Source organism: Halorubrum halodurans, assembly GCF_002252985.1.
Classification (GTDB): domain Archaea; phylum Halobacteriota; class Halobacteria; order Halobacteriales; family Haloferacaceae; genus Halorubrum; species Halorubrum halodurans.
On the sequence record NZ_NHPJ01000015.1, the window covers coordinates 1 to 45,801 of the forward strand.

28 protein-coding genes, 1 tRNA gene and 3 pseudogenes are annotated in these 45,801 nt (G+C 65.2%); 15 read left to right on the forward strand and 17 right to left on the reverse strand.

All coding sequences use genetic code 11. The features are described 5' to 3' along the window. Positions 1-409 precede the first annotated feature (409 nt). The 3 genes from DJ70_RS01545 to DJ70_RS01555 all read right to left on the reverse strand — a co-directional run bounded on the left by DJ70_RS01545 (position 410) and on the right by DJ70_RS01555 (position 5,094). Positions 410-2,023 (reverse strand): Na+/H+ antiporter NhaC family protein, encoded by a 1,614-nt coding sequence (locus DJ70_RS01545; RefSeq protein ID WP_094529543.1) that lies wholly within the window; start codon positions 2,021-2,023, stop codon positions 410-412. A gap of 358 nt (positions 2,024-2,381) precedes the next feature. Then, positions 2,382-3,608 carry an MFS transporter gene (locus tag DJ70_RS01550; RefSeq protein ID WP_094529545.1) on the reverse strand — a complete coding sequence of 409 codons (1,227 nt, stop codon included), beginning with the start codon at positions 3,606-3,608 and terminating at the stop codon, positions 2,382-2,384. Positions 3,609-3,696: 88 nt separating this feature from the next. Continuing rightward, positions 3,697-5,094, reverse strand: coding sequence for a signal recognition particle protein Srp54 (locus tag DJ70_RS01555; RefSeq protein ID WP_094529547.1), 1,398 nt, complete (start codon positions 5,092-5,094; stop codon positions 3,697-3,699). Between the two features lie 100 nt (positions 5,095-5,194). On the opposite strand from DJ70_RS01555, the gene DJ70_RS01560 reads away from it, so the two are divergent. Then, positions 5,195-6,793 carry an N-acyl-D-amino-acid deacylase family protein gene (locus tag DJ70_RS01560; RefSeq protein ID WP_179233919.1) on the forward strand — a complete coding sequence of 533 codons (1,599 nt, stop codon included), beginning with the start codon at positions 5,195-5,197 and terminating at the stop codon, positions 6,791-6,793. Between the two features lie 165 nt (positions 6,794-6,958). Further along, positions 6,959-8,590 carry a SufS family cysteine desulfurase gene (locus DJ70_RS01565; protein ID WP_094529549.1) on the forward strand — a complete coding sequence of 544 codons (1,632 nt, stop codon included), beginning with the start codon at positions 6,959-6,961 and terminating at the stop codon, positions 8,588-8,590. 34 nt (positions 8,591-8,624) lie between these two features. Here DJ70_RS01565 and DJ70_RS01570 read toward each other — a convergent pair whose 3' ends face one another. Continuing rightward, positions 8,625-9,590, reverse strand: a complete 966-nt coding sequence (locus DJ70_RS01570; RefSeq protein ID WP_094529550.1) for a pantoate kinase — start codon at positions 9,588-9,590, stop codon at positions 8,625-8,627. Between the two features lie 93 nt (positions 9,591-9,683). On the opposite strand from DJ70_RS01570, the gene DJ70_RS01575 reads away from it, so the two are divergent. The 4 genes from DJ70_RS01575 to DJ70_RS01590 all read left to right on the forward strand — a co-directional run bounded on the left by DJ70_RS01575 (position 9,684) and on the right by DJ70_RS01590 (position 12,755). Then, positions 9,684-10,223 (forward strand): zinc ribbon domain-containing protein, encoded by a 540-nt coding sequence (locus DJ70_RS01575; protein ID WP_094529552.1) that lies wholly within the window; start codon positions 9,684-9,686, stop codon positions 10,221-10,223. 103 nt (positions 10,224-10,326) lie between these two features. After that, positions 10,327-11,169 (forward strand): phosphatase PAP2 family protein, encoded by an 843-nt coding sequence (locus tag DJ70_RS01580; RefSeq protein ID WP_094529554.1) that lies wholly within the window; start codon positions 10,327-10,329, stop codon positions 11,167-11,169. Positions 11,170-11,253: 84 nt separating this feature from the next. After that, entirely contained in the window at positions 11,254-11,730 is a 477-nt protein-coding gene (locus DJ70_RS01585) for a FlaD/FlaE family flagellar protein (RefSeq protein ID WP_094529556.1), read from the forward strand. Then, complete coding sequence (locus DJ70_RS01590) at positions 11,727-12,755, forward strand: hypothetical protein (RefSeq protein ID WP_094529558.1); 1,029 nt, start codon at positions 11,727-11,729, stop codon at positions 12,753-12,755. Before DJ70_RS01585 ends, DJ70_RS01590 begins: the two co-directional genes overlap by 4 nt. 185 nt (positions 12,756-12,940) lie before the next feature. On the opposite strand, the gene DJ70_RS01595 is transcribed toward DJ70_RS01590, so the two are convergent. Further along, positions 12,941-13,091: transfer RNA gene (locus DJ70_RS01595), tRNA-Gln, on the reverse strand. A 299-nt stretch (positions 13,092-13,390) separates the two neighbouring features. Here DJ70_RS01595 and DJ70_RS01600 point away from each other — a divergent pair. Continuing rightward, complete coding sequence (locus tag DJ70_RS01600) at positions 13,391-13,741, forward strand: hypothetical protein (protein WP_218827777.1); 351 nt, start codon at positions 13,391-13,393, stop codon at positions 13,739-13,741. Between the two features lie 42 nt (positions 13,742-13,783). Here DJ70_RS01600 and DJ70_RS01605 read toward each other — a convergent pair whose 3' ends face one another. Then, the gene (locus tag DJ70_RS01605) at positions 13,784-14,953 is read right to left on the reverse strand and encodes a hypothetical protein (RefSeq protein WP_094529561.1); all 1,170 of its coding nucleotides are present in this window, start codon (positions 14,951-14,953) and stop codon (positions 13,784-13,786) included. Positions 14,954-15,323: 370 nt separating this feature from the next. Here DJ70_RS01605 and DJ70_RS01610 point away from each other — a divergent pair, with 370 nt between their 5' ends. Together DJ70_RS01610 and DJ70_RS01615 are read left to right on the forward strand one after the other, a co-directional pair. Beyond that, on the forward strand, positions 15,324-16,808 hold the full coding sequence (locus DJ70_RS01610; protein ID WP_094529563.1) for a DUF7504 family protein: 1,485 nt from the start codon (positions 15,324-15,326) through the stop codon (positions 16,806-16,808). 61 nt (positions 16,809-16,869) lie between these two features. After that, the gene (locus DJ70_RS01615) at positions 16,870-17,988 is read left to right on the forward strand and encodes a DUF5305 domain-containing protein (RefSeq protein WP_094529565.1); all 1,119 of its coding nucleotides are present in this window, start codon (positions 16,870-16,872) and stop codon (positions 17,986-17,988) included. 87 nt (positions 17,989-18,075) lie between these two features. Here the strand turns inward: DJ70_RS01615 and DJ70_RS01620 are convergent, their stop codons facing one another. Next, complete coding sequence (locus DJ70_RS01620) at positions 18,076-19,656, reverse strand: polymer-forming cytoskeletal protein (protein ID WP_143420891.1); 1,581 nt, start codon at positions 19,654-19,656, stop codon at positions 18,076-18,078. A 109-nt stretch (positions 19,657-19,765) separates the two neighbouring features. After that, on the reverse strand, positions 19,766-20,311 hold the full coding sequence (locus DJ70_RS01625) for a DUF7344 domain-containing protein (protein WP_094529569.1): 546 nt from the start codon (positions 20,309-20,311) through the stop codon (positions 19,766-19,768). A 915-nt stretch (positions 20,312-21,226) separates the two neighbouring features. Here DJ70_RS01625 and DJ70_RS17995 point away from each other — a divergent pair. Continuing rightward, positions 21,227-21,634: pseudogene (locus DJ70_RS17995) on the forward strand (transposase); the annotation flags it as partial. Between the two features lie 64 nt (positions 21,635-21,698). On the opposite strand, the pseudogene DJ70_RS01635 reads toward DJ70_RS17995, so the two are convergent. The 5 genes and pseudogenes from DJ70_RS01635 to DJ70_RS01650 form a co-directional block, all read right to left on the reverse strand. Then, positions 21,699-22,252, reverse strand: a pseudogene (locus tag DJ70_RS01635) (IS6 family transposase). Between the two features lie 112 nt (positions 22,253-22,364). Beyond that, positions 22,365-23,066: a hypothetical protein gene (locus tag DJ70_RS01640; protein WP_094529571.1), complete on the reverse strand. Its 702-nt coding sequence runs from the start codon at positions 23,064-23,066 to the stop codon at positions 22,365-22,367. A 569-nt stretch (positions 23,067-23,635) separates the two neighbouring features. Then, positions 23,636-24,427 carry a hypothetical protein gene (locus DJ70_RS16570; RefSeq protein ID WP_143420892.1) on the reverse strand — a complete coding sequence of 264 codons (792 nt, stop codon included), beginning with the start codon at positions 24,425-24,427 and terminating at the stop codon, positions 23,636-23,638. A 66-nt stretch (positions 24,428-24,493) separates the two neighbouring features. Continuing rightward, a complete protein-coding gene (locus DJ70_RS01645) occupies positions 24,494-25,276 on the reverse strand; it encodes a hypothetical protein (protein ID WP_143420893.1) in 783 nt (260 codons plus the stop codon). Between the two features lie 240 nt (positions 25,277-25,516). Next, entirely contained in the window at positions 25,517-26,083 is a 567-nt protein-coding gene (locus tag DJ70_RS01650) for a hypothetical protein (protein WP_094529574.1), read from the reverse strand. A gap of 216 nt (positions 26,084-26,299) precedes the next feature. On the opposite strand from DJ70_RS01650, the gene DJ70_RS16575 reads away from it, so the two are divergent. From DJ70_RS16575 to DJ70_RS01660, 3 genes are all read left to right on the forward strand, one after another. Beyond that, positions 26,300-26,965, forward strand: coding sequence for a hypothetical protein (locus DJ70_RS16575; RefSeq protein ID WP_143420894.1), 666 nt, complete (start codon positions 26,300-26,302; stop codon positions 26,963-26,965). Between the two features lie 194 nt (positions 26,966-27,159). After that, complete coding sequence (locus DJ70_RS01655; RefSeq protein ID WP_094529577.1) at positions 27,160-28,659, forward strand: hypothetical protein; 1,500 nt, start codon at positions 27,160-27,162, stop codon at positions 28,657-28,659. A 236-nt stretch (positions 28,660-28,895) separates the two neighbouring features. Continuing rightward, positions 28,896-29,843: a HalX domain-containing protein gene (locus DJ70_RS01660; RefSeq protein ID WP_094529579.1), complete on the forward strand. Its 948-nt coding sequence runs from the start codon at positions 28,896-28,898 to the stop codon at positions 29,841-29,843. A gap of 51 nt (positions 29,844-29,894) precedes the next feature. On the opposite strand, the gene DJ70_RS01665 is transcribed toward DJ70_RS01660, so the two are convergent. The 3 genes from DJ70_RS01665 to DJ70_RS01675 all read right to left on the reverse strand — a co-directional run bounded on the left by DJ70_RS01665 (position 29,895) and on the right by DJ70_RS01675 (position 43,523). Continuing rightward, the gene (locus DJ70_RS01665) at positions 29,895-31,076 is read right to left on the reverse strand and encodes a hypothetical protein (protein WP_094529581.1); all 1,182 of its coding nucleotides are present in this window, start codon (positions 31,074-31,076) and stop codon (positions 29,895-29,897) included. A 63-nt stretch (positions 31,077-31,139) separates the two neighbouring features. Next, positions 31,140-32,018: a hypothetical protein gene (locus DJ70_RS01670; protein WP_094529582.1), complete on the reverse strand. Its 879-nt coding sequence runs from the start codon at positions 32,016-32,018 to the stop codon at positions 31,140-31,142. Between the two features lie 249 nt (positions 32,019-32,267). Then, positions 32,268-43,523: a choice-of-anchor D domain-containing protein gene (locus DJ70_RS01675; protein WP_245810635.1), complete on the reverse strand. Its 11,256-nt coding sequence runs from the start codon at positions 43,521-43,523 to the stop codon at positions 32,268-32,270. An 18-nt stretch (positions 43,524-43,541) separates the two neighbouring features. Between DJ70_RS01675 and DJ70_RS17680 the strand changes: the two genes are divergently transcribed. After that, the gene (locus DJ70_RS17680; RefSeq protein WP_245810636.1) at positions 43,542-43,859 is read left to right on the forward strand and encodes a hypothetical protein; all 318 of its coding nucleotides are present in this window, start codon (positions 43,542-43,544) and stop codon (positions 43,857-43,859) included. A 39-nt stretch (positions 43,860-43,898) separates the two neighbouring features. On the opposite strand, the pseudogene DJ70_RS18000 reads toward DJ70_RS17680, so the two are convergent. Then, a pseudogene (locus DJ70_RS18000) lies at positions 43,899-44,303 on the reverse strand (CARDB domain-containing protein); the annotation flags it as partial. Here DJ70_RS18000 and DJ70_RS17130 point away from each other — a divergent pair. Continuing rightward, positions 44,214-44,762 carry a hypothetical protein gene (locus tag DJ70_RS17130; protein ID WP_179233921.1) on the forward strand — a complete coding sequence of 183 codons (549 nt, stop codon included), beginning with the start codon at positions 44,214-44,216 and terminating at the stop codon, positions 44,760-44,762. The pseudogene DJ70_RS18000 and the gene DJ70_RS17130 sit on opposite strands and share 90 nt — an antisense overlap. Positions 44,763-45,801 lie beyond the last annotated feature (1,039 nt).

The window sequence follows — 45,801 nt, forward strand, 5'->3', positions numbered from 1 at the left end:
CGGCGGCGGAGCCGCCGGCTTCAAGCGAGAGCTTCGCTCTCGTCCTGCGCCTCCGAGCGTCCCGAAGGGACGCGAGGAGCCCGCGAGGGACGCGGTGAGCGCTCGGAGAGCGCGAACCGCGAGGCTGGGGAGGCGTGAGGTGCGGGGTAGGACGCAAAGGAGCAGTCGCGAGGACGAAGCCCGACGATATAAGGACCGCAATGAAGGAGTGGAACGACTGACTGAGGACCGCAACGAGTCGCGCGAGTCGTCGCGACTGGGGCTTTGGACGTGTTTTCCGCAGTCTTGTTCATCGCGCCAGCAACCATGATCCATCCACTATCACGCGATTCGTTCTATTAGCGGACGAACGCTGACACTCACGTCACGTCTTCGAGTCCATCAAAAAACCGGCAATTCGCGAACGCCGTCAGTCGTCCGACGGCGAGGTCTGCTGTTGCGTCCGCGTCGCCTGCGGCGTGAGGTCCTTGCGGCTGGCGTCCCACTCCGAGAGCCCGTAGACGAGCCCGTAGAGCATGGCGACGCCGATCGGCAGCAGGACGAGCGGCGTGATCCGGGTCGCGCCCCAGACGAGCAGCATCGTCGAGGCGACGAGGATGACGGTCACCGCGTAGTACATCTGGGTCCGCACGTGGTCGATGTGGTCCGCCCCCGTGAACGTCGACGACAGGATCGTCGTGTCCGAGATGGGCGAACAGTGGTCGCCGAAGATGGCGCCGCTGAACACCGTTCCCACCGCGACCGGCAGGAGCGTCGGGGCGGAGCCGCCGATGCTCCACGCCAGCGGGATGGCGATCGGCGTGACGATGGCCATCGTCCCCCAGGACGTCCCGGTGGAGAAGGCGATCACCGCCGAGGCGAAGAGGATGACGACGGGCAGCAGCATCGGGGAGATGATCGACTCCGCGACGTTGGTCACGTAGACGCCGGTCCCGAGCTCGGTCGTGACCGTGCCGATGGTCCACGCCATGACGAGGATGGACGCGGCGGTCAGCATCATGCTGAAGCCGTCGATGATCGTCTCCATCGCCTCCTCGAGGTCCATCAGGCCGCCGGCGACGCCGGTGATGAGCCCCATCGACACCATCGAGAACGAGCCCCACAGCAGGGCGTCGACGAACGCGGCGTTGCCGACGATGTCGATGAGCTCCGCGCCCTCGCCGGCCCCCGCGACTCCCGTGTAGAAGGAGCCGGCGAAGACGACGGCGATGAGCGAGCCTACGGGGATGACGAAGTACCGGAGCTGCGGCGAGTCGGTCGCCATCTCGCCCAGGCTCTCCTCCGCGCTCTGCATCGGGACGGCGTTGTCACGGAGCACCTTCCCGTGTTTCCACGAGCGGTGCTCGGCGTCGAGCATCTCGCCGAAGTCCCGCTGCGTGATGATCACGATCCCCACCATCACGATGGCGAACAGACAGTACATGTTGAACGGGATGCTCTGGAGGAACAGGCTGAACGCCTCGGGCGCCTGTCCGGAGATCCCGGCCGCCTCGTACCCCTGTTCGATCATGCTCAGCTGGTAGACGACCCAACTGGAGATGCCGAACGTCGCCACCGGCGCGGCGGTGGAGTCGATGATGTACGAGAGCTTCTCCCTCGACATCCGCATCTCGTCGGCCATGTCCCGCATCGTCGTGCCGACGATGGCGGTGTTGGAGTAGTCCCCGAAGAACCAGAGCATGCCGAAGATCCAGGTCGCGAGCCCGACTTTCCGTTGGGAGTCCAATCGGGCGGTGGCGGCGTTGGCGATGGCTTTCGCCCCGCCGAGCCGCCATATCATGGCGACCCCGCCGCCGAGGAACATCACGATCGTGAGGATCTTGGCGTTGAACAGGCTCTCGCCGAGCGACGAGACCGTCCAGTTGAGCGTCTGAATGACCCCGATGCTCCCCGTGTAGATGATCCCCCCGGACCAGATCCCGAGGAACAGCGCGAGGACGGCCCGACGGGTGACGATCGCCAGGACGATCGCCAGGAGCGGCGGGACGACCGATATCGCCCCGAACGTCTCGGCACCCGTCATCGGTTCCCTCCTACGTCGCGGCGCGTTTCGAGACGACGACCCCCGTCCACCGGGTCATCTCTCGGCCCGTACTCCGCTTCCGGTCGGGTAGTTAGGCTGGTTACGTGTAACATGTGCTACTCCCTACCATGTCCGGTGTAGTGTCGCGACAAGATCCATATAAACCCACCGATGTTTGAGCAAAATGTGTTAATACGAACAGGATCGGGGTAAACGGTGCTCGACTCGACGAATTCCGTCCCGTGATCGACGAGGTACGTCACGGTCTGTTTCGATCTGCTGGCGGATCGTTCGCCGTCGAGACGGCGCGCGGTCGGTCTCGGCCTCCATGGAGGCGTCGGATCGCCGGCTCCGCGGGTCACTCCGTGATCCACAGCGCCGCCGCCACGAGCGCGGCCAGCGCGACGGCGCCCGCGAGCACCGCGAACGCGGAACGGAACCCGGCGACGTCGGCGGTCGCGCCGACGATCCCCGGCGCGAGCGCGCCGGCCCCCATGAGGAGCGTGCGGATCACGCCGAGTCCGCCGCCGGCGATCCGATCGGGAAGCACCTCGACGAGATAGGCACCCCGGACGGGACGATACCCGTGCGATCCGATCCCGAACGCCGCGACGAGCACGCCGAGAGCGAGCGGTCCGGCGTCGGCGAGAACGACGACGGCGACGAGCGAGACCGCCGCCAGCCCGAGCGCGATCGTCATCACCGGGAGCCGCCCGAGCCGGTCGGAGAGGTCGCCGGAGACGAGCTGGACGAACGTGACCGCGAACAGCACCGAGTACAGCAGGCTCGCCGTCGAGGCGGAGAGCCCGGCGGCGCGCGAGAGGTACAGCGGGAAGAAGGCGACGGCCCCGTTGTACGCGAACGAGGAGGCGATCGTCACGAGCACGAACGCCGTCATCCGCCGGTCGCGAAACAACGCGAGGTAGTCGCGCGCGCTCGGCTCGGGCCCGCCGCGACGCTCCCCGCGGTCGGCGTTCTCGGGGAGCCGGTCCGGAACCCGGAGGGCGAACGCGGCCGCCACCGCGAGGACGACGACCCCGGAGACGACGAACAGCCCGCGCCAGCGCGTGCCCGGAAGCCGGTCCAGCAGGCCCGCGAGGAACGGGGGCGCGGAGAGGAAGAGGACGACCGCCGCGGGCGCGGCGACCCCGCCGAGCGCGCCGATCGTGTCGTGCGCGCCGAGCGCGCGCCCCGTCCGCGCCGGGTAGACGCGCGCGAGCAGCCGCACGGCGACCGTCTTGTGCGCGCCCGTCCCGCCGCCGATGACGAGCATGACGGCCGCGAGCGCGACGAAGGGGGCGTCGACGGCGAGCGCGAGCGCGCCGAGGCCCGCCACCACCGCGCCGGCGGCCATCACCCGCACCGCGCCGACCCGGTCGGCGAGCGCGCCGCTCGGGAACTGCATCAGCGCGTACACGAGCATGAACCCGGTGTAGGCGGTCCCGACCGCGGCGTTGCTCACGCCGTAGCTCGCCCGGAGCGGCTCGAACAGCGGCGGGAAGGCGTACCGGAGGAACTTGCCGAGGAACCACAGAAGCGCCGTCAACAGGAGCACGTCGTACGCGGCGAGCCGCCGGAGGTCCATCGGCCGCCCTTGTCCGGTGGGACGGTTAAACCGGCGGAAGTCGGCAGCGTTGGCGACCAGGGGAACTCGGTCCGGAGCCGCGTCCGGCCTACCCGAACGGTCCCTTGCCGCCGCCCATCATGTCGCCGAGGCCGCCACCGCCGCCGCCGCCCATCTTCTTCATCATGCGTTGCATGTCGCCCTCGCCCATCCCCTGGAACTGCTCGATGGTCCGCTCCATCATCGAGTGCTGTTCGAGCAGCTGGCGGACCGTCTCCTCGTCGGTCCCCGAACCGCGGGCGATCCGGCGGGTCCGCTCCTGGCCGACGACGCGGGGGTTCTCCAGCTCCTCGTCGGTCATCGAGTCCATGATGCGCTCGAACTTGCGCATCCGGTCCTGGGTGACGTCCATCGCGTCGTCGGGCAGCTGGTCCATCATCCCGCCGCCGAGTCCGGGGATCATGTCCATCACCTGGTCCAAGGGCCCCATCCGGTTCATCGCGTCCATCTGTTTTTTCATGTCCTTCAGGGTGAAGTTCCCCTCCAGCATGTCCTCCGGGTCCCAGTCGTCGTCCTCCTCCTGGGTCTCCTGCATCGCGCGCTCGACGCGCTCGGAGAGCTGTTTCAGGTCGCCCATCCCGAGCAGCCGCGAGATGAACCCGGAGGGCTCGAACCGCTCGATGTCCTGAACCGTCTCGCCGGAGCCGAGGAAGGCGATGGACGAGCCCGTCTCGTTGACGGCGGTGAGCGCTCCCCCGCCCTTCGCGGTCCCGTCGAGCTTGGTGATCACGACGCCGTCGATCCCGATCGACTCCTCGAACTGGCGGGCCTGCTCTTTGGCTCCCTGGCCGATGGCGGCGTCGAGCACGAGCAGCGAGCGGTCGGGGTCGACCTCGCGTTCGATCTCCTCGATCTCGGCGATGAGGTCGTCCTCGAGGGCGTGTCGGCCCGCCGTGTCGACGATGCGCACGTCGGCGTCGGCGGTCGCCTCCATCCCCTCGCGGGCGATCTCGACCGGGTCGTCGGCGTCGGGGTCGCCGTAGAAGTCGACCTCCGCCCGATCGGCCATCTGTTCCGCCTGGTCGTACGCGCCGGGGCGGAAGGTGTCCGTCTGGATCACCGCCGGGCGGAGCCCCTTCGTCGAGAACCACCACGCCATCTTGGCGGCGGAGGTGGTCTTCCCGGAGCCCTGAAGCCCGGCGAGGAGGATCGTCTGCGGCTCCAGCGGCAGCGCCGTGGAGTCGCCGACCAGTTCGACCATCTCCTCGTAGACGATCTTGAGGACGTGGTCGCGGGCGGTCGTGCCGCCGGGCGGCTCCTCCTCCAGCGCGCGCGTCTCTATCGAGTCCGACAGGTCCATCACGAGGGAGACGTCGACGTCGGCGGAGAGCAGCGAGCGCTGGATCTCCTTGACGATCTCCTCGACGTCGTCCTCGTCGAGCCGCGTCTTCCCCTGGAGCGTGTCGAGGCTGCTCCGCAGGGACGTTCCGAGGTCGTCGAGCACCATTTGTCGAAGGTAGGCGGGCCACGCGGTAAAGGCTTTGTTCGTCGCCCGAGCGGCGGGGCCGGCGGCACGCTTTACCGGTCGTCGTCCGTGGTTCGGCTCGATGAACTACGACTGCGTGCTTCGGAACGGGCGGATCGTGGACGGGACCGGGTCGCCGTGGTACCGCGGTGACGTCGCCGTCGCCGACGGTCGGATCGCCGCGGTCGGGGCGGTCGCGGGCGAGGGGGACGCCGAGGTCGACCTCGACGGCGACGTGATCGCACCGGGGTTCATCGACGTCCACACCCACTCCGACTTCACGCTCCCGGCGAACCGCGAGGCACACAGCAAGGTCCGACAGGGCGTGACCCTCGAGGTCGTCGGGAACTGCGGGACGAGCGCCGCCCCGCGGTACGGGGCGGCTGCCCGCTCCGTCGACGACTGGTTCGAGAGCGGCGGGCTCGGGGACGAGGTGGATCCCGACGCGTGGGAGTCGATGGCCGACTACCTCGCGTTCCTCGACGCGGACGGCCTCTCGCTCAACGTCGGCTCGCTCGTCGGCCACGGAAACGTCCGCGCGGCGGTGTTGGGCCACGAGGACCGCGCTCCGTCGGCCGACGAGGTCGACGAGATGCGCGACCTCGTCGCCGAGGCGATGGCCGACGGGGCGGTCGGGCTCTCCACCGGCCTCTTCTACCCGCCGGGGTGTTACGCCGACGTCGACGAGGTCGTCGCGCTCGCCGAGGTCGCGGCCGACCACGGCGGCCTCTACGCCACCCACATGCGCTCCGAGAGCGACGGCCTCCTCGAGAGCGTCGAGGAGGCCATCGAGGTCGGCCGCCGGGCGGACGTGCCGGTACAGGTGTCCCACCACAAGGCCATCGGCCCCGACAACTGGGGCACGGTCAGGGCCACCCTCCGCCGGATGGAGCTCGTCCGCGAGCGGGAGGGAATCGACGTCCAGTGTGACCAGTACCCGTACGTCGCGTCCTCGACGAGCCTCGGGGCGTTCCTCCCCGACTGGGCCCACGACGGCGGCGACGACGCACTCCTCGAGCGGCTCCGCGACCCCGAGACGCGGGCGCGGATCCGCGCGGACCTGAAGACGGAGCGCACCGCCGACTGGGACGGCGTCCTCGTGACCGGGGTCCAGAACCCCGACCTGAAACACGTCGAGGGGAGGACGATCGCCGAGCTCGCGGCGCGGGACGGCGAGGAGCGAGAGCCGGCGGCGATCCTCCTCGACGTCGTCCTCGAGGACGAGAACCGGACGATGCACGTCAGCTTCGGCATGGACGAGGCGGACGTGCGGACCGTCCTGCGTCACGACCTCACGATGGTCGGCAGCGACGGCTCCGCGCTCCGCCGGTCCGGCCCGCTCGGCGAGGGCGTCCCGCACCCGCGCAGCTACGGGACGTTCCCCCGCGTGCTCGGCCGCTACGTCCGCGAGGAGGGCGTGATCTCCCTCGAGCGCGCCGTCCACAAGATGACGGGGATGCCCGCCGCCAGGCTGGGGCTCGACGACCGCGGCGTGGTGAAGCGGGACGCCCGCGCCGACCTGACGGCGTTCGACCCCGAGACCGTCGAACAGACCGGGGACTTCCTCGACCCCGCCGTCTACCCCGCCGGCGTGGAACACGTCCTCGTCAACGGGACGTTCGTCGTCCGCGACGGCGACCACACCGGCGCGCGCCCCGGCGACGTGATCGGCGCGGCGTAACGGTCGGCGTCGTGACCGACGGTGACGATCGGGGCCGCGACCGACCGGCGCGACGTCCCGATCGGTGGCGCGACCGACCGGCGTGTCGTGACCGGCCGGCGCGTCGCCGCGGCGGGAGCGATCCGTACCCCGAAACTTATTGTACGATTGGTATCTGTTGCCGGTATGGCCGACCCCGCACACATCCGAGACGACTTCCCGATACTGGACCGGGAGGTCGACGGTGAACCGCTCGTCTACCTCGACAACGCCGCGACGACGCAGACGCCGACGCAGGTGTACGACGTGTTCCGCGAGTACTACGAGGAGTACAACGCCAACATACACCGCGGGATCCACGGACTGAGCCACGAGGCGTCGGTCGCCTACGAGGAGGCACACGAGCGGATCGCGGAGTTCGTCGGCGCGAGCGGCGGGCTCGAGGAGATCGTGTTCACGAAGAACGCGACGGAGGCCGTGAACATCGTCGCCTACGGGATGGGGATGCAGGAGTTCGGCCCCGGCGACAACGTGGTGGTCACGGAGATGGAACACCACGCCTCGCTCGTCACCTGGCAGCAGGTCGCCCGCCGCACCGGCGCGGAGATCCGGTACGTCCGGGTCGACGAGGAGGGCCACCTCGACATGGAGCACGCGGCCGAGCTGATCGACGACGACACCCGAATGCTGTCGGTCGCACACGTCTCGAACGTCCTGGGGACCGTGAACCCCGTCGCCGAGCTCGCCGACCTCGCCCACGACCACGGCGCGCTCGTCTTCCTCGACGGGGCGCAGTCGGTGCCGAACAGGCCCGTCGACGTCGACGATCTGGACGTCGACTTCCTCGCCTTCTCGGGGCACAAGATGTGCGGGCCGACCGGGATCGGCGCGCTGTACGGGAAACGGCACCTCCTCGAGGAGATGGAGCCGTACCTCTACGGCGGCGAGATGATCCGGAAGGTGACCTTCGAGGAGTCGACCTGGGAGGACCTGCCGTGGAAGTTCGAGGCCGGGACGCCGCCGATAGCCGAGGGGATCGCGCTCGCGGCCGCCGCCGACTACCTCGACGGGATCGGGATGGAGGCCGTCGCGGCCCACGAGAACGAGCTCGCCCAGTACGCGATGGACCGGCTCGCGGAGCGCGACGACGTGGCGGTCTACGGCGTCCCGCGCGGCGAGGAGCGCTCCGGGCTCGTGGCCTTCAACGTCGACGGCGTCCACGGCCACGACCTCTCCTCCGTGTTGAACGACCACGGGATCGCCGTCCGCGCCGGCGACCACTGTACGCAGCCGCTCCACGACCGGCTCGACGTGCCGGGCTCCGTGCGGGCCTCCTTTTACGTCTACAACACCGAGCGGGAGGTCGACGCCCTGATCGATGCGCTGGAGGGCGCTCGGGAGCGTCGCGACGAACTCGTCGCCTCCGACCGCTTCCACGACCGCTTCGCCGACCACTACCACGCGCCGCGGAACGCGGGGGCGATCGCCGACCCGACGTTCACCAAGGACGCGGCGGAGACCTCCTGTGGCGACGACGGCGAGTTCTTCGTCGAGATCGACGACGGGCGGATCGCCGACGTCGGCTTCGAGAGCGAGAGCTGCGCCGTGAGCACCGCGGTCGCGAGCATGGTCTCCGAGGCGCTCCGCGGCGAGCCGGTCGAGCGTGCGCTCGAGGCCGAGGAGATCGTCGAGGGGCTCGTCGACGGCCACTACCCGGACCTGCGCCGGGACTGCGTGCGCGGTCCCGGCGAGGTGATAGCCGAGGCGGCCCGCGACCACCTCGACGCGCGGCACCCGGCGACCGCCCGGACGGACTGACGCCGGGAAGGGGCGTCGTCGGCGCCGGACGCGGTCAGTCGCGTCGGTTATCGCTATGGCGGTTATCGCTATTCTCGAGCAGCCGCGCGCCCGCGGGATGCGTGTGACAGACGGCGGGGTCGTAGCCGGCGTCGGAGAGCCCGGTCCCGAGCGCGAAGACGGTACGGCCGAGCATCGCCATCGCGGCGGAGCCGCCGTCCCCCTCGCTTCCGTCGCCGGCGGTCCCGTCGCCGTCCGGGTCGCTGGCGCGGTCCACCGCCTCGATCGCCTCCGCGACCTCGGGGACGAGCAGGTCCGCCCGCGCCGCGAACTCGCGGGAGGCGTCCATCAGCGTCGGGAGCCGCGGATCCGCCCGGAGTCGCGAGAGCGCCCGCTCGCCCGCGGCGGTGAGCGCGGCGGTGTCGCCGGCGAGCACCGCCTCGGTCGACAGCTCGCCGAAGGTGACGTACTCGATGCGGGCGTGTGCGGGGATCCCGTCGAGGGCCCCGTGGCCCGGTGCGCCGGGCTCCAGCCGGATCGGGACGCCGCCGCGGGCCTGTGCGACGACGTCGCCGAGGCCGGTCCCGCGTTCGACCTCGGCCTCGTGGGCGATGCGGACGAGCTCGTTCTCGGAGCGGCCCCGGTCGGCGACCGCGTTGGCGGCGAGGGCGGTCCCCAGCGCCGCCGCCCCCGAGACGCCGAAGCCGGCGCCGAGCGGGAGGTCGGTCTCGACGTCGACGCGCGCGCACACGTCGAGCGCGGCGAGCACGTCCGCGACCGCGCCGATCGAGGCCGGCTCGCCGTCGAGGGTGATCGGGGCGGAAGCGTCGGCGGTGGCGGACGCGTCGCCGGCGGCGAGCGCCTCGGGATCGTCGATCGTCTCGACCGTCACGTCGACCCCGTCGGAGAGAGTGAGTCCGGCACCGCGGGACCCCGCGACGGCCGGGTCCGCGGCCGGGTGCGCGCTGAAGAAGGCGGTGACGTGGCCGGGGACGAACGCGGTCGCCCGCTTCCCGTTCATGGATCGGCCCACGCGAAGCCGCCGATTAATCGTTGTCATCCGCGACCGTCCGACACCGCAGCCGGTAAGTAGCGGCCGAGAGAAGCGGTCGGCATGCGACGCCGCCTCCGCGCGCCGATCGCCGCCCTCCTGGCGACGTTCGTCCCCGGCCTCGGACACGCGTTTCTGGGGCGGTTCCGGCGGGCGATCGTGTGGCACGTGACGGTTCTCGGCGGCGCGGCGGCGCTGTACAGCCTTTCGGACGCGGGCCCGATCGACCCGAGCGGGTCGATCGGCGACGTCGCGGCCGCGGTGCCGCCGGGCGTCGCCCTCCCGATCTCGGTCCTGGTCGGACTCTCGGCGGTGGACGCGTACCTCGTCGCGCGGGCGGAGACCACGGAGGCGGATCGAGCCGGCGAGACGGCGGTCCGGCGGCAGGCGGCCGGCGGAAACGAGGGGGACGGCGACGGGAGCGTCGATCGCGGGGCCGGCGGCCCGCCGGACGGAGCCGGCGGGAGAGCGACGACCGCCGCGCCGGCCGGGAACGCCTCCGCGGCCGTCGAGTGTCCCCACTGCGGCCGGGAGACCGACGCCGACCTCGACTTCTGTCAGTGGTGTACGGAGCCGGTGCCGTGGGGCGACGGCGAGGAGTAGCCCGCCGTCGGCGCCTCGGCGGGGACTCCGACGTGGACCCGTCCCGGTCCGTCCCGCCGGAAGCGGAGCAGTGAAACGGTCGTGACCGTAATCCCGTCAGGACATGCGCTTCGGGACGCTCGCGGCGCTCGTCGCGGCGGTCACCCTCGCGTGTTTCGCCCTGTTGCTCCCGGCGTGCGTGGGGGCCGATCGGATCCGGTCGGTCGTCGGGGATCGCGACCGGCTCCGGCGACGGCTCCGGACCACCGCCCCCTACGCGGGCGGGCTGGCGGTCGTGCTCCTCCTCAACAAGGGGCTTCTCGACCGGATCGAGGCGTTCTCCCGACGGTACGGGCTCCGCCCGACGGAGCTGTTCTACGCCCTCGAGGGCGACTTCGTCGCGACCCTCCAGTCGGCGCTGCCGGACTGGGGACTCTACTACTTCGGACCGATGTACGTGGTCGGCTACGTCGTGGTGCTCGCCTTTCCGTTCGTCGCGTACCTGTTCGCGGCGAACGCCCGGCCGCTGAAGACGCTCGTGACCGCGTACGCGGTCAACTACGCCGCCGCGATCGTCTGTTACGGCGCGGTGTTGGCGTACGGCCCGCGCAACTACCACCGGCTCCCCGGCGCCGACCCGGACGCGGCGCGGGTCGAGGCGCCGCTGCTCGAGGCGTTCCCGGAGGTGACGCGGCTCACCGCGCGGGTGAACGTCGAGACGAACGTGTTCCCCTCGCTTCACACGGCGCTGTCGGTGACGGTCCTCCTCGTCGCGGTCTCGACGCACGAGGAGTTCCCGCGGTGGACGCCCGTCGCGGGCCTGCTCACGGGCAGCATCGTGGTCTCGACGATGTACCTCGGAACCCACTGGGCGATCGACGTGGTCGCCGGGGCCGCGCTCGCGGCCGGGAGCGTCGCCGTCGCCCGGCGGATCGTCTCCCGAACGGGGATCCGAGACGGCTGGTAGTTTCTCACGGCTGATAACTGCGCACGAACGCTCATATACGGTGACGAGAACCGTTCGGGTACGGACGCGAACGACGGACGGACAATGAGCCTGAATCCACGGAGATACGACGTACGGGAACTGCGCTGGCTCGCGGGAACGCGGGCGGGCGCGGACGAGGCGCCACGGGAGCGGCGGCTTCGTCGACCGAACCGGAACCACGCCGAGCAGGCGGCACGCTCGGCCGCGTTCCGGGAGGTCCTCGGGCGGCAACGCGGGCTGCGGCGGGTCGACGACGGGGAGCGCCCCTACCTGCGATCCGTACCGGGCGTGCCGGAGGCGGAGCGGGAGATCGCCGACTGGCTCGGCTATCTCGTCGACGTCGGCGGCCACCTGCGGAGCCGCGACGCGCTGGCGTACTACGCCGAGCTCGGGTGGGTCGCGCCGGCGGTCGCGGACGCGTTGGAACGCCGGCTCGCCGGCTTCGACGCCCCCCGACGCACCCGACCCTTCTCCCCCGCCGACCACCGGATCAGCCTCGTCTCCGTCGTCCGGATCGTTTCGTGTGCGAGTGAACAATGAGCGACGCAGAATCCACGGACACGACGGACTTCGACGACCAGGACGCCCCGACCCCGGTCGGGGTGAAACTCGGCAGCACCCGGACGGTGCTCGACCTCCCCGACGAGCGTGACGGACGCGAGCGACACTCGACGCTCACCTGTCTGGCGACCTACGAGGACGCCATCACGGGCGAGGAGAAGGCGTTGTACGGCCACGACGCCGCGGTGGAGTACCCCGACTCGGTGCGCTTCATGCTCCGGTCGGGACTCCCCGAGAACGACGACGGCGTCGCCGACGCCGAAGCGTTCTTCGAGGCCGTCGTGGACGCTCACGACGTCCCCGCGGACAGCGCGGTCGTCTACGCGGTACCGACCATCGACAACGAGGCCGGCGTCGAGAACCTCAAGGCGGTCATCGAGGGCTCGAGCGTCGGCGAGGCCGCGGTCCGGAGCTTCCCCGAGTCGCTCTGCGGGGCCATCCCCGCCTACGGCGACGGGCTCGACGCGATAGACGAGGTGTTCGTCTCGGTCAACATGGGCTCGACGACGCTCGAGGCCTGTGCGTACCGCCGCGGCGAGCAGCTCTCGCCGTTCTCGACCGGCTCGGTGACGGGCAACGAGGTCGACCGCTGGATCGTCGCCGCCGTCGAGGAGGAGAGCCAGGGCCGCGTCCACATCGACCGGACGACCGCCCGCGAGTACAAGGAGGAGCACGCCGACGTGTACGACTTCGAGCCGTTCACCGACGTGGTCCAACAGCCCGGCGGCGGCAGCCACGAGTTCACCGTCGACCGCGNNGCGGTCGACGTCGTCGCCAACGAGTTCCTGCCCGCGCTCGCGAACGACCACATGAAACCCTACCAGCTCGCGTTGGGTCGCCCGATCGCCGTCACCGGCGGGATGGCGTGTATCCCCGGACTCGCCGAGGAGTTCGAGAAGCGACTCTCGGCCGAACTCGACCGCGAGATCGAGGTCGTCACGCCCGACGACCCCGCGACCGCGGCCGCCGAGGGCGCGGCTCGCATCGCCGAGCGGCTGGTGTAGCGGCGGGACCCACACGCGACCGCTTTTTCGGCGCGACGCTCCCTCAGCGGAGCCGCCGCTCAGGGGGTTGCTCGCGGCGAACGTAGTTCCGGGCGGATTCGAACCGCGAAGGCTCGAATCCGCTCGCCTTCTGGGTTCGAACCGCTGGACGTATTTGCCGCTCACGGTGTTGCTCGCGGCGAAAGTAGTCCCGGGCGGATTCGAACCGCCGTCAATGGCTGACTTCGGGCATCCGGCGGGCGTCTCCGAAGAGACGACCCGTGATCGCGTCTCGGCCCCGAGCGCGGACGGATTCCCTCCAAAGGCCATTATGATTGGCCACTACACCACGGGACTGCGATCGAAGCTAACCGGGCCGGACTCAAGTAGGTTACCTTCCCGCGATCACGCGGGGGAGGTGATGCGTAGATTTATGTAGTTCGAAGAGACGTTCCGATCCAAACGACATGTCGAATCGATCAAACGACGGGCGGAGAGTCGGCGGCGGTTCGAGGCCCCGACGCTCGAAGGGCGAGAAGACGAGTCACGGTTCGCGTCACGGAACCGATCCGTCGGCTCGATCACGCGGCCCCTCGACGAGTGGGCGCTCCACGCGTTCGCCGGGAGTGGTTGGGTTCGGGCGGATCGCGATCTCCGTGTCGGGCATCGCGCTGTTGACCGCCACGAAGATGGCCGACGCGCTGACCACGGGCGTCGGCCTGCGGTTCGTCCCGAGCGTGTACGAAGCGAACCCCATGGTCGACGCGTTGTTTCGTCAAGTCGGGATCACGACCGGCCTGCTCGTGAGTTCGTGTGTCATCGTCGTCGCGATCACGCTCGTCACCGAGGTCGCCTCGATCGCCGTCTCGGTGCGGCGTCGAGACGGTCACCTGGCACCGATCGTCCGTCTCGTCGGATACGGACTCCCCTCGTCGCTTTTCGCGCTCGTCGCCGTGTACAACGCCACCGTTCTCGTCGCGGGGATCAGAGCCGTCGGGCTGTTTTGAATCCGGCTTCGAGTGGTGATACCGTCGAAAACCGGGACTCGATCACTCGAGGTCGAGTTCGTCCGGTGGCTTCATCGGGTTCGCCGAGTCGTCCGCGGTCCGAAGCGTCGGCTTCGCGAACGGGTTCCACGACTCGCTCGGGTCGATGCCGTCGAACGTCCGCTCACACGAGGGACAGACGGGCTCCGTCAGCATCGAGAGGTCGACCGTCGAATCGCAACTCTCACACCGACCCTCGTCGACGCCGAGCCGGAACGCCTCGCGTCGGAGATCGGCCAGGTCGCGTTGGCTCTCCTCAAAGGTCGAGACGTCCTCGATCGAGTGTGTGACGTCGTCGAGACGGGCCTCGAAGTCGTCGGTCGTCTCGAGCAGCCGCTCGAACAGCGCCTCGATCTCGTCGAACTCGCCGTCGACCCACCGCTCGAACTCCTCGAAGTTCGATTCGAGCTCGTGGAACTCCTCGTCTATCCAGCTCTGGAGTTCCCGGTGGTTCGACTCCAGCTCGTCGAGGCCCGCGTCGATCTCGTCGACACGTCGTTCGAGATCCGCGGCGTCGTCACCCGCGTCGGTCTTGAGCTCCTCGACCTGACGGTTGAGCCGGGTCAGGTCGTCGGTGATGCGGTCGGTGAACTGCTCCTGCCGTGAGCGCTGCTTTTCGACGTCCAGGGAGAGGTCGCCGACCTGTCGGCGGAGCTCCACGACCGACTGAGCCACGTCGAACTGGGCGTGAATCGAGCCGCGGAGGTCGTCGAACTCCCGTCGAAGCGACTCCCTCGATTCGATCTCGGGTCGAGCGTCACCCTCCCCCGAGTCGCCGGTCGTCGAATCGTCCGTCGTCGAATCGCCCGTCGCCGACGGGTCGTCGTCGTCACCCTCCGAGTCGTCCGCCGCCGATGGGTCCTCACCCTCCGCCGCGTCCCCGCCCGTCGACGACGTCGGCTCCGACGAGGCGGGATAAAGGGAGGGAGCCGCCGGGTCCCCGCTCACACGCTCCGGCGCGTCGTCGGGGGCGCTCGGGTCGGCCGGCCCGCCGACGGCGTCGGCGTCGGGGGCGAGTCCGTTGATCTCGTCGAGAACCCAGAACGCCGAGACGAGCTGGTTCAACAGCTCCCGTTCGTCGATGTCTCTGGCGTCCGCAGTGTGGGAAACCCACTCCTGAAACGCCTCGGAATCAACGGGCAGGTCTTCTCGCTGATCCCGAGGGTCAGACATAGCTATACGATCTAAGGTATCCGGGCTATTAATTATTTCGTCGTCGTGCGTCGAGCGCCACCGAGCGAGGGGTACACGCCGCCTCCCGGTTGCTCCCGTTTCGATATCGAGGCACGGCGGGACCGGTCGTCGCGGTGTGGGACGACCCCGTCCGGAGCCCGACGTCCTCGCCGGCGGGGACGTGGTCGACGGTGTCCTCGGATCGCCGGAGCGGGCGTCGTCGACCGATAGTGAATGTTCCCAGTAACTTTATTTGCCGCTGATCGTATTCCTCTATATACCAGAAACATGATCCGGCGTCGTCCCCTCGACCCGAGCGATACGTCGGTGACCACGGAGCGGAGCACGAGCGTGGACGACGTCAACATCCATGAGTGACGATGAGACGGCCGACGACGGATCTGCCGACGGGCGGTCCTCGAGGTTCGGAGAGATCTCTTCACGTCTCGACGAGGGGGAGGCGGACGAGAGCGACGAGCGCGATCTGACCGCGGAGGAGGCGGACGACGTCCTCGACTCGTGGGAGTGGATCGACGACCGCGACGACTCGGACGGACCGGCCGCGCCGGACGAGTCCGCCGGGATCGTCGATGCCGGGGACGGGACGGACGACGCGCCGGTCGAGCCCGATCCGCCCCGAGACACGCGGGACGAGTCGTCAGTTCATCCGGCGGACGGCGAGTCCGAAGGGGACGACGAGTCCAAGGGGGACGACGAGAGAGCGTCCCGAGTCTGGAACACGGGCCGGTCCGAGGGGGCCACCGGCGATGCGTCCGAGCCGGACGACGGGGGAGCCGACGCCGGTGTCGGCGGTACATCCGAGGTCGAAACGGACGAGGCGTCCCACGGGGACGACGAGTCACCGTTCGAGGTGGTCGAGTCACCCGCCGACGGACCCGAACCTCCCGCCGGAACGGACGACGATGGGTCCTCGACGTCGGGCGGCGATGGCGACCCGGCCTCGACCGCTCCGCGCGATCCCGACGGCGAGGGCGGGCCGAGCGACGACACCACGACCGATGACGACTCCGGGGAGACCGTGACCGACGACTCCGGAGAGACCGTGACCGACGACTCCGAGGGAACCTCGGCGGATGCCGCTCGTCCCGAGCCGACGTCGGCGGAGGCGGAGGAGCACGCGGGCAAGAAGAGACGGGTCTGGAGTTCCTCGGAGACGACGCGGGACGCGACCTCCTCGGACCGGGACGGCTCTCGGGAGGGATCCGAGCGCCCGACGCCGAGCGAGACGTTCGACGACGTCTCGGAGGACTCCGACGGGTACGAGCCGCCCAGGGGGCTGAACGCGACCCCCCAGACGAGCGTGCTCGTTCAGTGTGGTTCCCAGGACGACCGGAAGGACGCCGCCTGTGACGATCTGCTCGGCCTGTCGGCGGACGGGACGGAGCGGTCGGTGGTTCTCATCCAGTACCGGAAGGTCGACCCGGCGCGGCTGGAGCGGATCGCGGAGGAGTCCCGCCGGACGAAGCTCATCTCCGTCGGGTACTCCCAGACGATCCCCGGCTCGATCGAGGACGAGATCGAGACGGTGAAGATCAACAACCCGAACGACATCACGCGCCTGGGCATACTCGTCTCCGGAACCCTCGACGACTGGTCCTCGGTCGACGGGGAGACCGCGGTCTGTTACGACTCGTTGAACGTACTGCTCAAGTACAAGGACGTCCAGAGCACGTTCCGGTTCCTCCACGTGTTCCTCGGGACGCTCGACGGCGCGAACGCCGTCTCGCACTTCCACGTCGATCCGCTCGCGGGCGACCCACAGAACATCAACACGCTCAAACCGCTGTTCGACGAGGTCGTCTCCATCGACTCCATGGGAGTTCACCTAGAATGACCGGAGCCCCGTCATCGCTCCGGCGGGCCCGGCGCGATCGCCGGATCGAGGGAGGTAACCCGTGAGCGGCGTCGACCGCTCGATCCGCGTCCGGGCGTTCCTCGACCAGTGGTTCGCCGTGTTCCTCCTCGCGGCGATCCTCGTCGCGGCCGTCGGGGGGTGGTGGAGCGTCCAGGTCCACGCGACGCCCGAGGTCGAACGGGAGGAGGTGACCGTCAGCCAGTGGTCGGAGACGACCTCGTTCGAACACAGCTCGGTCATCGTCAACGAGTCGCTGGTGTTCAACGAGAGCGAACGGGTGGAGAACAGGCCGGTGTACTACGTGCGCCTGTCCGACGAGTTGGACGTGACCTACGTGTACGAACACACGGCGGAGGAGGGCTCCGTGAACGTGACGACCGACATGCGGCTGCTGTACCGGGGCGTCGAGGGGGAGGACGTCCTCTGGCAGTTCTCCGAGCCGCTCGCGAGCGAGCGCACGACGGGACTCACCGCCGACGGAAACCACACCGTGACCGCGACGGTGGTGATCGAGGACGTGTTCGAGAACATCAACACGGTCGAACAGCAGTTGGGGACCGCCGGGAGCATCGAGATACAGATCGTGTCGTCGTCGACCGTCGAGGGCACCCTCGGCGGGGAGTCGGTGAGCAGCACGTACGAGAGCACGATGCCGATCACGGTCAACCCACAGACGTTTCGCGTCCTCGAGACGAGCACGATCGACGAGTCCGGCCAGCGGACCGACACGATCGAGCGGCGGGTCGAGCCGAGTACCGCCGAGGCGTTCGGGTCGCTGCTTCTGGTCCTCGTCGGGATCGGCGGGGTCGGCGGGCTGCTCGCGGCGCGCGGAAGCGGGTACATCGACCTCTCGGCCGACGAGCGCGAACTCCTCGAGATCCACCAGCAGGAACAGGAGTTCTCGGAGTGGATCACCCGCGGGACGTTCCCGTCCGAGCGGGACTACGAGGCGACGATCCTCGTCGACGACCTCGAGGGGTTGGTCGACGTCGCGATAGACACGAACAAACGCGTGATCAAGGACGAACAGCTCGGCGTGAGCACCGTGCTCGACGGCGACTACATCTACGTCTTCGTCCGCCCCGACTCGCCCGCCGAGGACTGGCTCGTGAACTACGCGGACATGACGATGGACGAGTTCGACCAGTTCCAGGCCTGAGCGCGGTCGACGGGCGGCACGTGGGACCGCGGATCGGCCGGGCGGTCCGACGGTGAACGCCGGGGGACGGCCGCGACGACGCGGGCGTCAGTCGTCCTCCTCGTCGTCGTTGCCTCTTCCCCTTCCGTTCCCGTTGTTGCCCCTTCCGTTCCCGTTGTTGCCGTCCTCGTCGTCATCGTCGTCGTCGTCGTCATCGTCATCGTCGTCCTCGTCGTCGTCATCGTCATCGTCATCGTCGTCGTCGTCATCGTCCTCGTCGTCGTCGTCATCGTCCTCGTCGTCGCCGCTCTCGGAGTTCTTCCCGTCGATGTCGCCGCCGGCGGAGACGTCTCCCTCCACGGTCCCGTCCACCGTCACGTCGCCGTCGGCGGTCACGTCCCCGAGAACCGTGCCGCTGCTCTCGATCGTCACGTCGCCGGTGGCGGTCACGTCGCCCTCGACGGTTCCGCTTATCGTCACGTCGCCGTCGGCGTCGACGCTACCTCCGACGGTCGAGCCGTTGCTGACGGCGACGTCGCCGTCATCGTTCGTCGTCACGTCACCGGTCACCTTCGAGCCGTTTCCGACCGCGACGTCCCCGTTCGAGACGACGTCGCCGCCGACGTCGGTGTTTTTGAGCTCGCCGACCCCGCCGTCCGCCCGGATCGTACCGCACACCGTCGACGACTTGATCGAGACGTCACCGTCGCTGCCGGAGACCGTTATCACGTCGCCGCCGACCGCCGAGTTCTTCATCGATCCGCCGACGTCGCCGTTCGCGCGAACGGTCCCGCTGACCTCGGCATTGGTGAACGTCCCGATCCCGCCGTCCGACTCGATCCCGCCCGCGATCTTCGAGTTCTTGATCCCGACGTCGCCGTCGCTGCCGGAGACGGTAACCACGTCGCCGCCGACGACCGAGTTCTTCACCGTGGCGACGTCGCCGTTGGCCCGTGCCGTCTTCCCGACCTCGGCGTTCGTGAACGTCCCGATCCCGCCGCTGGCCTCGACCGCGCCCGTGATCGAGGTGTTCTTGATCCCGACGTCGCCGTCGCTTCCCTCGGTGGAGACGACGTCGCCGTCCACCTCCTCGTTGGTCAGACTGATGTCGCCGTCCCGGACGATCGAGTCACGCGCACGCTCCGAGACGGACACCGACACCTGCGGGAGCACCGGACAGCGGTCCGGTCCCGACCGGCGACAGGAGACGGTCGTCGACCGGACCAGTTCGACGGACTCGTTCGGGCTCGACGCGCGGATCCGAACCGACACCTCGTCGGTGACCGTCGATCCGCACGACAGCGTCGCCTGGATCTCGGCCTGCTCGCCCGGACCGAGCGTCCGGCTCGACACGCCGAGGTCGCCGTGGCCGATCCCGAGCGCGCCCGACGAGACCACGGACAGCCGATCGAGCGTGAGCGCCTGGTCGAACCGGTTCGTCAGGGTGAAGATCGGGACGGAGTCGCCGTGGCCGCCCGAGCCGGTCCGCGGCTCGACGCCGAGCAGCGCGTTCTCGTCGCCGGCCGTCTGGAGGTCGAGCCCCCGTCCGCCGGTCACCGACGAGAACGCGCCGGTGCTCTGGATCCCGGCCGCGCTGGCCCCGCCGGCGAGGAGCACGCCGAGGACGGTCCGGCGGCTCACGCCGCTGCCGCCCGACCGGCTCCTGTCTCGGCTACGTTTTCGTCCCATGAGTGGCTCTCGACCGGGGTGATCGAGCCGGTCGCGTTCGGCGAACGTAGCCGCTCCGGAGGTTTAGTATTTCGGTGCTTTCTCGCGGTATCGTCGTGCCTGACCGTCTTCAGGGCGGCTCGTCGATGTCGCCGAGGCGGTACCGACGGTTCTGTATCACCTGGGCGACGGAGGAGGCGAGAAAGACGGCGACGATGACCGCGGCCCAGCCGAGCGGAGGCACCGTCTCCGTCGGGATGAACCCGATCCAGACGCCCGCGAGGACGACGACGGAGAGAAGCGAGAGCCCGACGTAGTAGATCCCCCACGAGATCGACCCCTCGGGAACGACGTCGAGGTAGACGTCGAGCGTGGCCGCCTCGTCGGTGAGTTCGATCTCGTCGCCGTCGTACTCGATCATCCCCGCGTCGGCGAGCCGGTCGAGGTGCGTCTGCTGGAGCGAGGTGTACACGCGTTTGCGCTCGGCGGAGCTGAGCTCCGCGACCGACTTGTCCTGCTCGCGGGCGGCCACCCGCTCCGCGAGGTCCGAGAGCGTGAGCGGCTCCTCCGCCTGCTTACAGAAGTGGATGACGTACCGGCGGCGATGGTTGCTCAACAGGTCGTACAGTTCGTCCTTCTCGGGGCGCGTGTACTCGCGCTGGTCGGTGAGCGACACTCACGACACCTCCGAGGGGGATCGTGCCGGCTCGGACGCCCCGCCGGTCCCGGTCGGCGGAGGCGTTACCGACATTCTGGCACCCCCAGCGAGGCGGGACGAGAGATCGAGGGCCGTCCCGGAGAGAGGGCTCGTTCCAACGGCAGGCGGCGATACGCGCTCCCACACATACTGATACAGAGACTAACGTGACTCAGTATAATTATTCGGGTGTCGAGCCGGGATCACTCGAGTCCGAGCGCGCTCGCGACCGCGTCGGCGTCCGCGACGGTGATCGCGGCCGCGTCCTCGCGGAACGACCGGAACGTCTCGATGTGGTCGTTGATCGTCTCGGACGGCTCGTGTGGCCGAGGCGAAGACGGACGTAGAACATACGAACAGGAAAAACAACTCTGTCCTTCCTCGTGGAACCCGGTACCGAGCAGCGGTATCTCGTGCCAACTGCTCTGTTGACTCGATGGAAACGCTGCTATCCCTGGAGAACGTGAAACAAGATATGGGGCGCAAGAGACCGATAAGGATTCCGTGCCATCGAGCACGTTCTGTTGACTGGTCCATGCGCGAAAGAAGTCGAGCCATGGGCGCTACAGCCCGGATGCCGCGCTGCGCGGCATCCGGGAAAGCCCGAATAGGTGAATCTCTACTTCACGTGCTGGCGTCCCGAGTCACACGATCGCCTCTCCGAACGATGATGAACACTGGTCGGGCAGACAGACGAGGGAGCTGAGGGCCGCCAAACCGGCGGCCCTCAGCGGTCGGTCGGAGCCTTTCTTTAGCATCTGCCATCGCTAGACAGCGACCGCACCGCACACACGTTTCGACCGCCTACCGGCTGTGAAAAGAACAGATCCCCGGACAGTGTAATCATTTTGTCACTAGACGTGGTTTGGTCGGTTAGCAGCGTTTCCATAGGTGCTCATCGATTGTAAAACGAGTGCGATTCCAGACATACACTGTTCGATGAAACAACCGCACGATACACATCTCGGTTTGCAGGTTTTGGTGCGGAATCTCGACTATCTGACGGCTGTAGCGGCTGATAAAGGATACGACTGGGAAGCACTTCGGACGAGGTGCCGTGCTGAAAGTAGCACACCGCTGATTCCGAAACGCGGCCCCAGTTTCCGAGGATGGGCGAGAAACTTACTTATGCATGACCGGGCGTATAATCAGCGTTCGAACGCTGAATCGGTGTTTTTCGACTTACGACTGCGATACGACGAGACGCTGTGGTCGAGAACGAGGTTCGGTCAATTCCGCGAACTTGTCATGAAATCAGCGGTGCGAAATATTGAACGCGCGATCGAGGGAGCACACCGCTGAGCACTGGCGTCTAAACAAGGCCTAGAGAGTGGATGTAGCACAGGAGTTGGGCCATTCGGTCGCGTTAAGTTTGACGTGAATTGTGGTAGACGGCGATGCTTCGAGCCAATTTTGAACTGTCTCTAGCACGGCATTGCTGAAACTATTCGCAAACGATGATGTTCGTCGTTCTATTTCCCAAAAGACACGTTCGATGGCATTCCGATTTCCATGTCGAATGACTTGAAATCGATAGCCGTCTTCAGCGAGTCTTGTCGTCTGTTTATTTGCGGTTGGATAGAGACTCACGTGAAGGATCTCATTCGTCTGTGGATCTACCGCGTCGTACAGCCAGAACTGCTGGCCGTGGAGGCGGATCATCTTTTCGTCAACTGCGAGTTGATCCTCGGAGACGGTCGAGATCGGCTGTAGATCGGCTTTATGAACCCAGTTATGGATAGTGACGTGACTCCGATCGATCCCAAACAGTTCAAGATGCTTACTTACCTCACGTAGTGACATACCGGCTAAGTGACAGCGGATCCCTACTTCAATCGCCCAGCGCGGCGTTCGATCTCGCTCCACAAACGACAAGTCGATCCACGCGGTACGTTCGCTGAGGCGCTCGGTTTCGGCCATAGGCACTCTGAAGTCGAGCGCCTCATTCTCTAACTTAACGCGACGGGCCATTCCTGCCAAATACTAAACTATCCTATATAATATGCGTATAAAAAATAAAGAGAGCAGGATCTCAGTCATCTGAACCCTCTATGTCTGCGAATATGCTGACTGTTCCATCCAATTGTTCGGGTATCGGCTCTTTCTCAGTAGTGTCTTCGCGCGTGTCAACGACCGCGCCGATATGAAGACTCTCTCCGGGGTTGATCGTCCGATCTTCTTTCTTGTCAATTTCGTGGTCTATGCGGCCATCAACAAGCGTACTTCCAGTAAAACCGGTCGAAACCAAATCAGGCCGAACCTCTTCCAGCGACTTGTCCATATCACTCGGGAGTGGACTCACCCAAGTGACGATGACGGCGCTTTCATCATCGCTGACAGCATAGTCCCATCCCCCCGGTGGATCATCGTAGTCGCCTTCCTCAACTGCGTATTGATTGTTGAATCCGACTACGACGCTCTGTGTCCCGTTGTTTGTCACCTCAAGTAGGCGATCAATTGCTGTGATCGCGTTCTCGTTAACACCTCCACCAGATGAATTTGTTTCCTCACCAGTGATGTCAATCTCAACGGTTCCATCCTCGGGCACAGTCACATAATCGGCGTTTGTACTGTCCGGAAACGGAGTGATACCGAGAAACGCATCGGCATCACCGGCGGTCTCAACGGCGACCGTCCGTTCGGCTTCAACAGTGTTGAACGCTCCCGTTCCAAGGAGGGCACCGCCCCCGACCACTACTCCCCCCAAGCCGATAAGGACGGTTCGACGGTTCACGTTTTGCTTCCAAGATGGTTGAACACTTTGTATTGGGGGGCTTGGGATCTCTTCGAGCGGTAGTTTCTGCTTCAAGCACTCCTTTCGAACCCGTTGGGAGTGCTAAATAGCGCGTTGAGCCTTGTTTAGACGCTCCTGACGGCTGCGGTTAGTTGCCCTGTTGAGTGAACCGAATCACTCCGAGAGTAGCTCTCTATCAGATCTCGTTCTGGACAACGACTGTAGAATACGATCTGGACCGCGTCTAAACAAGGCCTGCGCGTTGTATTCAGCACGCCGTTATGAGCATTGGCACAATCTAGTAGAACTCTCAGCGGTACATTCGCAACCCTCATCGACCGGCTGTTTCATCCGATGATGTGTCTAAATAATAGGACTTCAACAGAGTCAAACTGTTCGAATACAGTTCCGATTATCACGGCCGCTCTCTCTGTGGCGGTATACATGGCTGGCAGCACGGCGTCGCTTTTATATCGCGTGCGTTGTTCTCAGCGATCGTCTTTTGATTTCGTTCAGGGCAAGTGAAACCCGAACAAAACCTTTAATACTCTTAACGCTCGAAACCAGCGTTAGCCAGTCCATCCTTCCCCAACCACTATATCTTGGAGCAACTGTACCGTATCGAGTCCCTGAGTGAATGGATTACCTGACGTATTTGTATCGTCTCGTATTCGTTGTTTAGGATCTACTGAGACACCGAACGTGCTGAATGAGCTATAATCAAGCTGTAGCGTCACATTGAGCTTTTCACCAGGACTAATATCCACTTGTCCTGCCGGATCTTCACTACTGTTGCCGCCATTGGGTGAGATCTGTGGACGGCCGCTCCTGTCCTCAGCTAGGAATCGATACATGTACTGAGTCAGTTGCTCGCTTATATTGTTTGTCTGGTCAGTTACCGCGGAGCCGTATCCTCCCTCATATTTGAATGCCACATCGTTTACGGTTTTGAGTCCAGTGTTTCGAAGCCTGAGGATGTTCGTAAACTCGTAGGTGTCGTACTCAAAGTCAACGGCCTTCCGAACGATCACGTCTCCGTTCGTATTCTGGTCGCGTGGATTGACCGTTGCGACTGGAATATCAGCCGTGCTTATATCTTGGAGCCCACCAGATCCGTCGAAGAAATCACCCTTCGAATCGAAATCCACGTACGATTCGCCGTGTGAACCCGGCGACTGTGTGACAGTCCCGTCGTCTGCAAACGCATCGCCGGCTTCCACAACGAGGCCGTCTGCCGCGACGACGCGAAGATCACTGTTGGGGTCAGTCGAGGAACTGAACGCTGCTGACGTGAACGTCGCACCGCTCCCGCTGGCGAGGAGTCCGAGTCCCGAGAGGGTTTTTCTCCGAGTGAAGTCCATAAGTTCGGCTTTCGAATGTCGCGTGCTGGAGCAGCACGGCTCCAGCGCGCAGACGTAGATGTTTATTTAGGGTGAGACGTCGTTACCATCCTCGACGCCAACTTTTATCGTGTCCACGAGGTCGACAGTGGCCGTCTGCTGTTGGAACGGATCCCCCGTAATGCCGGCCGCGGTTTCGAGCGCGTCCTCGTGCGTTTTCGTATTGTAGTCGACGTATATCTGCTCAACGTTGCCTGGGGAAACCGTGACGACGTTGTCTACCGTCGGTGGAGACGCCGTTGGGTCATCCGTCGAGATCTGAGTGTCGCTCGAATCGAAGAACCGGAACGTCTCAACTGCCTCTGTTTCGGTCACCTGTGTGCCGCCGGCGCCAACATCCGGACCGAACGTCGGGAACCGGATCGCGATATCTTGGCTGCTGTTCGTGTCGTTTCTGACTTGGAAGACGCCGTTGCTCGAATCGCCGATTTTGTCGTCAGCACCGAGCGCAACGGCCGTTTCCAGGAACAGATTGCCATCAACGGCGTCATTGATCGCGGCTGCAGGGACGTCACCCGGAGTAATATTCTCTAGCCCTGCGTTGGTGTTTCCACCGAACAGTGAGTTACTGTCCTGATCTTGGAGTGTTTCGCCATCTGGAGCGGTCGAAGCGGTCGGATCGAATGTGTCGCCCGCGCTACTTCCGTCGCGGAACAGAATCCCCGGCTCAAGTGTGAGCTTTTCATCAACCACGACCCGCATGTCTGAGCTTGGGTTGACTGAATTGTTGAACGCTGCGCTCGAAAAGACCGCGCCGCTCCCAGTTGCCAATGCTCCGAGGCCGAGTACCATGCTGCGTCGTTTAACCATGTGGCTTCCACCTACTCACCCCATGACAGGATACCCACTTAGTATTAGGTTACTTGAAACGATCGAAGGGCGGGCTTGAACCCCGGATCGAAGCCGAGACCGGCTTCAAGCCGGGCTTGAGAGGGCGCGATCTTCGTATTTAACCGATAGACTGCGGCGGGGTGGTGCTCGAAAGTGGAGAATCCACGAGTCACGGTACCACACGCGACCGTCCGGGCGTCCCGGCCCCTCAGCTATCAGTCACTCCTCGTCGATCGCGGCGACCTCCAGCACGACGCTTGACGCGTCGGGAAGCTCCTCGAGGTCGCCCGGCGGATCGTCGGGGATCAGGTTCACGACCATCCCGAAGCTGACCGCGTCGCCGGACTCGAACGTCTCGTCGGAGCCGGCGAACATGGTCGTGCGCCCCTCGTCGTCCGTCCCGGTCGGCTCGTCGGCGGAGACGATCCGGAGCGCCTCCGCGACCCCGACGCTCTCCGCGTCGGGGTCGTCGCCCGTCGCGGCAAAGGAGAAGGCGAGTCGGTCGTACGGCACGTCGCCGTTGTTCGTCACCTCGACGAGGTCCTCGAACCGCGAGATCGACCGGCGGTTCAGCTTCGTTATCTCGATCTCGTCGACCTCGCCGTCGTCGTCGGTCAGGACGTACTCCTCGCCCGCGCGGCCGGGCGTGAGCGAGAGTTCCGAGGTGACGACGATCCGGAGGTCCGCGGCCGCGGCCGTCCCGGAGAGGAAGGATGCGGAGCTGACGACGGCGCTGCCGAGCGCCATCGATCCGAGGCCGAGCGCGGTCTGTCGTCGTGTGGGCATTATGTGTGGGACACGGGCGTGCGTCTCGTACACACCTTCGCCGCTCGAGGGCTTTGTATTGACGGGCTTTCCGTCGTCGGCGCGTCCCGTCCCGTTCGAGGCCGCGGTTCAGCCCCATCGATACGCGATTCAAGCCCGTCGATACCGAGATTCAGCCGGTGCTTGGGGCGGTTCAAGCGACTCAATACAAAGTGGGTGGGGGTACATGGTGTAGATATGGCTAACAGACGCAGCGTCCTGATCGGACTGGGCGGATTGGTTGCTGGCGGCGGCGCGATCCTGGGTACGGGCGCGTTCACGACAGTGGAGGCACAGCGGACGGTCAACGTCCAGACGACGGGTGACGCAAGCGCGTTCCTCGGGCTCTCGCCTGCGGATCGTGACGGAAGTGGAAACAATGAGTACGTTCAACAGTCGGGTGGTGACGATGACCAGACAGTCGAAATTACCCTAGAGAATCCGAATGGTACTGGCAACAACGCGAGCGGGCTCAATGAAAGCGCGATAACGGTCTTCCGAAACCTAGTGACGGTTACAAACAACGGTACACAAGACATAACCTCACTTGAGCTACAGTTCATTAGTGAGGAAAATGATAATCTCTCTGCTAGCGAGATAGACGATGTATTTAGCTTCACCGTTTCACCAAGCGGATACGGAAACAACGGCAGTCAATCGACTATAGCTAACGATCCTGACGATGATGACACGGGAGCAGACATATTAGGTTCAGGTACGTACCGTGATGGCAGTGCCCTCACACCGGGGCAGTCAATCAACTTCGGAATTCAGATCGACCTGCTCGACAGTGGAGTTACCGAGATTCCGGCAGATAGTAGCTTCACGCTTCAGATAACCGCTGAAACCGCGAACAGTAACTAGTAGCCAATAGCCTCGGTTCATCGCGGTCTCAGCGGAACTCGTTCGTTCCGGGCGTCGTGGTCGACAGTCGACGGCGGCCCGGCGTCACTGCTATACGTAGTTGTGACCAAGGCAGAGACGGTCGGTACCAGTAATCAGATTCCATGGGTCGAAAACGTAGCCGAGATCGCTCGCGTGGCGGGTCGGGCGGAATCGTGAGCCGCCGCAAGGTCATCGGCGCGCTCGCGACCGGCGGCATCGGCGCCGCGGCGCTCCAAAGCACTGGCGCCTTCAGCACGGTCGACTCGCAACGGGACCTCAGTGTCGTGTCGACTGACGACGACGAGGCGTTTTTACGCATTACCGGCGGACAGGCGGGCGGATCCGACGGGGACACCGTCACGCTGTTCGAGTTGACGAACCAGTTCGACCAGCCGCTGACGACGATCTCGGCGACGGTCGTGAGTTCGGGACCGCCGATCGACCCGCAGACGATACGGACGCCTGCCGAGCTCCCGCCGGGTGGATCCGGCGACGTTCAAGCGACGGTCGACTGCGACGCTACCGGCGCGGTCGAGATACGGTTCGTCGCCTCCAACGCGAACCAACGCGTCGAGTTCACGCGGACCGCGCAGGTCGCGTGCGAGAACTTCAACGTGTGTGCCCCCCGAGAGCGTCCCTCCGGGTGCGTCGTCAACGAGGTTCCGAAGAAGTCCACCGACTGTACCGTCGTGATCGACAAGCCGAATCAGGTCAGAGAGCGGATCACGGGCAACACCACGATCGGCGGTGCGGCTGAGTTCCACTCGAAAAGCCAGATCGACCTGACGCTCAGGGGGAACTCGGAGATCCGAGAGTATCTCAAGGTCGATACGCCGAGCCAGATCGGCTTGGATCTCGGCGGCAACAGTCGCGTCCGGGGCGTCCTCAAGGTACGGAGCAAGTCACAGCTCGATCTCGACGTCTCGACGCGTGTCGGGGGCGGGATCTGCGTCGAGGACGCCGGAGAGGTGACGCTCACGCCGCGTAACGCCACGATCGACGGCGAGGTTTCGCTGACCTCCAACGATCAGGTGACCGTCGATAGCTTGAAGAACGCGACGACGGGCCCGATCACGATCGACGCCTCCGGTCAGGTGAAGTTCGACAAGGCGCGGAATTCGACCGTGGACGGACCGGTGTCGGTGACCGCGGCCGGCCAAGTCAAGCTGGACGAACTCGAGGCCGTCTCGACCGGTCCGATCACGGTCGACGGCAAGGGGCAAGTGGACGTCGTCACCGGGCGTGACACGACCGTCGACGGGGCCATCGAGGTCACGGACGCCGGCGGGCAGATCACGCTCGATCTGGCGGCGACCGAGATCGCCGAGGGCGTTTCGTTGGCCAACAAGAGCCAGGTAGACGTGTCGCTGACGGACGGGTCGACCGTCGGATCGGCCGTCGACATCGACACCTCGAGTCAGGTGAAGGTCGACCTGACCGGCTCGTCGATCGAGGACGATCTGGACATCGAAACGAAAAGTCAAGTCGAGGTCGACCTGACGGACAGCCAGATCGATGGGACGGTTACGATCGAGTCGCAGAGCCAGGTCGACGTCAGACTGGATAACTCGTCGATCACCGGCGACCTCTCCATCTCGACGCCGAGCCAGATCTCCGTCTCCGACTGTTCGGCCGTCGAGGGGACGGTCACCCCACAGAGGGCGTGTCGATAGACCGAGAGCCCGAAGTCGGACGCGCCGGACCTCGCCTCCTCTCGGGCCTGGAGACGCCCGCCTCCCGCGGAGTTCGTCACGACCGACGCGAGCGCGACGAGCCGACTCCGTCGACGAACCGGGAAAGCGTCCGCTTGATCGGCCCCTGAGGAGGAGATGCGCCCACGGTCGCCGTCATCCCGTCTCGGTTCCCCCGCGCTTATGTCGCCGACGGCACAAAATCGGGCACGAACCGGATGCCCCGCGACCCTGACGCGACGGTCCTGATAATCGAGGACGACCGCGAGGAGGCCGAGTCGTACGCCGGCTGGCTGGACGACTACGACGTCCGACTCGCCGCCGACGGCGAGAACGCGCTCGCCGGACTCGACGGCGACGTCGACGTGATCCTGCTCGACGGCGACCTGTCGGATCCCCCGAGCGAGGAGCTTCTCGGGCGGCTCCGCGCCCGCAGCCTCGACTGTCAGATCGCGCTCCTCTCCGGCGCGCAGGTCGGATCGGACGTGCTCCGGCTCGACATCGACGAGTACGTCCCGCGGCCGCTGAACCGGGAGGAGCTCCGCGAGACGGTCAGGCGCCTGGCGGACCACGGAGCCGTCGCGGGAAGCGTCGAGACGTACCTCTCGCTCGTGTCCCGACGGCGACGGATCGAGGCCCGCCGGAGCGACGAGGACCTGACCGACGACGAGCGCTACCGGGAGCTGACCGGCGAGATCGCCGCTCGACGCCGACAGATAAGCTCGCTTCTCGAGCGGATCGACGACCCGGTCACGCGGTCCGGAGAGCGGCCCGCGGATCCCCTCGGGGACGATCGGCCCGAGGGGTACTCGGGAGCCGACGCGGACGACGGCCCGTTCTACCGGGTCCGGTCGGCGGAGTTCTACGGGCTCTGGCTCGTCGCGGCGCTCACCTACGGCGTCGGCGACGTCGTGTCGACGCTGTACGCGACCGTCGCGGTGCCGGGACTCATCGAGGGGAACCCGGCCGTCAGCGTCCTCCTCGAGAACTTCGGCGTCCCCGGCTTCCTCCTGTTGAAGCTGCTCGTGTTTCTGGTGTTGATCTCGGTCAGCGTCCAGGGGGCTCGCGCCCGCGAGCGCTTCTCGTACTACTGGCCCCCGGTGTTGGCGACCGGGGTCGGCGTCCTGTTGACCGGGTGGAACCTGCGGCTGGTGATCGGAGCGTGACGGCGGGTCCCGCTCGGGTCGCGCCGACCGACGAGGAGACCGCAGCGACGGTCAGAGCCACTTGCGGATCCGTCGTCGCAGGCCGTCGACGAACGTGACGTCCCGGTCGCGGTCGCGGAACCGGAACGGCTCGAGTCCGACCGCGAGCACGTACACCGTCGTGACGACCACGAGTATCACGGCGTCTATCGCCGCGACGGCGACGAACGGATGGATGTCGTGAAGCGAGAGGATGACCGGCGCCGGGAGGAACTGGACGTACTGCCACTCGGAGACCGACCTGACGTACGCGCCCGTCTCCTCGGGCGCGTGGATGGTGACGGTCGTCGAGGCGGTTTCGCCGCGGCGGGCTACGAGCGAGCTCTGGGCGACGTCGACGCCCGTGCTGGCCGCGTCCACGGTCGCGATCCGGGGAATGAACCCGTCGTTGCTGAAGTTGTAGGTGTACTCCACGGAGCCGCCGCGCTCGATGACGGTTGGGCTGGAGCTCGGCGTCTGCGAGCTGACGATCGTGATGTCGTTGGTTCCGGACGGGATCACCATGCTCGCGGTCGCCGGGACGGTGATGAGGAGGAGGATGGCGATGAGGACGAGGACGGCGCTCGTCTCGCCACGCCGGTCCCGCGAGCGGTCGTCGCGTCCCGGCCGCCCTCGGCCGCCGACCATCTCGGCGACGAGACTGTACGCCAGCAACCCCAGTCCGACGAACACCATCGACGAGCCGGCGTTCCCGTCGGCGATGCCTCCCAAGCCGGGGATGCCGGAGAGCGCCGATGCCGCGGCCGAGAACCCGCCCTGGAGGAGCAGAACGACCTGTCCGATCCGTGGGATCACCACGACGTCGCCGCCGACCTCCAGCGCGACCGCGACGATCTGTGACTCCTGTACCGGCGGCTCGGGACCGTCCTGGTCGGTGAAGGGGTTGGCGTCGCCCCGCGTGATGTAGCCTTGCTCGGTCTCTCCGACGACCCTGTGAGTCGTCAGTCCGCCGCCCTGGAGCTGTTGTGCCTCGAAGGTGACGACGTCCCCCTCGTCGATGTCGCCGGCTATCGCGGGCGGAACCGCGACGAACCCGTCGCCGGGAGCCATGTTGGCCGGCTCGGCGTTCATGCTGCCGGTGAGCACGAAGCCGAGAACGATCGGCTGGCCGAGCTGCTGGCCGACCAGCATGACCACGACGAGGACGACGAGAACGGCCGTCACGGTGGATCCGGCCGCCGATCGGAGGTTCATTCTGTATCGGGTTTCCGTTCACCCGGCGTACGGCCGCCAGACGTATAGCTCGTTCGCCGGACGTTACGTCCGTGCTACCGGCGGGACGCGGCGGTCGACGAGCAGGAAGACGTGAACGACGAGGAACGCCAGCGCGTACCCGAGGAAGTGAACGTAGACGTTGATTCGGGGACCACCGGGCGTCGGCCTCGGGAACCCCGCGATCGGGTAGGCCAAGAGAACGACCGCGCAGACGCCGAGGAGTTCACTGTATCCGGGGGTCGCGAGGGCGTGACCGACCGTCCCCCGAAGCGTCCGCGACGAGCGCCGTGCCGCGGCGTGGCCGTACGGGATCGCGACGACGATCCCGATCGCCGCGAGCCCGATCGCCGTGACGGACGGCGGGAGCACGAGGGCGACGATGTAGCTCGTCGAGGCGAAGAACAGCGCGGGACCGTATCGCGTCCCGTCGGCACCGAAACAGTCCTCGGCGACGGTCACGAGCACGACCGAAACGTATCCCAAAAGCGCCATGTTGATCCCGGAGAACCCGAACCCGACGGCGTCCCGTGGGATCGCCAGGTTCAGCCCGGACAGGACGAACGGGAAGGCGAGAAGGAACGTCACAAACGAGGTGAAAAAGAGCCGTCGGCGACCAGCGACGACGCTGAGCCGGTACGCGACGGACGCCAACAGAACGAATCCTACGAGGTTGCCGGCGAGGTGTGTCGGCGTCAAGTGAACGTAGTGTGCGGTGAACGCCGTCACCACCGTCGGCTCCGTGTACGAGAAGGCGTACGCCCGCCTCGCCTCGATCGGGAGCGCAAACACCGCGACCAGGACGAACGGAACGACGAACAGGACCGACAGATCCCCGATCCGTGCTCGACGGGCGCGTTCGACCGCGTCGAGGTCGGAGGCAGCCGGATCGTCCGACGTGAGATCGGAGCTCGAGACGCCCATACACGCCGGAGCCGCCGTGACGCTATAACCGTTGAGCGTTCGTTATCAGGAGTGATATTCACGGAGGACGTCAACGTACGCCGGCGAATCGAACACGACACGCCGACTCGAGACGTCGCGAGAACGTCTATCGACCGGAGCTGCCCCCCGCGGACGCTGCCGCCGGAGCGGAGTGCGGCGGTCACGGCGCGGGGTCGTCCCGACGCGGACCGGACCGACCGCGTTTCGGGACGGATCGGGACGAGGCCGCTACGACTGACGGCGGGCCACCGCGGCGCCGGCCACGGCGATGAGGGCCAGGATCAGGATCACGACGATCACCGTCGTGTCGAGACCTGCCGGCTCCTCGTCAGGATCGTCCGTCGTGCCGTCGTCCGTGGCTTCGTCGTCTGCCGTACCGTCGTCCGCGGCTCCGTCATCGGCCGTGCCGTCGTCCGCGGCTCCATCGTCTGCCGTACCGTCGTCCGCGGCTCCGTCATCGACCGTCTCCACCACGAGGTCGGCGGTCGTCGTGTCCGACTCGCCGGCGTCGTTGGTGACCGTCAACTCGACCGTGTACTCGCCCGTCTCCTCGAACGTGGTCTGTGCCGTCTCGCCGGTGAGCGTGTCGCCGGCGGCGGACCACTCGTAGGAGACGATCTCGCCGTGCTCGTTCTCGGAGTCGCTTCCCGAGAGTTCGACGGTGTCTCCGGGCTGGATCGTGTCCGGAGCCACGTCGATGGCGGCCTCCGGCTCGCTCACGGCACTCACCGTGAACACGGAGAAGCCGGGCGTCTCCGCCGTGACGACGATCGTCTCACCGCTCGCGTCGACGCTCGTCTCGAGCGGTTCGGACTCGCCGTCGACGTTGCGGAACGCGCGAAGCTCGTCGGGAGTCGCCCCGACCTCGTCGAGCCGACTCCGTGAGACCGTGAACTCGATCGTCGCGGCCGTGTCGGCCGACTCGCCGGACACGCTGATGTCCTGTACCGCCAGGGCGGATCCGGGCGTCGGGACGGCGTCCGTGTCCGGATCGATGTCCGACACCTGGACGTCGCCGACCGACTCGTCCGTCTGGAACGTGATCGTATCGACGGTGGAGACCGTCTCGAACTCGGCGACGGGCTGCGTGCTTCCCGGACCGCTCAGCGGGGTCGCGACTTCCGTCGCGGTCACGTCGACTCCCTCGAGCGATTCGGGGGGTGCCGGCGGTTCGGCGTCATCGGCACCGCCGCCACCGCCACCGCCGCCGGTCGGCGCGTCGTCATCGTCGTCGGCATCGTCATCGTCGTCATCGTCGGCGGCAGTGACTTCCAGCGTTCCGATGGGCGTTCCGTCGACCTCGACGTCGAAGTCGCCGGTCTCGGTCGGCGTGAACGTGAACTCGACCTCGGTTTCGCCGTTCGCATTGACCGAGACGGGTTGAGTGTCTACCGCCGTTCCGTTGAGGGTGAGCTCGAAGTCACGTCCGCCGTCCGCTTCGCCAGTGTTTTCGATATCCACGGTCGCCGTCACTTCGGTCCCCTCCGTGACTGAGGAGGGAAGGTCCCCGCTCCCGCTCACCACGCCGAGGTTCGACTGCCGCTCGGTCACCGCCAGCGTGCCGACCGAGGTCCCGTCGACCTCGACGTCGAAGTCACCGGTCTCGGTCGGTGTGAACGTGAACTCGACCTCGGTTTCGCCGTTCGCATCGACCGAGACAGTTTGGGTGGTGATCGTCTCTCCGTCGAGGGTGAGATCGAAGTCACGTTCGCCGTCCGCGCCACCAGTGTTTTCGACATCCACGGTCGCACTCACTTCGGTCCCCTCCGTAACGGAAGTCGAACTCAGACTCCCGCTCACCACGTTGAGTTTCGGCTGTGGATTCTCGACGGCGATTGCGAACTGTGAGAGGCTATCGGTCGTCGCCTCGTAGATGTAGTCGGTCTGTTCCTCGCTCACGAGCTCGGTTCCGCCGCTGACCGGTTCGTAGCTGGTTCCGTCGTACCGGAGCAGCTGGACCTCCTCCTCGCTAGCATCCGCATCCGCGAGCGCGGCCTTACTCACACGGAACGTGAAGGTGTTGTTCGCAAGCGAGCTCGCCGAGAGGTTCGACTTCGTCGCGGAGACGTAGCGGATCGCTCCGTACTCCTCCGAGTCGATTTCCGGGCCGAAGGCGTCGGATGACCCGTCGATGCTGAGGTTGAAATCATTGCTCGTCTCGACGTACGGCTGCGTGCCGGTCACTTCCGCGTCGGCGTCCGGGTACGGACTAAAGGACCGGTCCGGCTGAAGTCCGGGGTTGACGTTATCGTACGAGAGATCGACGCTGCCGTACTCGACGGTGATGATCGTCTCGGAGTTCGAGAGGAACACCGAGGCACCAGGCTGGCGTGGATCGGTCGTGATGACGTTCAGCGAACCGTACTTCGGCCCGGGAATCTGCGGAGTCAACTCGACCGTGACGGTCGTCGATTCGCCCGGTTCGAGGACGTCGGCACCCGTATCAGTCACGGTGAACTCGTTGCCGAAACCACCGGACGCGGCGACGGCCCGAAGGGTCACGTTCGCGGTCGCGCTGACGTCGTTCGTGACCGTGAGCTCACGCGTGGACGTGTCGCCGAGCGACGTCGAACCGAACTGGAGCGCGCCACTGCTCACTCTGAGTTCGGGCGTCTTGCCCGTCCCGGAGAGATCGACCTCGAGCGTTCCCTCGTCGGGGTCGTCGCTCCGGACGAGTACGGTTGCTGTCTGTGCGGTGCCGTCCTTCGCCTCGGCGACGTCGTCCGTCGGCGGCGCGAGCTCGACGGTCACCTCGCTGCTGGTTCCGGGCGCGATCGTCAGCGGCGAGTCATCCGAAACGGCCGGGTCAGTCACCTCGAACTGGTCTGAGTCGACCCCGGCGAGCGCCAGGTCGGTGACGTTCAGTGGCGCGTTGCCGTCGTTCGAGACCGTGACCGTCTCGGTCGTCGTCGTTCCGAGCCGCGTCCGCTCGAAGGTGAGACTGCTCGTGTCCAGTTCGATGTCCTGTTCGACCCCGGTCACGCCGAGGCTGGCGGTCGTCGTGTCACCCTCCGCCGTTTCGATCTCGAGCTGTGCGGAGGCGGCCCCCGTCACCGTCGGAGCGACCTCGACGGCGAACTGCTCCGAGTCGCCGGCGGCAACCGTCCCGGTCGGAAGACCGTTCACCGAGAAGGCGGATGCGTCGTCACCCGTTATCGAGACGCTCTCGATCTCGAGTGGGGCGTCTCCGCTGTTGGTGAAGGTGAAGTCGGCGTCTTCGGTGCTTTCGATCTGGACCTCACCGAAGTCGTACGCGGACGGCGAGAGCGACGCGTTGGCTTCGACACCGGTGCCGTTGAGATCGAACGAGCGGTCTTCGTCGTTCGATGTCAGCTCGAGCGTACTCTCGAAGTCGGTAGTGTCGTCCGGTCCGAAAGCGACGTCGTACGTCGTGCTCTCGCCGGGGTCGAGTGAGGTCGCTCCCCCACTGACCACGGAGAAGACGTCGGATCCGGTGGTTGGAGCGTCGAGTTCCAGTGTCGCGTTGCCGTCGTTGCTGACGGTGAACGAGCGCTGTTCCGAGCTACCGTTCCGAACGTCCCCGAACGTTCCGTTCAGATCGTCGGTAACGGACAGGTCGGGCGCGATGCCGTCTGCGGTGAGTTCCACCGTCGTGTCGCCGGCTGGGTCGTTCGTGTCGAGCGTGAGGTTCGCCGTCCGTTCGCCCGATTCGGTCGGCACGGCGGCGACCGAGACGGTCCGACTCGCGCCGGGGACGACGCTGGATTCGTCATCGGCGATTCCGCTGGTGACGTCGAACCCGTCCTCGTCGGCTCCATCGATCGTGACATCGTTTATCTCCAGCGTCTCACCGCCGTCATTCGTGATCTCGATCGTCGCCGGGTCACTGCTCTCGTTGACCGGGACCTGACCGAACTCGATCGCGCTGCGATCGACCGACGCGTCCGGTGCGGATCCGACACCGACGAGCGATATCTCAACGGTGTCCTCGTCCGGATCGTTGGTTTCGATCGCGAGCGTCGCGGTCCGCTCGCCGAGCGTGTCGGGGTCGAAGTCGACGGCCACGGTCGACGAGTCGCCGCCGGAGATGTCGTCCGTCGGCTCGTCCGTGACGCTGAAGGCGGCCGTCTCGTTGTCGGTGATCGAGACGTCCTCGACGGTGAGGTTCGTGCCGTCCTGGTCGTTGGTGATCTCGAGGACTCCGGTCGCGTCCTCGTCGGAGACGGTGTTCACGTAGCCGAAGCCGACGCTGCTCTCGTTGACGGCGACGTTCGGCGGCGTGGCGTCGCCGGACAGGGAGACAGCGAACTGGCTGCTCCCGGCGACGGCACCGCTCGCCGCGAACGTCACGGTCGCCGAGTGGCTCCCGTCGTTGCCGTCCGGGTCGAACGTGATCGTGACGTTCGTCGACTCACCCGCCCCGAGCGAGCCGGGGATCGATCCGACATCGAACTGTCCGGATCCACTACCGGTCGTCGAGCTCCGGAAGGCGGTGAGTTCCTCCGTACCGTCGTTACTGAGCGTAACGGTCCGAGTCTTCGAGTCCTCCTCGCCGATCGTTCCGTAGTCGATGGTGCTCGAATTGCCGACGAGACTCGTACGTTCGGCGTCTCCCCGGACTCCGAGGCTGATCGTCTCGTTGTTCGGATCGTTCGTATCGAGCGTGAGGTCGGTGCTCTGCTCGCCCGGGCTCGATGGCGTGAACCTGACCGGGAGATCGCGCGTCTCGCCGGGCTGGATCGTGACTGTGCCGGGCGAGCCGACGAGCTCGAAGGGTGCGGCGGACGGAATCGCGCCTGTCGTGTCGATCTCGAGCGTCGCGTTGCCCGTGTTCTCGATGACGGTCGCGTTGGTCGCCGAACCGCCCACCGCGACGCTCCCGAAGGTGAGGTTGGCTTCCGTCGGCTCGGGCCTGACCTCGACGGTCGGCGTGAGAGTCGTCGCAGAGAGAGCGATCGTTCCGTTATCGACCGCGTCGTCGTCCGTGGTGAACGTGAGATCTGCGTTGGGCGAGGTTCCCGTCGACGTCACGTCGACCGTGACGAACTCGGACTCGCCGGGGTCAAGGTCGATACTCTCACCCTCGTCTTCGACGGCGAAGGTACCGCTCGTTTCGTCGTCCACCGTCGGCGTCACCGCGAGGGTGTCAGTCCCGGTGTTCTCCACGAGAACGCTCGCGCTCTCAGTCGATCCCTGCGTGATCTCGCCGAACGAGTACTCGCCGCTCGGCGAGAGCAGCAGTTCGCCGCCGGACCCGGTTCCGCCCGCCCCCACGGTCACCGTCTCGTTGAACGGATCGTTCGGGAACAGCCGCAGTTGGCTGCCGTATGTCCCGGCTTCGTCGGGCTCGAACGTCACGCCGATCGTGTCGTTTTGGCCGGGCGCGATCGTGATCGTGCCGGTCTCGTTCCGACTGAACCCGTCACCCATCGATTCGGTCGGAATCCGGAGGTCGCGGTTTCCGGTGTTCTCTATCTCGACGGGCTCCGTTGGGTCGTCTCCGAGGTCGGTGTCACCGAACTCGATGCTGCTCCGGTTGACGCTGATTCCCGGCGCGACGCCGGTGCCGGAGAGGCTTACCTCGCGGACCGGGTCGCTTGGCGTGTCGGCGCGGAACCGTAGCGTCGCCGACGCGTCACCCCGCTCCGTGGGAGCGTACGCGACGGTTATCGTCCCGGAGTCGCCGGCTGCGATCGAACTCGGAGCCTGCCTGACCTCGAACTGGCTCGCGTCGGTGCCGGTGACGCTCGCCCGCCCCAGCGAGATCGGTCGTTCGCCGTCGTTGTCGACGGTCACCTCGACCGTTCCGGTGGTTTCGCCGGCGGGCGTGGCACCGACCTCACCGAAGTCGGACGACTCCGGTACGGTGAGCGGGTCGGTGACCGTGATCTCGACGGTGTCGCGCTCGTATGCCACCCCGTCGTCTCCGCTCTTCGTCACGACAGCCGTGTACGTGCCGCTCTCGCGAACCGTCGTCTCGGCCGTTCCAACGGGACCGGTGGAGACCCGCCGATTTCCGATGGCGACCGTCGCGTCCTCGACGCGATCTTCTCCATCGGTTACGGTGAAGCTGATAGTCTCGCCAGACGTGACCGTCGTTGACGACGCCGCCAGATCGAGAGAGACTTGCTTGGGTGCGACCGAGATTTCGGTCGGTTCACGGTTGTTGATCGCGACGGTACGCGTTTCGCTCCCGGTGAAGGTGACGGTGAAGTTCGTCGAGTTCGTCTCGTCGGCCGCGACGTCGACTGTGCGGGTGTCATTCTGCTCGTCGTCGACTTGTAGATCGACATCGACTGAGTCGTCGATCCCGCCGCGATTCTCCACGTTCGCCTGGACGCGGATCGGCTCACCCGACGAGATCGCAGTCTCGTTCACCGTGTAGTTGGCGACCGTCGCCGCAGGATCGACGCTGACCGTCGATTCCTCGTCGGCTTCGGTCCCGTTATGCGTGACGGTGAGTGTCCGTTCGCCGGTTTCGTTGAGCTGTGCCGAGAGCGTCACCGTCGATGAACTCCCCGGATTGACCGACCGGACCGTGGAGTCGACCGTGCCGTCGGCGGTCGCCAGCGTGACGTTCCGGTCGCCTGCGACGCCGCCGGTGTTCAACAGGTCGACCTCGACGTCCACCGTCTCGCCCGCGTACACGGGCTCGTCGGTGGTCACGTCGGCCCCGAGCAGGCGCACGCTCGCCGGACGGCTGACCGTGAACGTCGTGCTCGCGGGGTTGTACGTGGTCTTCTCCCCGTCGGCCGTCACCGACGCGGAGACCGTGCCGGAGGTGAAGGACCTGTTCGCCAGACCGCTCGAGTTCGTCGTCAGAACCCGGCCGGCCGCGACGATCGTCGCCCCCTCGACCGGCGCGTCGTCGCTGTCGGTGACGTTGAAGACGACCTCGTCCGCGGTCGTCGGGTTCGCCGGCTCGACATCGACCGACAGATCGACGATCTCCTCGGTGGCGAGCACGCTCGCCGGCGGTTCGTCGTTGACCGCGATGTCAGTCCGTCCGACCTCCTCGAGCGTCAGCGTGAAATCGTCGACGTACGTCACGTCGCCCGCGTCGAGGTTCGAAACGGTCGTGCTGTCGACCGCATCGCCGTCCTGGTTGAGCGTCACCTCGAACTCGTCGTCCGTCGTCGACCCGCGGTTCTCGACGGTCGCGTTGACCGTGATCTCGTCGTCGACCGTCACCGACGTGTCGCTGACTGTGAAGTCGGTCACCGCGGTCTGTTCGTCGATCTCGACCTCGCCGGCCGCCTCGTCTCCCACGGAGAGCGTCCGCGTGCCGGCCGAGTCGAACGTGGTGGTCAGTTGAATCGTGGTGTCGTTTCCGCCCTCCAGCGTGACGTTCCGACTGTCGAGGACGGTGCCGTCGTCGTCGGTGAGGGTGACGTTCTCGGTGCCGCTCAGGTCACCGTCGTTCTCGACGTCAGCCTCGATCGTGACGTCGTCACCGGTGAACGCCTGCGTCGTCAGCCGGTAGGCGTCCGTGACTTCGATGGCGGCCAGTTCCTCGACCGTCACCTCCACGGAGTCGCTGTTGAACGTCGTCCCGTCCTGGTCGTCCTTCGTGACCTCGGCGGTGTACTCACCGCCCTCCTCGAGGGTGATACTCGCCGTTCCAGCCTCGACATCGGTCTCGTTGCCGGCGACCGTTATCGTGGCCGTGTCGATGTCCTCTCCGTCGGCGGTGACGCTGAACTCCAGTGGCGTACCGGCCGTCACCGTCTCCGTCTCTGTCTCCCCGTTCACGCTCAGTTCGAGATCCTCGACCTGTTGAGCGACGGTGACCGTTCCCGCGTCGACCTCTCCGGTCGGCCCGCTCGCGGTCACGTCGTACGTGTCGCCCGCCAGGCCCTCACCGAAGGTGAAGCTCTCCTCGACGGTGACGCTCTCGCCGGGACCGATCGCCCCCGTCGATGGGTTTTGTTCCTGATCGCCCGCGGAGAACGTGACCGTAACGCCGTCGCCGTCATCGGTTTCGCCGCGGTTCTCGACGGTAGCCTCGACCGTCACCGTTTCACCCGGCGTTATCGCCGTGGCGCTCACGGAGGCGTCGGTCACCACCGACTGGGGTCCGACGCTGACGGTTCCGGCTTCGTTGCCGTTGACGCTGATCGTCTCCTCGTCGGCCGTCGCGTCGAACTGCGTCTCCACGACTACCGTTCTCGACTCGCCGGCACCGAGCGTCACGTTCCGCGTTTCCAGCGTGTCGTCCGTCCCGTTCGTGACCGTCAGTTCGATCCCGCCTTCGACGCCACCGTCGTTCTCGACGACCGCGAAGACATCGACCTCGTCGCCGACGACGGTCTCGTCGGTCGGAAGGAACGCCTCCGTGACCTCGACGTTCGCCGGCTGGCGGATCCGAACGCTCGTCGAGGCAGGCTCGAATGTCTCGGTGTCGGTGTCCTCCGCGGACGCGCGTGCGGTGTACCGATCGGACTCGTCGAACGTGGTGGTGACCGTGCCTTCGGGATCGGTCGTGAGCGTCTCGTCGTCGACGCGAACCGTCGCGTTCGCCGCCGGCTCACCGTCAGCGAGGACGGAGAACTCCACCGTGTCGCCGACGACCGTCTGCGGGGTGACGTTCGAGGCGATCTCCAACCCGACGCCCCGCGGTTCGACGCGCACCGCCACGGGATCGAGATCGTCGACCGAGACGTTTCTGGATTCGAACGCCGGACCGGTCGTGTCCGACGTCAGCTCCGTCGTGGTGGAGCTACTGCCGTCGACGGTGACGTTCCGGGTGTCGACGACAGCACCTTCGACGGTCAGGTTAACGGTCTTCTCGGCCTCCGTCGTTCCCCGGTTCTCGACCGTTGCGGTCACGACGAGGTCCTCATTGACCGTCACGCTCGACGGCGTCGAGAAGTCGGTCGTGTCGAGCGCGGGGTCGACCGTGATCGTCTGATACTCCTCGCCTTCGACCGTGATCGTGTACTCGCCGACGTTCGATACGATAGGCTCGAAGACGAGCGTCCGGCGTTCACTCCCGTTCAGCGTGACGTTCTCGCTGAGTTCGAGTTCCGTCTCGTTGAAGCTGAAGTTCACCTGCTCGGAGCCGCGCAGGTCGCCGACGTTCTCGACCGTCGCCTCGACGGTCAGGGTGTCGCCGGTGTAGAGTTGGGTCTGAAGCGGCGAGACGTCGATCACGTCGATGTTCGTTGGCGCGTTGACCGTGATCCCAACCGAGTCCTCGAGGTAGGTCACGCTCTCGTTCTCCGCCTTCGTCACCGTCGCCTCGTAGTCGCCAGCCTCGTCGAAGGTAACCGTCGCGGTTCCCTCGTCCCCAGTCGACCGCTCTTCTCCGTTCACGGCGAGCGACGCGTTGATCGAGTCGCCGTCAGCGGTGACGTTGAACTGGACCGTCTCGCCCTCCACGATCGTCGTCTCGTTTGCCGTGACGTTCAGCTGCCGTGCCGTCCGGTCGACGCCAACGAACTGAGGCTCCGTCGACACTGCGCCGTCGAGTTCGGCGTCGCCGACGGTGATGTTTCGGATCCCCGGGGTGTCGAACGACGTCGTGAACGCCAGTGATTCGTTCTCTCCGGGTTCAAGCGTACCCACTGGATCGGTCTCCGTGTCGATCGGCTCGCCGTCGACGAAGACCGTGGCGTTGAAGTTCCTATTGACGCTGTCGTTGTTGCTGACGGTCGCGTTGATCGTGACCTCCTCACCCGTGGTCACTTCGTCCGGCTCGACCGAGAGGTCGTCATAGACGATGTCCGATGCCAGTCGCACGTCGAGGTCCACGGTGTCTTCGTTGTAGGCTTGGGTGCCGTCCTGCTCCTTCGTCGCAGTGGCGGTGACCGGTCCCGTGGCGGTCACGGTGAGGACCGCCTGGCCGGAGGCGTTCGTCTCAGCCGTCGCGTCGCCGACGGTGACGGTCGCGTTCTCGATCGGATCACCGTCCGCGGTCCCGTTACGCACCGTGAACAGCACGTCGCTGCCGTTGAACGGTTGCGACTCGTTCGCCGTGAGGTTGAGATCGACGACCTCCTCTTCGACCTCGATGTCGGTCTCGAGCTGTGTACCGTCGAGGAACCGGTCGTCGATGGCGACGGTCTGGGTTCCGAGTTCGTCGAACGAGGTTTCGAAGGAGACCTGTGCCTCCTCGGTCGGCCCGAGGAACGCGCTTTCCGACTCGCCGACCGGCTCTCCGTTGACGAGCAGCGAGGCGTTGTATTCACCCTCCAGATCCCCCTCGTTCGAGACGTTCGCGGTTATCTCGACGGGCGTGTTCGCTTCGACGGCCGAGGGAGCCTCCAGATCGGAGTAGGTGATGTCTGCCGGTGCGCGGACGGTCAGATCGCCGATCACGCTGTCATCCCCGCTCGCGATCGTGTGGTTGTACTCTCCCGCCTCATCCACGGTGACGTCCTCGAAGGTCACCGTCTCGGTCTCGCTGCCGTTCAGATCGATGGACGTACTTTCGACCGCCTCGCCGTCGGGCTCGAGCCTGAGTTCAACGGGTTGAGTCGCACTCGCCTCGCCGTCGTTCGTCACGTTCGCCGACACGTCGAACGGCTCGGTTTCGTTGACCGTCGCGTCCGCCGGATCGAGGTCGGTGACGCTGAACTCGGCTGCGTCGAGGATAGTAACGTTTTCCTCGTCGTCATCGTCGGAGGACTCAGCAAACAGGGAATATTGCCCCGCTTCGAGATCAGCGGTCCCAAGAGTCGTTTCTACGGTTGTACTGCTCTCGGGATCGAGCGTGACGTTTTCACTAGTGAATACGAGATCGTCGAATTCAGACCGAGGCTGTAAGCTGACAAAGATCAGTTCATCCGAACCCCGGACGTCTCCGACGTTCTCGACCTCGACGACAGCAGTTAGATTCTCTCCTTCAGTGATCTCCGTATCCGAGGCTTCCGGATCGATCGAGACGTTGAAATCAGCCCCTTCGAGGACGGTGAGGTCACCGACCGCCTGATCGTCCGCGCTCGCGATCGTGTGATTGTACACACCCGGCTCGTCAACTGAGACGTCTTCGAAGGTTACCGTCGTGGAATTACCTCCGTCCACACTTACCGTCTGATTAGCGACATCACGAGCGTCCGGTTCGAGCTTGAGCCCGATCTCCTGTTCGAGGGAAGTGTCGCCCGTGTTCGTCACGTTTGCCGACACGTCGAACTGCTCGCTTACGTTGACCTCGGCGGTCTGCGGTTCGAGATCGGACACCTCGAGAGCACCGGTTTCGAGGACGGTCAACGTCGCCGTGTCGGTCGAACCGGGGACACCGAGTGGCTCTCCCAGGTTATTCTCGGCGGATTCGTTCACGGCGTGGAGCATCGCCGTGACGTTCTGTGTCTGTTCGAATGCTGGGTCCACTTCGATCGTCTCGGCGTCGGCGGATTCAGACGCGTTGAACGTGTCGCTTACGCCCCGGATGTCAAAGGAAAGATCAGCATCGTCTTCCACGTCTTCCTCGTGGATCGCGATTACGTAGTCCACGTCCGCGCTCGCGCTCGCGACCGTAACGCTAGATGCGGAGTTGACGGCCTGCTGGTCCTCTATCGTCACTGAACCCTGAATAGGCTCTTGGACGGAGACATCGACCGTGTCCTCACTATCGTCGCTTGCCACGACCGCATCGTAGTCACCGGCGTCGCCCTGCGTGGTGTCCCATTCGAGGTCGAACGTGGTCGCTTCCGTACCGTTCAACTGGACGACCTGGCTATCCACGACCTCGTCGCCGATCGTGAGGTTGATCTGTTGTTGGCTGCCATCGATATCGACGGTGTTCTCCACGGTCGTGTTGATGACGACAGTGTCGTTTTCAGTAACGTCAAGTGTGGAATCCGCTTCGTTGACACCGATATCGTAGAATTCCTTGTCGACGACCTCAACAGTTACTGAATCCTCGTTATCAGTTCCGTCGAAACTGACAGCATTAACAGTAAGCTCAAGATCTCCGGTTTGAGTGGGATTGTATGTAAATGAAATATCTTGTTCACTATTAGCATTTATAATAACATTTTCTTTTGTTTGTACGCTTTCGCCGTTAGCATTAAACTCGATATCACTAAACTCCGCCTCATTTCCAATATTCCGAACTGTCGCGTTAACTGTTATACTGTCAGTTGTTGTTACCTGTGAATCCGTCGGCTGATCAATGTCAACGGTGAAGTACGGATCAAGATTCTGACTTTCACGGATTCCGACGGATTCCTTATTCGTATAAGTTTCTCCCGTCTTATTATTTTCCGCGACATGAATTATCGAGTAGTCACCCTCGGTGAAGTTCTCGGACGTCTCGACCTCGAAGGTCGTCTCAGTACCCGTGTCGGCCTTCGCGACCAACGACGCGTTGAGCGTATCTGCGTCGCTCTTGTTACTGATCTGATCACCGATTCCGCTCCCGATAAAGCCGAACACGTCGTCGACGGTGAATATTCCGACCTCATCACGTTCGCCGAGATCCTGACCCATGAGGGTGGCACCGTCTTCGACCCTGCGAGTACCATCGAAGCCGGCGATACCAGTCGTGATATCGAGATTGTTTGGATCGAGCCCGCGAAGTTCATCGACATTGACAGTTATACTTCTGCTAGAAAAGTCGTTTTCGTTGTAGAGTATCACCGCTTGCGTGATCTCACCATCCTCGGGCAGATCAGCTTCCGCTTCAACGGTCACGTTCTCACCGGGACGGAACTGCGGGCGCGCCGTATTCACAAACGAACTTCCGTCTTGAACGACGGCGAAATCAAGTCCGACGACGCGCATGTCGTCCAGCGTAACGTTGGTAGAGCCGTCAACTGAGATGCTCCCCTCATTCACCGCCATGAAGATGTAATTGCCGCTACCACGACCCTCAGCAGTTAGATCATACGTTATTTCATCACCATCACCGACAGTCGTCGTCTCGAATATCTCGACCGTCGAGTCTTCATTGTTAAGTAGATCTTCTATCTGTGAAATTTGGGAGAACGTATCGAGTCCCTCTGACGTATCCGTCTTAACCGCGACGATGTCGACGTCCGATCCACTGAATCTGCTAAGAGTGCCGCTCTCCCCTTCAAAATCGAAAGTGAGGGTTTCATCATCGTTGTGTACGGGAACGCTTCCCTTTTCATTTGGATATATGTTGGTGTTAACACCATCGGCATTCAGAGCCACCTCCGGGACATCAGTCTGCATTCCCACTGCGCTGTCGTTCACTTCGACCTGTAGTCCCTGGAAGAACAGATTAAAGAAACTCACATTCTCACTTCTTTCGATGAACCCGTCAGTCAATCCGGGTTCATCGGTCGTGAACGTTCTATTACTACCCATATCACGGCCGTCTTCAAATTCGGCAACTGCCTGGAACTCGTACGTAGTTGCCGGATCGAGGAACGTTAGCGTCTGATTAAACGTTGTATTGTCACTGACAGTCTGCTTCGTGGTTTTTTGGAACTTCGTGTCAGATTCAGGACGGTATCTGAAGTACACCTCAACTGGTTCATTGCTGAGGTCAGCGACTTCACCGCTTAGTGTCGCGTTATAGATTCCGATATCATTTGCCGAGTCCGTAGTTGCGTTGAACTGTATCCCGGCACCAGTGTTTCCCCCTGTGTTTGCCCCCTCTACGTTCTCACCGACGCCGAACCCTCCAGCGGACGCAGCAACGCCCGAAGACGCCATGGACGAAACCATGAGGAAGGCGAACACGACTGCGAAGAATTTTTCGCGAGTCTCGGATGTCATACGGAACAATGAGATATTGGAGTGACATAATTGTTTTCGTCATCCGAAATGTCGCTATCGACAAATAGCCGGAATCGAGATGGAACCAATTAATACTCACGGACATAAATAC

What these genes read in the sequence shown, in the direction of transcription:
- DJ70_RS01545 (WP_094529543.1), bottom strand. Translation starts at nt 2,023, where the DNA reads ATGACGGGTGCCGAGACGTTCGGGGCGATATCGGTCGTCCCGCCGCTC.
- DJ70_RS01550 (WP_094529545.1), bottom strand. Translation starts at nt 3,608, where the DNA reads ATGGACCTCCGGCGGCTCGCCGCGTACGACGTGCTCCTGTTGACGGCG.
- DJ70_RS01555 (WP_094529547.1), bottom strand. Translation starts at nt 5,094, where the DNA reads ATGGTGCTCGACGACCTCGGAACGTCCCTGCGGAGCAGCCTCGACACG.
- DJ70_RS01560 (WP_179233919.1), top strand. Translation starts at nt 5,195, where the DNA reads ATGAACTACGACTGCGTGCTTCGGAACGGGCGGATCGTGGACGGGACC.
- DJ70_RS01565 (WP_094529549.1), top strand. Translation starts at nt 6,959, where the DNA reads ATGGCCGACCCCGCACACATCCGAGACGACTTCCCGATACTGGACCGG.
- DJ70_RS01570 (WP_094529550.1), bottom strand. Translation starts at nt 9,590, where the DNA reads ATGAACGGGAAGCGGGCGACCGCGTTCGTCCCCGGCCACGTCACCGCC.
- DJ70_RS01575 (WP_094529552.1), top strand. Translation starts at nt 9,684, where the DNA reads ATGCGACGCCGCCTCCGCGCGCCGATCGCCGCCCTCCTGGCGACGTTC.
- DJ70_RS01580 (WP_094529554.1), top strand. Translation starts at nt 10,327, where the DNA reads ATGCGCTTCGGGACGCTCGCGGCGCTCGTCGCGGCGGTCACCCTCGCG.
- DJ70_RS01585 (WP_094529556.1), top strand. Translation starts at nt 11,254, where the DNA reads ATGAGCCTGAATCCACGGAGATACGACGTACGGGAACTGCGCTGGCTC.
- DJ70_RS01605 (WP_094529561.1), bottom strand. Translation starts at nt 14,953, where the DNA reads ATGTCTGACCCTCGGGATCAGCGAGAAGACCTGCCCGTTGATTCCGAG.
- DJ70_RS01610 (WP_094529563.1), top strand. Translation starts at nt 15,324, where the DNA reads ATGAGTGACGATGAGACGGCCGACGACGGATCTGCCGACGGGCGGTCC.
- DJ70_RS01620 (WP_143420891.1), bottom strand. Translation starts at nt 19,656, where the DNA reads ATGGGACGAAAACGTAGCCGAGACAGGAGCCGGTCGGGCGGCAGCGGC.
- DJ70_RS16570 (WP_143420892.1), bottom strand. Translation starts at nt 24,427, where the DNA reads ATGGACTTCACTCGGAGAAAAACCCTCTCGGGACTCGGACTCCTCGCC.
- DJ70_RS01645 (WP_143420893.1), bottom strand. Translation starts at nt 25,276, where the DNA reads ATGGTTAAACGACGCAGCATGGTACTCGGCCTCGGAGCATTGGCAACT.
- DJ70_RS01650 (WP_094529574.1), bottom strand. Translation starts at nt 26,083, where the DNA reads ATGCCCACACGACGACAGACCGCGCTCGGCCTCGGATCGATGGCGCTC.
- DJ70_RS16575 (WP_143420894.1), top strand. Translation starts at nt 26,300, where the DNA reads ATGGCTAACAGACGCAGCGTCCTGATCGGACTGGGCGGATTGGTTGCT.
- DJ70_RS01660 (WP_094529579.1), top strand. Translation starts at nt 28,896, where the DNA reads ATGCCCCGCGACCCTGACGCGACGGTCCTGATAATCGAGGACGACCGC.
- DJ70_RS01665 (WP_094529581.1), bottom strand. Translation starts at nt 31,076, where the DNA reads ATGAACCTCCGATCGGCGGCCGGATCCACCGTGACGGCCGTTCTCGTC.
- DJ70_RS01670 (WP_094529582.1), bottom strand. Translation starts at nt 32,018, where the DNA reads ATGGGCGTCTCGAGCTCCGATCTCACGTCGGACGATCCGGCTGCCTCC.
- DJ70_RS17130 (WP_179233921.1), top strand. Translation starts at nt 44,214, where the DNA reads ATGAATTATCGAGTAGTCACCCTCGGTGAAGTTCTCGGACGTCTCGAC.